General features: G+C 56.5%; 41 protein-coding genes (2 of these 41 running past the window's edge). 32 read left to right on the top strand and 9 right to left on the bottom strand.

All coding sequences use genetic code 11. From position 1 onward, the window contains the following. The 7 genes from B0G52_RS12005 to B0G52_RS11975 all read left to right on the top strand — a co-directional run. Positions 1 to 337, top strand: the 3' portion of a protein-coding gene (locus tag B0G52_RS12005) for an ABC transporter permease (protein ID WP_233162612.1). Its footprint begins 626 nt before the window's first position; the window shows 337 of its 963 coding nt (coding positions 627-963); its start codon lies off the left edge, out of view; its stop codon occupies positions 335 to 337. An 11-nt stretch (positions 338 to 348) separates the two neighbouring features. Continuing rightward, positions 349 to 1,239 carry a carbohydrate ABC transporter permease gene (locus tag B0G52_RS12000; RefSeq protein ID WP_094044471.1) on the top strand — a complete coding sequence of 297 codons (891 nt, stop codon included), beginning with the start codon at positions 349 to 351 and terminating at the stop codon, positions 1,237 to 1,239. A 213-nt stretch (positions 1,240 to 1,452) separates the two neighbouring features. Next, positions 1,453 to 2,427 (top strand): zinc-dependent alcohol dehydrogenase, encoded by a 975-nt coding sequence (locus B0G52_RS11995; RefSeq protein WP_094044469.1) that lies wholly within the window; start codon positions 1,453 to 1,455, stop codon positions 2,425 to 2,427. A 31-nt stretch (positions 2,428 to 2,458) separates the two neighbouring features. Beyond that, entirely contained in the window at positions 2,459 to 3,925 is a 1,467-nt protein-coding gene (locus tag B0G52_RS11990; protein WP_094044467.1) for an ABC transporter substrate-binding protein, read from the top strand. 246 nt (positions 3,926 to 4,171) lie between these two features. After that, positions 4,172 to 5,098, top strand: a complete 927-nt coding sequence (locus B0G52_RS11985) for an ABC transporter permease (protein WP_094044465.1) — start codon at positions 4,172 to 4,174, stop codon at positions 5,096 to 5,098. 12 nt (positions 5,099 to 5,110) lie between these two features. Beyond that, the gene (locus B0G52_RS11980) at positions 5,111 to 6,001 is read left to right on the top strand and encodes a carbohydrate ABC transporter permease (protein WP_094044463.1); all 891 of its coding nucleotides are present in this window, start codon (positions 5,111 to 5,113) and stop codon (positions 5,999 to 6,001) included. A gap of 71 nt (positions 6,002 to 6,072) precedes the next feature. Then, positions 6,073 to 7,617, top strand: a complete 1,545-nt coding sequence (locus B0G52_RS11975; protein ID WP_233162610.1) for an ABC transporter substrate-binding protein — start codon at positions 6,073 to 6,075, stop codon at positions 7,615 to 7,617. A gap of 48 nt (positions 7,618 to 7,665) precedes the next feature. Here the strand turns inward: B0G52_RS11975 and B0G52_RS11970 are convergent, their stop codons facing one another. After that, a complete protein-coding gene (locus B0G52_RS11970) occupies positions 7,666 to 8,922 on the bottom strand; it encodes a YbfB/YjiJ family MFS transporter (protein ID WP_094044459.1) in 1,257 nt (418 codons plus the stop codon). A gap of 105 nt (positions 8,923 to 9,027) precedes the next feature. Here B0G52_RS11970 and B0G52_RS11965 point away from each other — a divergent pair, with 105 nt between their 5' ends. Next, positions 9,028 to 9,936, top strand: coding sequence for a LysR family transcriptional regulator (locus tag B0G52_RS11965; RefSeq protein WP_369827047.1), 909 nt, complete (start codon positions 9,028 to 9,030; stop codon positions 9,934 to 9,936). On the opposite strand, the gene B0G52_RS11960 is transcribed toward B0G52_RS11965, so the two are convergent. Beyond that, the gene (locus B0G52_RS11960; protein ID WP_094044457.1) at positions 9,923 to 11,005 is read right to left on the bottom strand and encodes a polysaccharide deacetylase family protein; all 1,083 of its coding nucleotides are present in this window, start codon (positions 11,003 to 11,005) and stop codon (positions 9,923 to 9,925) included. The two genes, B0G52_RS11965 and B0G52_RS11960, sit on opposite strands and share 14 nt — an antisense overlap. Positions 11,006 to 11,324: 319 nt before the next feature. Here B0G52_RS11960 and B0G52_RS11955 point away from each other — a divergent pair, with 319 nt between their 5' ends. From B0G52_RS11955 to B0G52_RS11880, 16 genes are all read left to right on the top strand, one after another. After that, entirely contained in the window at positions 11,325 to 13,106 is a 1,782-nt protein-coding gene (locus B0G52_RS11955) for an ABC transporter ATP-binding protein (RefSeq protein ID WP_094044455.1), read from the top strand. A 248-nt stretch (positions 13,107 to 13,354) separates the two neighbouring features. After that, complete coding sequence (locus B0G52_RS11950; RefSeq protein ID WP_094044453.1) at positions 13,355 to 13,675, top strand: rhodanese-like domain-containing protein; 321 nt, start codon at positions 13,355 to 13,357, stop codon at positions 13,673 to 13,675. Positions 13,676 to 13,703: 28 nt separating this feature from the next. Beyond that, positions 13,704 to 15,362 (top strand): FAD-dependent oxidoreductase, encoded by a 1,659-nt coding sequence (locus tag B0G52_RS11945; protein ID WP_094044451.1) that lies wholly within the window; start codon positions 13,704 to 13,706, stop codon positions 15,360 to 15,362. A 219-nt stretch (positions 15,363 to 15,581) separates the two neighbouring features. Continuing rightward, a complete protein-coding gene (locus B0G52_RS36540) occupies positions 15,582 to 19,595 on the top strand; it encodes a LuxR C-terminal-related transcriptional regulator (RefSeq protein ID WP_158223676.1) in 4,014 nt (1,337 codons plus the stop codon). A 137-nt stretch (positions 19,596 to 19,732) separates the two neighbouring features. After that, positions 19,733 to 21,568, top strand: coding sequence for a DUF2207 domain-containing protein (locus tag B0G52_RS11935; RefSeq protein WP_094044448.1), 1,836 nt, complete (start codon positions 19,733 to 19,735; stop codon positions 21,566 to 21,568). Positions 21,569 to 21,607: 39 nt separating this feature from the next. Further along, positions 21,608 to 22,156 carry a LemA family protein gene (locus B0G52_RS11930; RefSeq protein ID WP_198960635.1) on the top strand — a complete coding sequence of 183 codons (549 nt, stop codon included), beginning with the start codon at positions 21,608 to 21,610 and terminating at the stop codon, positions 22,154 to 22,156. 208 nt (positions 22,157 to 22,364) lie between these two features. Further along, entirely contained in the window at positions 22,365 to 23,807 is a 1,443-nt protein-coding gene (locus B0G52_RS11925; protein ID WP_158223675.1) for a serine hydrolase domain-containing protein, read from the top strand. Between the two features lie 195 nt (positions 23,808 to 24,002). Further along, the gene (locus B0G52_RS11920; protein WP_094044446.1) at positions 24,003 to 25,118 is read left to right on the top strand and encodes a hypothetical protein; all 1,116 of its coding nucleotides are present in this window, start codon (positions 24,003 to 24,005) and stop codon (positions 25,116 to 25,118) included. 44 nt (positions 25,119 to 25,162) lie between these two features. Further along, the gene (locus B0G52_RS11915) at positions 25,163 to 26,992 is read left to right on the top strand and encodes a cache domain-containing sensor histidine kinase (RefSeq protein ID WP_094044444.1); all 1,830 of its coding nucleotides are present in this window, start codon (positions 25,163 to 25,165) and stop codon (positions 26,990 to 26,992) included. Next, positions 26,967 to 28,409: a response regulator gene (locus B0G52_RS11910; protein ID WP_094044442.1), complete on the top strand. Its 1,443-nt coding sequence runs from the start codon at positions 26,967 to 26,969 to the stop codon at positions 28,407 to 28,409. The genes B0G52_RS11915 and B0G52_RS11910 overlap by 26 nt, the downstream gene beginning before the upstream one ends. Positions 28,410 to 28,640: 231 nt before the next feature. After that, entirely contained in the window at positions 28,641 to 29,561 is a 921-nt protein-coding gene (locus B0G52_RS11905) for an ABC transporter permease (protein WP_094044440.1), read from the top strand. Further along, positions 29,561 to 30,436: a carbohydrate ABC transporter permease gene (locus B0G52_RS11900; protein WP_094044438.1), complete on the top strand. Its 876-nt coding sequence runs from the start codon at positions 29,561 to 29,563 to the stop codon at positions 30,434 to 30,436. The genes B0G52_RS11905 and B0G52_RS11900 overlap by 1 nt, the downstream gene beginning before the upstream one ends. 65 nt (positions 30,437 to 30,501) lie before the next feature. Then, positions 30,502 to 32,160: a type 2 periplasmic-binding domain-containing protein gene (locus B0G52_RS11895; protein ID WP_094044436.1), complete on the top strand. Its 1,659-nt coding sequence runs from the start codon at positions 30,502 to 30,504 to the stop codon at positions 32,158 to 32,160. Positions 32,161 to 32,162: 2 nt separating this feature from the next. Continuing rightward, on the top strand, positions 32,163 to 33,056 hold the full coding sequence (locus B0G52_RS11890; RefSeq protein WP_094044434.1) for a sugar phosphate isomerase/epimerase family protein: 894 nt from the start codon (positions 32,163 to 32,165) through the stop codon (positions 33,054 to 33,056). Then, a complete protein-coding gene (locus B0G52_RS11885) occupies positions 33,056 to 33,967 on the top strand; it encodes a DUF6528 family protein (protein ID WP_094044432.1) in 912 nt (303 codons plus the stop codon). Before B0G52_RS11890 ends, B0G52_RS11885 begins: the two co-directional genes overlap by 1 nt. Positions 33,968 to 34,209: 242 nt before the next feature. Continuing rightward, complete coding sequence (locus B0G52_RS11880; RefSeq protein ID WP_094044430.1) at positions 34,210 to 35,355, top strand: DUF2264 domain-containing protein; 1,146 nt, start codon at positions 34,210 to 34,212, stop codon at positions 35,353 to 35,355. Between the two features lie 158 nt (positions 35,356 to 35,513). On the opposite strand, the gene B0G52_RS11875 is transcribed toward B0G52_RS11880, so the two are convergent. From B0G52_RS11875 to B0G52_RS11860, 4 genes are all read right to left on the bottom strand, one after another. Further along, positions 35,514 to 37,868, bottom strand: a complete 2,355-nt coding sequence (locus B0G52_RS11875; RefSeq protein WP_094044428.1) for an MMPL family transporter — start codon at positions 37,866 to 37,868, stop codon at positions 35,514 to 35,516. Positions 37,869 to 37,893: 25 nt separating this feature from the next. Further along, a complete protein-coding gene (locus B0G52_RS11870) occupies positions 37,894 to 38,514 on the bottom strand; it encodes a TetR/AcrR family transcriptional regulator (RefSeq protein ID WP_094044426.1) in 621 nt (206 codons plus the stop codon). A gap of 200 nt (positions 38,515 to 38,714) precedes the next feature. Continuing rightward, positions 38,715 to 39,428, bottom strand: a complete 714-nt coding sequence (locus B0G52_RS11865; RefSeq protein WP_158223674.1) for an SGNH/GDSL hydrolase family protein — start codon at positions 39,426 to 39,428, stop codon at positions 38,715 to 38,717. Between the two features lie 75 nt (positions 39,429 to 39,503). After that, entirely contained in the window at positions 39,504 to 40,277 is a 774-nt protein-coding gene (locus B0G52_RS11860; protein ID WP_094044422.1) for a sulfite exporter TauE/SafE family protein, read from the bottom strand. Positions 40,278 to 40,467: 190 nt separating this feature from the next. On the opposite strand from B0G52_RS11860, the gene B0G52_RS11855 reads away from it, so the two are divergent. From B0G52_RS11855 to B0G52_RS11825, 7 genes are all read left to right on the top strand, one after another. Continuing rightward, entirely contained in the window at positions 40,468 to 41,364 is an 897-nt protein-coding gene (locus B0G52_RS11855; RefSeq protein ID WP_158223673.1) for a LysR substrate-binding domain-containing protein, read from the top strand. 317 nt (positions 41,365 to 41,681) lie between these two features. Then, entirely contained in the window at positions 41,682 to 44,489 is a 2,808-nt protein-coding gene (locus B0G52_RS11850) for a beta-galactosidase (protein WP_094044418.1), read from the top strand. 24 nt (positions 44,490 to 44,513) lie between these two features. Beyond that, positions 44,514 to 45,425 carry an ABC transporter permease gene (locus tag B0G52_RS11845; protein WP_094044416.1) on the top strand — a complete coding sequence of 304 codons (912 nt, stop codon included), beginning with the start codon at positions 44,514 to 44,516 and terminating at the stop codon, positions 45,423 to 45,425. A 13-nt stretch (positions 45,426 to 45,438) separates the two neighbouring features. After that, on the top strand, positions 45,439 to 46,344 hold the full coding sequence (locus B0G52_RS11840; RefSeq protein ID WP_094044414.1) for a carbohydrate ABC transporter permease: 906 nt from the start codon (positions 45,439 to 45,441) through the stop codon (positions 46,342 to 46,344). 137 nt (positions 46,345 to 46,481) lie between these two features. After that, entirely contained in the window at positions 46,482 to 48,083 is a 1,602-nt protein-coding gene (locus B0G52_RS11835) for an ABC transporter substrate-binding protein (protein ID WP_094044412.1), read from the top strand. A 96-nt stretch (positions 48,084 to 48,179) separates the two neighbouring features. Next, complete coding sequence (locus tag B0G52_RS11830) at positions 48,180 to 49,211, top strand: LacI family DNA-binding transcriptional regulator (protein WP_094044410.1); 1,032 nt, start codon at positions 48,180 to 48,182, stop codon at positions 49,209 to 49,211. 288 nt (positions 49,212 to 49,499) lie between these two features. Further along, positions 49,500 to 50,531: a hypothetical protein gene (locus B0G52_RS11825; protein ID WP_094044408.1), complete on the top strand. Its 1,032-nt coding sequence runs from the start codon at positions 49,500 to 49,502 to the stop codon at positions 50,529 to 50,531. Positions 50,532 to 50,620: 89 nt separating this feature from the next. Here the strand turns inward: B0G52_RS11825 and B0G52_RS11820 are convergent, their stop codons facing one another. Both B0G52_RS11820 and B0G52_RS11815 read right to left on the bottom strand, forming a co-directional pair. Continuing rightward, on the bottom strand, positions 50,621 to 52,579 hold the full coding sequence (locus tag B0G52_RS11820) for a PAS domain-containing hybrid sensor histidine kinase/response regulator (RefSeq protein WP_094044406.1): 1,959 nt from the start codon (positions 52,577 to 52,579) through the stop codon (positions 50,621 to 50,623). A 115-nt stretch (positions 52,580 to 52,694) separates the two neighbouring features. Next, positions 52,695 to 57,098, bottom strand: a complete 4,404-nt coding sequence (locus B0G52_RS11815; RefSeq protein WP_094044404.1) for a helix-turn-helix transcriptional regulator — start codon at positions 57,096 to 57,098, stop codon at positions 52,695 to 52,697. A 276-nt stretch (positions 57,099 to 57,374) separates the two neighbouring features. Here B0G52_RS11815 and B0G52_RS36140 point away from each other — a divergent pair, with 276 nt between their 5' ends. Further along, positions 57,375 to 57,554 (top strand): hypothetical protein, encoded by a 180-nt coding sequence (locus B0G52_RS36140; RefSeq protein ID WP_094044561.1) that lies wholly within the window; start codon positions 57,375 to 57,377, stop codon positions 57,552 to 57,554. Here the strand turns inward: B0G52_RS36140 and B0G52_RS35570 are convergent. Further along, positions 57,541 to 57,671: the 3' end of a hypothetical protein gene (locus tag B0G52_RS35570; RefSeq protein WP_158223672.1), read on the bottom strand. The gene runs 304 nt beyond the window's last position; only the last 131 of its 435 coding nucleotides appear in the window; the start codon falls outside the window, past its right edge; its stop codon occupies positions 57,541 to 57,543. The genes B0G52_RS36140 and B0G52_RS35570 overlap by 14 nt on opposite strands.

Here is a 57,671-nt window from a genome sequence, read left to right as displayed (position 1 = left end):
GGAAGCCGCGCGGATCGACGGAGCCTCAAGATGGCAGATGGCGAGCCGAATTACATTTCCGTTGCTTATGCCGCTTGCGGCGGTGCTGCTGATCATTGGCGTGGGCGGATTGTTTCGCGGCAATTTCGGTCTGCATTATTTTATTCCGAACGACTCTCCGTTCCTCTATTCGACGACGGACGTTATCGATACGTACGCTTATCATGCGCTGCGCAAGCTCGGGGAGATCGGCATGGCGACGGCGGTCGGATTGTATCAATCCGTAGGCGGACTGTTTTTCGTGTTGTTCGCCAATTATGCGGTTCGGAAATTCAGCGCCGATCATTCGCTTTGGTAGGAGCTTTGGCCATGCACAGGAAGCTGGATTACCCCAAGATGCTGATTCATCTGTTTTTCATTGCCGTTACGCTGGGCATGTTGATTCCATTCGTTCTCGTGATCATGATTTCGATGACCGACGAAGCCTCCATTGCCAAGTACGGCTACCGGCTGTGGCCGGACAGCTTCGATTTTACGGCGTATCGATATGTTGTCCAGTCCCCGGCGTTGCTGTTCAGAGCTTACGGGGTCACGATTCTCGTAACCGTAGTCGGCACGCTGCTGAGTTTGCTTACTACGGCCATGATTGCTTATGTCTTGTCGCGTCGGGATTACGCGTATAATCGGCAGACGACGTTTCTCATCTTCTTTACGTTGCTGTTCAGCGGCGGGCTTGTGCCTTATTATATGCTGATGGCGCAGACGCTTCATCTGAAAGACACGGTATGGGCGATGATTTTGCTCCCGACGTTGGTTCATCCGTTGCATGTCTTGATTCTCAGAACGTTTCTGCGGACACTGCCGATGGAGATCATCGAGTCGGCGAAGATGGACGGGGCGAGGGAATACCGCATCTTCTTCAACTTGATTGTCCCGTTGAGCGCCCCGGCGCTTGTGACGCTGACGCTGCTCGTTTCCATCGTTTATTGGAACGAATGGCTGAATGCCGTGCTGTTCATCGAGAACGATCGTCTTTTCCCTTTGCAGCTGCTGCTGGTCAGGATGATGGCCAACAGTCATTTTTTGCAGACTTCCACTGTTTTTATTTCTGGAATCTCGTTTGATAACGCAGCTTCGTTTCCCGTTTTATCGGCGAGAATGACGATAGCGCTGCTTGCAGGGGGTCCGATGATGGTTATCTTTCCTTTTTTCCAGAAGTATTTCGTCAAAGGGTTGACACTGGGTTCCATTAAAAGCTAGAGCTAGGGCGTGTATGCATACTCCGAAGATAGCAGATGTTGCCGAATTTTCGTTCCATGCAAGGAACTTTTGTGAAGGCGTACCGGGGGTACGTCAAGCAAAAGTGACGCAGCAGGGGGCGAAAAGGCGGTGATAGATGCCCCTGAGCGGGTTTGCATACACGCCCTAGAATACAGACGATATTCTACTTTGCAGAGGGGGGAAGATGACAGGATGAAGACGCGCAGAGCATTGCTCGTCGAGCCGAGGCGGTTCGAGCTTGTCGAAGCGGATTTGACACTGGGGGAAGGCCAGTTGCTGGTGCGGATCGCCGTGTGCGGTCTATGCAACTGGGAGCTGAACCATTGGAAGGGGCGTATCGGCGAGGGCCGCCCGCAGACGCTCGGTCACGAATGGGCGGGGACGGTCGCCGAGATTGGACGAGGCGTCACGGGCTTCGCCGCCGGAGACACCGTCACCGGCTTGCCGGCGAATCGGGCGACGGGACCGCAACTGGAAGGGTTCGCCGACTATATTGTCGCGGATGCAGCGTGCTGCGTGAAAGTCGGGGCGAGCGTCGATCCGATGCATGCGATCGGAGAACCGCTGAAATGTATTCTTACGGTATTGCGAGGAGCGGCGCCCGAGGCAGGCGACGTTGGCGTCGTGCTTGGCTGCGGGCCGATGGGTCTATGGTGCGTTCAAGCGCTGTCCGGCGGACTGTTGTCCGCGCTGATCGCGGTGGACGTGGATGACGCGAAGCTGGCGCTTGCCCGCAAGTACGGCGCGACGCATACGCTCAATCCACGGACATCGAACGTGGAGGAGGCGATTCGCGACATCGGGCGCGGTCGGCTGGCGGACTTCGTCATCGAAGGGACGGGCAACGCAGACTTGCTGAATACCGCAATCGGCTATTTGCGCGAGGGCCGGGGCAGGCTTGCGCTGATGAGCTCTTACGAGCGGACCAGCGCTTCGTTTGACGTCGGCGCGGTCGTCGGCAAGGCGGTCGAGATCCGCGGCCTGCATCCCGGCTATTCCCTCGACGGCATGGATGACCTGCGCCGGGCCGTTCGCCTGCTTGAGCGAGGCACATTCCGGATGGACGGATTATACAGCCACAGATTTAAGCTGGAGGACGTTCAAGCCGCGTTCGAGACGCTTGAGCGGAAGCCGCCGAACTATTTGAAAGGCGTTGTACTGCCGTAGGATATCATAACCATATAGCGGAGGGTGTCGGATGCGCAGAATGAATGTCGCGGCTATCTTCTTATGTGTTGTCTTGATGCTCGGAGCCTGTTCGCGCGGCGGGGCTTCGCAGCCGAACGGAAACGCGGCTGCGGACGAAGGAGTGGAGCTGACCTGGTATTTCCCGTCAGGTCAATGGCCCGACTTGCATTTGGTGGAGGCCGAGCTCAATCGAATCGTGGAGCCGCTCATCCACGCGAAGATCAGGTTGAAGGGAGTCGACTGGAACAGTTACGAGCAGAAGCTGAATACGATGATTGCGGCTTCGGACGAATTCGATATCGTCTGGACGTCCAACTGGATACTGAATTACCGAATCAACGCGGAGAAAGGCGCTTTTCTCGCTATCGACGACTTGCTTGAGACGGTCGCCCCTACGCTTAAAGCCTCCTTGCCGGACTTCGCGTGGAAAGACGTGAAAGTGAAAAACAAAATCTACACGGTGCCCAATTATCAAATTGCCGCCCATTACTACGGCTTCGCCGTGCAGAAGAAATATGCGGACAAATACGGTCTTGACCCTGCCGCGATCAAGACGATTGAGGATATCGAACCCTTCCTGAAGCTGATCAAACAGAACGAGCCGGACAAAATCCCGTTTGGCTCCACCCAGTTCTGGTGTCCGCCGTGCTACGGCATATCGGCCGCGCCGAGCTTTGCCGAGGAGAACGGCGTCGCCCACTACAAGGAGGATCCGAACCGCGTCATCATGCCGGTCGATACGCCGGAGTACCGTAACTACTTGCAGCTCGCGAGAAGCTGGTATTTGAAAGGTTACATTCAAAGAGACATTGCGGTGGTCAAGGATTTCTCGAGACTGCGCGGTCAGGGCAACATGGTTGTGCTGTTCGACGTCATGAAACCCGGCGGGGAAGCGGAAGAGTATTGGAAGAACGGCGGCAACGAGGTGATTTATATCCCGATGTACAAACCGAGGTTTGACGGCGTGACGCCGACGACGAACGCGATCAGCCGTACGTCGAGGCATCCCGAGAAGGCGATGGAATTGCTTGAGCTTGTCAACACCGACAGCCGGATCTTTAACTTGTTGAGCTTCGGAATCGAGGATAAGCACTACAAGAAGATCGGGGAGAACACGATCCGGGTTGACGGGCAGAGCGGTTACGCGCCGAATGCGAACTGGGTGTTCGGCAATGTGATGAACGGTTATTTGCAGGAAGGCCAGCCCGCGGACACGTGGGAACAGACTCAGGAATTGAACTTGAGCGCCGAGGTCGACTCGTTGTACGGGTTTCATCCGGACATCGAAGCCTATAAAACGGAAAGCGCCAATATCCACGCGTTGGAGAAGGAATACGCCATCGGCTTGAATTCCGGCACGCTCGATCCCGACCAGTATTACCCGCTATATTTGGATTTGCTCCGCAAAGCCGGCATCGATAAAGTTCGCGAAGAGCAGCAGCGGCAGCTGGATATTTGGCTCGAGGCGAAACCATAAAGGCTCTTACCCCCTTAAAGCAGTCTGCCCTGAACCGGGCAGGCTGTTTTTTGCGTACAAACCTGCTGAAGTCCACAAAAGTGCACATAATGCACGCCGTTTGGAGACGGAAGTACTCTTTTTGCAATAGCCGTCGGGATGTGCGGCCCCCCATTATGGAGACATAACCGACGCTGTCGTCCACAGCGATCCGTCGATGGCGGAATCTATTCCGCACAAATCAATCAAACGGAGGGGAGCCGCCTTATGGAGACGACTTACTGGCAGAGACTGACGAAGGATATCAACAAACACAAGGGGCTTATGGCCCTGGCGTTCCCGGGGCTCCTGTTCGTCCTCGTGTTCTATTACTTGCCGATTTTCGGACTTGTGCTCGCGTTCAAAAATTACAACTACTCGGACGGGATCTTGGGGAGCCCTTGGAGCGGATTCGATAATTTCAAGTTTTTTTTCACATCCGACGCGGCCTACCAGGTGACGCGGAACACGATTTTGCTCAACCTTTGCTTCATCGTCCTGTCGACGATTCTGTCGGTTGTATTCGCGATTCTGATGTTCGAGCTCGGACGCAAATCCGTTAAGGTGTACCAAACGGCGATGTTTTTCCCTTATTTTCTGTCCTGGGTCGTCGTCAGCTATGTTACTTACGCGTTGTTAAATCCCGAGATGGGTGTCATTAACATGCTGCTCGAGTCATTCGGAATGGACGAAATCAACTTCTATTTCGAACCGAAATACTGGCCGTTTATTCTGAGCTTCGCTTACTTGTGGAAGAGTATCGGATATGCGCTGCTCATCTACTATACGGGATTGATGGGCATCGATCGCACGTATTACGAGGCGGCGGCGATCGACGGGGCAACAAGGCTGCAGCAGGTTCGGAAGATTACGCTTCCTCTGCTGACTCCGCTTATTACACTGCTTACGCTGCTGGCTATCGGTAAAATTTTCTACTCGGACTTCGGGCTGTTCTACTTCATCCCCGCGAACTCCGGCGCCTTGTACGGGACGACGGAAGTGATCGACACCTATGTGTTCCGGGCTTTGCGGGTATCGGGCGATATCGGCATGGCCTCCGCGGTCGGCCTGTACCAGTCGCTCGTCGGCTTCGTCCTCGTCCTTACGGTTAATGCGATCGTACGCAGAATCAACAAAGACAACGCGATTTTTTAAGGAGTGAACCCGGTGCCAACCACATCCAGCAAGCTATCGGCCGGCAGGCTCGCCGCGCATCTTGTATTCATCCTGTTCTCGGCATTCTGCGTCTTGCCTTTCTTGTACGTCATCTCGATCTCGTTCTCGTCCGAAAGAGACGTGGCGCTCGAAGGCTTCAAGCTTATACCGAAGAATGTTACCTTGTTCGCTTACAAATATTTGTTCGCCAGCCCGACAAGCTTGCTTCAGGCATATGGAGTGACCATCCTGGTGACGGTTGCGGGAACGGCGCTCAGCCTCTTGTTGACCGCCAAGCTCGCTTACGCATTATCGCGCAAGGACTTCCGGTTCAAGAACCTGTTCTCGTTCCTCGTCTTCTTCACGCTGCTGTTCAACGGCGGACTCGTTCCTTGGTACATCATGATTACGAAGTATCTGCAATTGAACGATACATTGCTCGCCCTGATCTTGCCTTATGTGATACTGCCGTGGCATGTCCTCTTGATGAAGGGGTTTCTCGCGGATATTCCGCCTGAACTGATCGAGTCCGCCAAAATCGACGGCGCCGGCGAGTGGAGTGCGTTTTATACGATTATACTGCCGATCTCCAAGCCTGCCCTGGCCACTGTCGGTTTGTTCATCGCCTTTGTCTACTGGAACGACTGGTGGCTTGGGATGCTCTTCATCGACAAGGGCAGCTTGACTCCGTTGCAATATTTGCTGTACCGCATCATGAACAACATTACGTATCTGACGAGTGCGGTGAGAGCGGGCAATGTTTCCATCGATACGAGTCAATTCCCTAACGAATCCGCACGCATGGCAATGGCTATTCTGGCATGCGGTCCGATGCTGCTCGCCTTTCCGTTCTTCCAGAAGTATTTCATCAAAGGCTTGACTGTCGGCGCCGTCAAGGGCTGAGGAGCGACAAAGCGGTTGTACCGGATTGTATCCGTTACAATAGACAATCCATCCAAAGGGAGGCAATGCAATTGAACAGAAAAAGGTATAAAGGAATGGTTCCGTTCGTACTCGCAATCATGCTGACAGTCACAATGGTGCTGGCGGGATGCGCCGGCAAAGAGGCGAATCAACCGGCAAGCGGCACAAGCACGGCATCGTCATCGTCATCGGCTTCCGAGTCGCCATCGGAGGCGCCGAAGCTCGAACCCGCTGTGCTGACATGGTATTTCCCTGGCGGGGTGCAAGCCGGTCAAGCGGAAGTAGAGGCGGCGATGAACAAAATTTTGCAGGAAAAAATCAATGCAACGATCCAACTGAAACCTACCGACTGGGGCGAATATGACCAGAAGCTGCAACTGATGAACGCATCGGGCGAATCGTATGATCTGGCGTTTACAGCCAACTGGATGAACAACTATTACACGAACGTCAGCAAGGACGTATTCCTGCCGCTTGACGATCTGCTGGACCAATATGCGCCTACGATCATGAAGACGATTCCGCAGATGGGCTGGGACGCGCTGAAAGTAAACGGCAAGAAATACGCCATTCCCAACTATCAGATTTGGGCGAAAACAGATGCGGTTACGTTCCAGAAGGGGCTGCTTGAGAGCACGGGCTTCAACGCGGATACGGTCAAGACGTTCGCGGACATCGAGCCGTTCCTTGCAGCCGTGAAGGAGAGCCATCCGGACTTGTACCCTTTCCAGGTTACCAAAGGGAACTTCGGCGGCACGCTTAACGTCTCGTACGGTTATGACGAAGCGGCGGGCCGTAACATACCGGGCGTCGTCCGTCTGGACGATTCGTCGCTGCAGGTCGTCAATCAATTCGAGTCCGAAGCGTACAAAAATCATTTGACCCTGATGAGAAGCTGGTTTCAGAAGGGCTACATCCGCAAAGACGCGGCGACGCTTTCGGACGATTCGGCGGATTTCGCGGCCGGCAAATACGCAAGCTTCCTGTCCGGCAACTTGAAGCCGGGCGGCGAGTCCGAGACCGCTGCCAAGCTGGAAGGCAGAGAAGTGAAGGACGTGGCATTGTCCAAACCGTATCTGCTTACAAGCTCTATTATCGCGACGATGACGGCCGTCAGCAAATCGTCGAAAAATCCGGAAAGAGCGATTATGTTCCTGGATTTGCTGTACAGCGACAAGGAACTCTTCAATACGCTTGCGCACGGAATTGAAGGGAAGCATTACAACAAGCTGGACGACGTAACCGTCGAAGCTATCATAGACGGCGGCTACGCCCCGAACGCCGATTGGTTGTACGGAAACCAGTTCAGCGGTTATTATCGCAAAGGCCAGCAGCCCGGCATCTGGGAAGAGACGATTGCACTCAACAATTCGGCCGCGCCTTCGCCTCTCATCGGATTCAACTTCGATCCCGCGCCGGTGAAGTCGGAATTGGCTCAGACGGCGACCGTTACGGATCAATACATTCCGATGCTCGAGACCGGTTCGGTCGACCCGGAGAAGTACCTTCCGGAATTTATTGATAAGCTGAAGAAAGCCGGCAGCGACAAGATTGTGGCGGAAATCCAGAAACAAATCGACGCGTGGAAGAAATAAGGCTGAGTTTTTCAGCCGACATGAGGGGGGAGCCGGGAGGCTTCCCCTTCATTTATCTTGGAGAGGCAATGGAGATTCAGCCAAACCACCGGCCTCAAGCTTACGCTGCTGTTGGCCATACAAGCCAGCGAACACGGCGGCGATAGCCATAAAGATTGCGCTGGATGCGACGCCGAATTGCAAGTTGTACCGTTCGACCACCACGCCTCCAACGATGGGACCGATAATCTGGCCGGAGGCAAAAAAGGCCGTAGCTGCGCTAAGACATGCCGCATATGCATGGTGGGGGACATGGCGGCGAAGCAGCGCAGTCGTCATCAGCGGCGGGGTAATAAAGGAGACCAGCCCAATGAGGACGGCTCCGAGCACGGTCAATAACATAGTATTGGTTGTAGCCCCGATCACGCCGATCGTCCCCAAGGTTAATCCCGACGCAAGCGTATATCCGCTCGGCCATCGGTCGATGGCTTTGCCTCCGATCCATCCGTTAAACAATCCCGCAAATCCGATTCCGGACCATATCAATCCGGCATAGAGGGACGGAATGCCCTGGCTCACCAGAGAGGGAATCAAATACGTGAAGTAGATGATGTACCCTGAGCCGAAGAAAAAATAAGAAGCGATGAGGAACAGGAACTTCCTCGGGTCCAACAGGAGACGATACACATTTTCGTTTTCTTTGATACGCGACTTTGATTCCGTCTGCGAGGGGACGTTGTCGGCTCCCCTTTTTCTGGTGACGAACTCGAAACCGAACGCGGCAATAACCCCGACAACGCCCATGGCGACCCAAGCATACCGCCACCCCTGCAAGTGCGAAGGACCTATAGTTAATGGGGCGAATAACCCCGTCACCAGAATGCCCGCAGATCCGCCCAGCCATATCAGACCCGATGCCGCTCCGCGTTCCTCCGGTCGAACGGCATCCATGGCAATGGACAGGACCAGCACTGTAGCGACGGCCGATAACAACCCGATCGCGAACCGCCAAATTCCAAGCGGGATAAAATGGTCGCTGAAAGCCGAGCCGATCAACGTCAATCCGAGCAATAGGCACGTTATCCGATTAATGACGGGTTTGCTGTCCGGAAACCGCGAGAGCAGAGGGGAGAGGCACAAGGTTCCGACCAAATAACCGATAAAGTTGACCGTGCCGAGCATCCCCAACTGGCCGTAGCTGCCCCCGATCGCCCTCTGTATCCCAGGCAAGAACATGCCGTAGGAGAGCCGGGAAAAACCGAGGATGACGACAAACAGAAGCGATGCCCATAGAGTAATCCAATTAAACGCGGATTTTGTGCCCATATATCCGATCTTCTCCCGAAATCATAAGTTGATCCTATTGTAAAATCATAGTAATGTTTTATAAAATCGAACTATATCAATGAATAGTTTTGAAAATATAAACCAATGGTGATGACAATGGATATCCGAGCCTTAAAGACTTTCGAGGCATGCGTGCGTCTTGGACATTTTCTGAAAGCTGCCGAGGAGCTTCAATATGCGCCTTCTACGGTAACCCTTCAGATTCAGCGTCTCGAAGCGGATCTGGACGTTTCCTTATTCGTGCGCGACGGCAAACGCATGATCGCGACCGAAGCCGGCCGCTGGCTCTATCAGGAGGCTTCGGTTTTGCTGAAGTCGATCGGAGCGATGCGGCAGACCGTCTCGGATATTGCGGCGGGAGATAGCGGCTCGGTGCGGTTTGCCGCTGTCGAGCCCATCGCAAGCCAGCAACTGGCGACCCTTGTAGCCGACTTTTGCAGGGAGCGACCGAGAGTGGAGCTAACTATGGAAGTTAGCGGCAGCAGATCGATCGCGGAGAGGGTTCGGGCCGGCGAACTGGATTTCGGCGTTTGCTCGTCTCCGCCCTCGAAGCTCATGCTGGCGTTCGAGCCGCTGATTGAGGAGCGATTAGGAGTCATGTTAAACATGAATCACCCGTTAGCCGATCGAGACAGCATCTCCGCGAGCGATCTCGAAGGGCTAACTATTCTGGTCAAAGAGCCGACTTGTATTTATCGGGAGCTGTGGGAAACGACGATTCATCCGACTCGGCAAAACCAATTCTCTTATATGGAGGTTGGAAGCTTCTTTGTCATTCAACAAATGGTGAAGGCGGAGTTCGGCATCGGGATTGTTCCGATTTACAGCAGCCTCGAACAGGAAGGCTCCCTGGTCATAAGGCCGATAGCCGATCTCGAGCCTGTCGTCACTATAGGCATTGCTTATAGAGATAAAAACTTCCTGGGGAAAGCGGCATTGTTCTTAATGGAGGCAATCAGGAGCATCGGACGGCCATCCCTTAATCTTGCGTGACAATCTCCGCTTCGAGACCCAGTTGTTCGCACAGCTTGTGGATACGGCGCATGTCCTGTGAGGCGGTAACCCACTTGCAGCCGAAGGCTGATGCCTCGTGAGCCGCCCATTGCAGGATATACACCAAAGCATCTGCATGAGCTTCCTTCGCAGCGAAGTCCTCCAGCACCAGCGCGTCGCCGCGGACCGTAGCGCGCACGTATGCCCAGTGCTGACCGGCAAAGCTGCGGGCGACAAAACGCGTGTCGTCATCCCACTGGACAGGGGTGGAGAGGGCTTGCAGCCATTTGCTATAGGCGCCGGCCCCTGTCGGGGCTTTCGGATTTCCCCATTCCAGTGAATCGGCGGCCAGCTTTTGCAATTCATCGTCCCCGGCTACGGGCTTCCACTGCTCGCTAAGGAAAGAACCTTGGACAGCCGGTCGGAAGCGGACTTGCCAGCTGCGTTCTCCCGTTGGGATGCCATTCGCACGAAGCAGTTCGGATACGGAAACCGCGGCAAAACCTCTGTCGCGAGTATGGCGTACAAGCGATTTGACGGCTTGCGGCGTCTCTTTGGCGATTTCATTGGCATGGAACATAAAGATCGCCCCGTTAACCAGCTTAGGGATCACCCGCTCTACAAGCTGCGCGCTTGGCGGCCCCGACCAGTCGACCGTATCCTCCCCTTCGATGAGCAGATAGTTCCACTCCCGCAGCCACTCCATATTTTCATCCCGGTAAGAGGCGTAAGGAAAACGTATGAGGGCCGGAACCGGCCTTCCGGTTGCTTCTTGGTAAGCGAGCTCGGCCAGCCTCAGCTCTTCGAAGAAGACGGCTTTGGTCACATCCGCCATTCTGCGGTGATGGTAGGTATGCGTTGCCAGCTCATGGCCTCTGGCCAGCATCTCTCTTGCTTTCGCAGGGTGCCGATCGAACCACTCGCCTGTCAAAAAAAACGTCCCGCAAGCGCCTCCCTGCTCCAAGGCATCCAGCCATGGGTCAATCGAAATCCGCATCGGACCGTCATCGAATGTAAAGGCACAGTGAGCCGCCTCCGGATTGCCGCGAGTTATTCCCGAGATTGTCATTCCACATCCTCCTTCTGAGGTATCCTTCCGACAGGATCCTGTTGACTCTATTGTAGAATTATCAGAAATGTTTTGTAAAATTGAATAATGTGAATGAATGATTCGAATATATTAAATCAATGTGCTGTTCTGAAACGAGAGAGCGAGTTGGAACTACATTGATGTAAAAGCTTAAAGCAATGTGACGGAATATTCCTGGTCGAACAGCGACGTACAAGGACTGTACTCCGATAAACCTTGTGACTTGCATCAATGTTATAAAATGGATTATTGAGGAGGAATTGCTAAGCGAAAAAACTGGTTTTGGAGGGTGGAATAGATGGAAACGAATGAAAAGGACTCGGCCAAAGGGAAGATTCAAAGAACTACGGTGACCTACTTTGTCAGATTGCTTCGCGAAACGGGTTTTCCGAAGCTGGTGCTCGGCACGGCCGTTGTGTTAAGCATCGCATCGTCGCTTATCGGTCTTGTCGTGCCTTTGATTACGGGCGATCTGATCGACAATTTCTCGAAGGATACGCTGAACAGAAATTCGATTCTGCTGTTGGCGGTCATCTTTGTCGCGGAAGCGATCACGGGCGGCCTGTCGTATTACATGCTGGCGTTCGTCGGGAACCGCGTCGTCAATAAAATGTGCAAGAGGCTGTGGGACAAGGTGCTGTCGCTGCCGGTTCCGTTCTTCGACCGATATCGGTCGGCGGATACGATGAGCAGAGTGACCAACGATACGAACGAGATCAAGACGCTCATCACCGATCATTTGATTGCGTTCAGCTCGAACGTGCTGACGGTAGTCGGCGCCGTCGCGATCCTGTTCTATATCGACTGGCAGATGACTTTGATCATTTTGCTCGCGGTACCGCTCGGCTTCGGCATTCTGATGCCGATCGGCGGCAAGATGTACAAAATATCGATCAGCATGCACGAGCAGCTGGCGAAGCTGGCGTCGTTGCTGACGCAGGTCATCGGCGAGATCAGGCTGGTGAAGGCATCCAATGCCGAGACCAAGGAACAAAGCGGCGGATACGAGAAAATGGACAATCTGTTCCGCTTCGGAATGAAAGAGGCCAAAATCAATGCCGTGCTTATGCCCCTCATGTCCATGGTAATGGTCGCGCTGCTTGTCGTCATTATCGGCTACGGCGGCGTCAGAGTTTCTTCGGGAGCGCTCAGCGCGGGAGAGCTGGTATCGTTTATACTGCTGTTGTTCCAGATCATGTGGCCCTTCAGCCAATTCGCCACGTTCTATTCCCAATTGCAGAAGGTGATGGGCGTGACGGAACGTCTAAGGCTTATTCTCGAGTATGGCGCCGAACCGTCGCGCACCGGCGTTCCGGCTCCCAGGGAACAGCGCGATCTGAATTTCCGCGACGTAACGTTTGCTTATTCGGACAACGAGCCCGTTCTGCGCAATGTCTCCTTTACCGTGCCGGCCAATCAAATAACGGCGTTGGTCGGTCCCAGCGGAAGCGGGAAAACAACCGTCTTTTCTCTGCTTGAGCGATTTTACGAACCTGGCGGAGGTCTCATCGCGTACGGAGAAGAATCCATCAGGGCGTATGATCTGGATTCCTGGAGAGGCAAGATCGGCTATGTCTCGCAGGAGAGCACGCTGATGACCGGAACGATCCGCGAAAATATCATGTATGCTTGCGGAGCGGACGTGACGGAAGAAGAGATGATAGAAGCCGGCAAGCAGGCGTATGCGCACGAATTTATCAAGGCTTTGCCAAAAGGGTACGATACCGAGGTGGGGGAGAGAGGCATACAGTTGTCGGGAGGCCAGCGGCAGAGAGTGGCGATTGCGCGGGCGCTGCTGAGAAAACCGGATTTGCTTATTTTGGACGAGGCAACGGCCAGTCTGGACAGCGATTCCGAGCATGAAGTTCAGAAGGCGCTGAACCATCTGATGAACGACCGCACGACGATCGTCATCGCCCATCGCTTGTCCACGGTGGTGGAAGCGGATCGGATTATCGTGCTGGAGCATGGCAAGGTGACCGGGATCGGCAAGCACGAACAGCTGCTTCAGACGCATCCGTCCTATATCGAGTGGGCCAGGAAGCAGTTCCAGGCCGGCAGCTCGTCGGAGGAAGTATAAAGCCGAGCGAGAATCAGGGATTCACCTGATTCTCGCCCGGCTTTACTCTAATTATTGCCCGATAGGCGCTTGTTGCGCTCTCATGGTCGCCGGACGGCCGATCGCTTGACAATGCGTCCCAAGCTTTGTATGATTTTTATATACCCATAAGGGTATATATTTTCGACATCTAACATACCATATGGGGTATATAGGATTGTTCGAAATCCAATCCAATCTTTTATTTTAGCTTAGGGAGCGTGGGCAGCTTGGCGGGAAAATATTCGAAAGAAATACGGCCCGAAGAAGTAAAGGAACGTTTGGCAAAAGGCGAGAGGCTGTTAATTCTCGATGTACGGGAGCCGGAGGAATGGGCAATCGGCCATATCCCCGGAGCCAAACATCTGCCGCTCGTATCGATCATGAGCCGGCGCGGGGAGTTGGATCGTTCGGCGTCGTACATCGTCGTGTGCCGCAGCGGGAATCGCAGCGGACTGGCTTGCGAGCTTCTTGAGGAGTTGGGCTTCCACGCAATCAATATGTCCGGAGGCATGTCCGGCTGGACAGGAGAAATCGCATACGGAATTTAACACTTTAGAGCGGGCAGGTGAACTGATAATGGCAAAGAAGGTTCTCATCGTAGGCGGCGTTGCCGGCGGAGCGTCCGCTGCAGCCCGGCTTAGGAGACTGGACGAGGAAGCGGAGATCGTTCTGTTCGAGCGCGGCGCCCACATCTCGTTCGCGAACTGCGGACTTCCTTATTACATCGGAGAGAAGATTCAAGACCGCTCCAAGCTGCTGGTGCAAACGCCTGAGAGCATGAAGGCGCGATTCAACCTCGACGTTCGGACCCATAGCGAAGTGACGAAAGTCGACGTGAAGGAGAAGACGGTTACGGTAAACAGCAAAACCCGGGGAGTCTATCAAGAGAGTTACGATGATTTGATTTTGTCTCCCGGAGCCAAGCCGCTGAAGCCGCCGATTCCGGGAATGGAGAGCGAGCGAATCTTTACGCTGCGGAATATGGCGGATACGGATCGAATCAAATCTCAAGTCGACCGGGAAAATACCCGCAGCGCGATCGTCATCGGCGGAGGATATATCGGCGTAGAGATGGCGGAAAATCTCAGGCATCGGGGACTGGACGTTACTTTGGTCGAAGCGGCTCCCCATATTCTCGCGCCTTTTGACGCCGAGATGGCGGCGTTCGCGGAGAAGGAGCTTCAGGACAACGGGGTTCGGCTGCTGCTCGGAGACGGCGTTCAATCGTTCGCGGAGAAGAACGGAGGAATCGCGATCGTCTTGCAGAGCGGCAGGGAAATCGGCGCGGACATGGTCATTCTCGCCATTGGCGTAGCTCCGGATACCGGCTTCTTGCAGGATTCCGAAATCAAGCTGGGAGCCAGAGGCCATATTCTGGTGGACGAATCGATGCAGACCAGCTGCGAAGGCGTGTATGCGGTCGGAGATGCCGTCGAAGTCACGGATTACGTGTCCGGCGCGCCAACGGCGATTCCGCTGGCCGGGCCGGCGAACAAGCAGGGGCGTATCGCCGCCGATCGCATCTGCGGGCTGCCGTCCTCGTACAAAGGGACTCAAGGCACCGCCATTATCCAAATTTTCAGTCTGACTGGAGCAAGCACGGGAGCCAACGAACGGACGCTTGCGAGGCTGGCCGTTCCATACCGCTCGGTGTATGTTCATCCAAGCTCGCACGCCACGTATTATCCCGGTGCGAAGCCGATTGCCCTGAAACTGCTGTTTGACAACGAAGGGAAGATTCTTGGGGCGCAGGCGTTCGGAGCGGAAGGGGTCGACAAAAGAATCGACGTCATTGCGACCGTCCTCCGCCTGAAAGGCACCGTGCACGATCTTGCGGAGCTCGAGCTGACGTATGCGCCTCCGTTCTCGTCGGCTAAAGATCCGGTCAATATGGCGGGTTACCTGGCGCAAAACGTGTTAAGAGGTTTGACCGAGGCAGCGGCGCCGAAGGAGCTGGAATTGTACGATCCGGAGCGGCACATTCTCCTGGACGTAAGAACGGTTGCGGAGTACGACCAAGGGCATATAGAGGGAGCGCGGCATATTCCGGTCGACGACCTGCGAAGCAGAATCGGGGAACTGGACCCGGAGAAAGAAATTTGGGCGTACTGCGCCGTTGGCATGAGAGGGTACATTGCCTCTCGAATTCTGAAACAAAGAGGGTTTAGAGTAAAAAACGTAACGGGAGGCTATCGAAGCTACTCTATGTGGAAGTTCGTTCCCGGTGATCGGTAATCGCGTAATATCAGAGGCAGCCCTGCGGGGTTGCCTCATTTCTTTAGTATCTCTCGTAAATTCGTTTAAGCTATAATGATAGGGACTGTATGATCGCTTAAACGACTACACAACTAACGGGGATAATGTTTAATGTCCATAATCACCTCAAGATCGATATCAAGCTTGTTGCGGGACAGTGCACTTCCCATAGATTTGTTTCTGAAGCTGGGCATCCGGATGGCGGAGATTATTCACGATGCGCACGTTCGGAACGGGATGATCGCCGATTTGCAGCTGGCCGACTTCTCCGTACAGCCTGATTCCGTGGTGGAGTGGGCGCCTTCCGCTGCGGGGAATCCGGCCTACGGGGCTCCGGAGCAGCTTGGCCTGGGCCGACGACCGGACGAGCGCAGCGATCTGTACGCATTCGGAGCGATGCTGTACGAGATGCTGACCGGACGACTGCCGGTCGAGCCGGAGGAAGATCAGACCTGGGAGGAAGCGCATCTGATCCATCCGCCGCGCCCCTTCCCGCCGGCTCTCCTCGAAGCGGCGGGGCCGATCTGCCGGATTGTGGAGAGAGCGCTGGAGAAATCGCCTAAGGCCCGTTACCAGACGGCGTACGGCATGCTGATGGATCTCCGGCAGTGCCGGGAGAAGCCGGGGCTCTCCGAGGATGAGCTGTTTAAGTTTGACGGGCGGAGCCGGCTGGCCGGGCCGAAGCGCGTCCTGGGCAGACAAGAGGAGCTGGCTGAATTGAACCGGCTTTTCCTGGCGGCCCGTAAGGAGCCGCAAGTGGTCGCGGTAACGGGCGCTTGCGGGATAGGCAAAAGCCGATTGATGAGGGAATGGAAGCGGCAACTGCTGCGAGAAGGACATTTGGCCGCTCTGGTGTCCGCTCTGGATACGGGTGAACGGAGAGGATTGCTGGAGCAAGCAGAGGAGCAATGGCTGCGGCAGGGGCTGTGCCTGTGCCTTCAGGACGAACCGATCATGCGAACATCCGCTACGGAGGCTGAGTCGCAGCAGATACGCGTCTTGATCGTCGACGATGTGGAACAAGCGGCCCCGTCCGTCATCGGCGAGGCATACGGCTGGCTGGGACGAATGGAGAACGGAGGACTGCTGGCGCTTCTCCGCTCCGACGGCGAGGTCGGCGGCAATATCGGATACGAGGCTGCTGGCTCTGCGACAGTACCGGCAGCCGCTCTTCCCTTGAAGCCTCTCGATTATGAGCATGTGTTGGAGTGGCTGTCCGGCGCGCTTCACGAGCGATCGCCTCGCGTGCGGGTGCTGGCGGGAGCTTTGCAGCAGTGGAGCGGAGGCGTTCCGCGGGAAATAGAGACGCATCTGGAGAGATGGCATGCCGAAGGCAGCTTGTCCTATCATTTCGAACGCCATCGCTGGGAGTGGACGGAGGAACTGATCGCCGAAGCGCCAGTCTCCGAAGGGTATATGCAGTCGATGGACGATCTGCTCGAACGGCTGCCGGGCGAACGGGTCGAGATGCTGACTGCTGCGGCGTTGATCGGGCCTCGTTTTTCGAGGTGTGTGCTGAACGAACTGCTGGACCGCGATGAGGAAGAGCTGCGAACGTGGATGGATAAAGCCCAGGAATCGGGAATCGTCAGCTTGGAGGAGGGGAGCGGAGACGGGTATTTGTTCCTGTCCGCCTATGTTCAGTCCAAGCTGTATCAGAGGATTCCGGAGGAAGAGCGAAGCGTCCGGCACTGCCGGGTCGGGGATGCCTATGACCGGCTTGAGGGGGAAGAGGCTCGCGAAACGGCGCGACGGCATCTGAATCTGGGAGCGGATCGATTGTCGGCGGATCGTCGCCGGGCATTGGCGGAGCGCAATTACGCGGCCGGCATGCTGGCCATGGAGAAGGGAAACCTGACTCAGGCGACGGAAGATTTCGAGCAAGCGCTCGGGCTTGCTCGGCAGGAAGGGGAGGAGCCGGACGAACTCGCTTGCAGGATCGGGTACCGGCTCTACAACTTGCTGCACTACAGAGGGGCGACGGAGCGGGCGGCCGAAGGGTTCGTCTGGATTCGCAAGCATGCCGGCAAGCTGTCGATCGAAGATCGGCTGAACGCCTGCCTCTGTCAGCAGGATCTGTTTGCCGTGAACGAACCGGAGATCGCGCTTCGGCTCAGCCGTGAAACGATGGCGGCTTTCGGCTGGCTCCTTCCCGAGCGCGTGTCGCCGCTGAAAGCGTTGGCCGAAGCGGTGCGGGCGACGCTGGCGGCGCGCGGCATCGATTCGCGCGACGATCAGATCCCGGAAAATGAGAATTTCGAATATGTCGCGCAAGGCAAAATTCTGTTGGGCCTGATCTATCCGCTGAGCGTTGCCGATCCGGCGCTATTGCTCTATGTCTTCTCCCGCTTCGTCCGGCATGGGCTGACGAAAGGGCGCAACGATTATTTTCTGAACGTCCTGGATTGCTTCGAGTTTCTGCTGCAGCGCGGACTTCCCGGCATATACCGTCTCTGGCCCAAGCATCTGCGCACGGTGTGGAGCAGCGGTCTGCGGGTTCACCCAACCCAACAGCCCCGGCTGTTATTTATGAAGGGCATGATCGAGCAGCTCGAGCGCCCGGAGGAGACGGCTTCCATGATGGAGCGGGTGCTGCGCCAGACCAAGGAGCAGCATCAGGTGACCTTTTTTAATCTCACCGCAATTACGAGCTTGATCTCCGCTTGGGGAACGGCCAGGCAGTTGGAGGAGACGGTCGGGTATTTGGAACAGGAGGCGGGGCCTCTGCTGGATGCGACATCGATGCGCATGATTCGCCTCGTGAAGAGATATCTCCGTTCTTGCGAGGAGGACGGAGCTTGGGAGTTCTACACTCGCCCCGACAATCCGGAGGCGGAAGGGGAGCAGCCGGACAATTACGACTTCATCTTGCGCGCCGAACAAGCTTATTTGCACGGGCGCTACCCGGAGACGCTGCTCTTTGCCGAACAGGCGAAGAGCATGGAGCTGAAGATCGACTGGGTTCGCAATCGCAGGGTGCTTCTGTTCGAGACGCTGGCTCAAGCGGCCCTGTTCGCGGAAGGTACGGCGGCGCAGCGTCGGGCATGGGCCGGAGCGATCCGTCGGAGAATCAAGAAGATGGAAGCTTGGCAAGGCCCGTTCGGCCGGGACAGCTCCGCTTATTGGTTGATTCGGGCCGAATGGGCGAGAGTTAACCGGCACAACCGCGATGCCCTCCAGGCGTACGAACGGGCGGCAGCCTGCGCGAAGCACGAATTTCCAAGCGTTTTTCGACCGCTGTGTATGGAGAAGATGGCGCTGTATTATCGCGAGAAAGGCATGACGGCCGGCTCGTTAATCGCTTTGCTGGAAGCGATGTCCGCTTATTCCGCCTATGGCTATGCGGCCAAGCGGAATCGCCTGGAGCGGGAGCATCCCGACGTGGAGGCGTCGATTCGCTCGCTTCCCTCGCTCCGGGCAGGGAGCGCTGCGGAGGAGCCCCGGCATCCGAGGAGGAGACCGGACGGCCAAGCGGAATCTGGGCATCGCCCATTCGAGCCTCCCGCGGCGTTCAAGGTCATGCGACCCGAGGAGCTTCTCGCCGTTGCCTGTCGCAAAGCCGGCGCGGATCGCGGCATGATCGTAGCCGCTGCGGATGGAATGGAGCCTCGGCCTCTTGCCTATTACGGCGCCCGAGAACGGGAGGGAGCGGGGCTGGCTCAGGGAGTGCTGAGGGCGGCTGTCGGAAAGAAGCCCCCTGTAGTGCTGGAGGATGCGGAAGAGAGCGAATTCGCAGCGGACCCCCACATTGCGGCAGGCCGGGCAAAGTCGATTATTTGCTTGCCGATCGGCTTGCCGAGAATGCCTTCTCCCGCCGTCATGTACTTGGAGAACACGCGGATCGCCGAGGTCTTCACCGACAAAACCGCAGCTGACATCGAAGCGCTGGTCAAGAACTTCGCCTATCTGACCTTGTTCGAGGAGCCTTCGGAGGCGATCTGGGGAGTCTGGTCGGTCGAGAAGGACGCCGTGGCGCGTAACGCCGGGAACCCCGGAACGACCGGAGCACCGGAGCCGCCGCTGTCGGATCGGGAGACCGAAGTGCTGCGGGCGATCGCGGCCGGGTATTCGAACAAGGAGATCGCGGCTTTGCTGGCCATTACCGAGGCGACCGTCAAAACCCACACGCATCACTTGTACGGAAAGCTTGGCGTCAAGAGACGCGGCCAGGCGATCGCCAAAGCGCGGGACTTAAACCTCGCAGGTCCGTAATCCTCGGCGAATACGAGCGAAAGGCGGCCGCCGTCTCCTTTTTCATACATAATTCGACAAAATCAAACGAAAGTTTGATGACTTTGTCCTCCTTTTCTACTATGATAGCGACAGCGAAACGTTAGAGGAGGCAGGCAGTGGGAGCAGCAATCCGGGCTACGTTCAAAGCCGCCACAGGCGGCCAGAAGCGCATCATCGCAGTGGCCATAGTCGTCGCCGGCCTTTTCTATTCACTCCTCTTGCCCCTGCTTGCCCAACCGGCACGCGCAGAGGATCGTTCGTTCGAAATCAGCGAGGTCGAGATTCACGCCAGCATCGATCGCGACGGCAACATGCAGGTGACAGAACTGGATACCTACCATTTTAACGGTGCTTTTAACGGTGTTCTGGTGGATCTTAATTCTTCCGGTTCCGACGGGATTGAAGGTTTTCAGGCTTTCGAGGAGGCCGGGCAGCAGAGCATCCCGCTTGAATTCGAACAGACGGCCGATGGAGAAAAGCTCAATTATAAGGTTTACGCAAAATCCGAGAATGAAACGAAAGTGTTCCGCTATACCTATACCGTCAAGAACGTCGTGCAGGTCTATGCGGACACTTCCGAGCTCTACTGGAAGTTTTTCGACGAGACGAACCCCAGCGATCTGGGGAAGGTTCGCATCCGTGTCGAACTGCCGGAAGGCGCCGAGCGGGAGCGGGTTCAGGCGTTCGGTCACGGACCGGCAAGCGGAACCTTGGACATCGAAGACCGGGGCGTTGTCCGTTTTGAGATGAGCCCGCTGCCGTCCGGAGAGATGCTGGAAGTGAGGGTGCTGTTCCCGGTCTCCTACGTTCCCGGCAGCGCGAAGGTGAGTCCGGAAGCGATGCTGGAACGGATTCTGGAAGAGGAACGCAGATGGGCCGATCCCCACGCCGATCGGTACGAGGATGAGATCAATCCGTACAGCGATCCCAGTCTCTACGGCGCTCTTGTCCTGCTGATCGCGAATCTGGTCGGCGGTACTCTCGTATATCGCAAATACGCTGCAAAGTACAAGCCGGACTGGAAGGGCAAATACTATCGCGAGCTTCCCGGCGACGTAACGCCTGCCGTCGTGAGTTACTTGATGAACTACCGTGTGGCTTCCAGGGATCTCATCGCCACGTTGATGGATCTGGTCAGAAAGCGGTGTGTGTCCATGCAAGCCGTCGAGCCGGATGAGGGAAGTCGGAGTGTCTTCCGGTTTCGTCGGAAAAAGCCGGATTACCTGTTTCGCCTTGGCGTGTACGCGAGCAAACTGAGTCCTCACGAGAATCTGTTGATCAGATGGTTCTTTCGAAAAATTGGACGCAGCGGAAAAGTGTGGCTGTCAGATATTCGCGAACAAGCCGAGGAGAAGGAGGATGCCGCCGCCTTTGTCAAGCAATGGACCGAGTGGAAGGGAGCGGTGGCAAAAGCCGCAGATCCATATATCGAAACTCGCCGTCCGGGTGTGCGCAGATCTATACTTGGTGTCGCCTTGCTGCAATTTTTCGGATTTTTATTTCTGGCGCCCGAGGATTGGAAATGGTTGATGTTCTGCGCCATTCCGTTGTGCTTCTTCATGCCTCCGAAACGACGGCGTTCGCAAATGGGCCAGACCGAATTCGCGAAGTGGAAGGCGTTCAAGCGTTTCCTGCGCGACTACAGCCGGATTGCGTCACGGGAGCCGATGGCCGTTCACCTGTGGGAGCATTATTTCGTCTATGCGATCTCGCTCGGAGAAGCGAAAAGGATGATCGCGATCACCCGCGTGAACATTCCTGAAGAAGTGAGCGACCAAGGGATTATGGGGATCGGAACCGGCTACTATTATGCCGATTGGACCCATTCGTTCGATCAGGCGGTATCCGCTGCCGCGAAAACAGCGAACTCGTCGAGCGATTCCTCCGACGGCGGATTTTTCTCCGGAGGCGGTGGCGGCGGTGGCGGGGGAGGCGGCCGCGGAGCGTTCTGAGCTCGGATACTTTATACAAACTTATGAGGAGGAATACAGGTGGAACTTTACATTTGGCTTGCGGTCGGCGCAATCGTGCTTCTATGGATCGTCATTACGTATAACCGGTTTATCATACTCCGGAATCGGGTGCGGAACAATTGGTCGCAGGTGGACGTGGTGTTGAAAAATCGGTTCGATCTGATTCCCAATTTGGTCGAGACCGTATCGGGATATTCGGCGCACGAGAGAGAAACGCTCAGTCAAATGACCGAGTTGAGAACGAGGTACGCGTCGGCGGGTTCGGTGAACGAGAAAGCGGAAGCCAGCAGCGAGATGTCGTTGTTGCTCAGCAGGCTGATGGTCGTGGCGGAAAGCTATCCGGACTTGAAAGCGAGCGAGAATTTCCTCTACCTCAAGCAGCAGCTTGCCGAGATTGAGGATAAAATCCGCTATGCGAGACAGTTCTACAACGACACAGTGGAAGCTTTCAATACGGCGATCGCGGTGTTTCCGTCCAATCTCATCGCGAGTCTGTTCGGCTTCAGTGAGCAGCCCTTCTTCCAAATCGGCGAGGCGGAGAAAATCAATCCGCAGGTGAGGTTTTAAGCCGCAGCTTCATGACGGATTATCGTTATCACAAAGCTTGATCCTTCCTGTCGAAGCGTTAAGAGCCGAGAGAAGCTCCGGGTCAGTCCGGTTTCTTCTCGGCTTTTTTCTATACGAGCCTCCTGCCGGAATGATATAGTTTCAATAGACATCTACGATCGGCAGCAGCGGAATGGCAACCCTCATTCATGAACGGAGGAAACGGACAATGGAACAGGCGAAAATCAAGCTGCCGCGAAGCGCGGCGGAGTTGCAAGGCATACCGTTGGAAGCGATTACAGGATTTCTGGACAATCTCGCCGCTCAATCGATCGAAGCGCACAGCTTCATGATCGTGCGGAACGGACATGTCGTAGCCGAGGGGGCTTGGCAGCCTTATCGCATAGAGGATCGGCACATGCTGTTCTCCCTTAGCAAAAGCTTCACCTCGACGGCGATAGGCTTCGCGGCCTCGGAAGGGCTGCTGTCCCTTGACGATCGCGCGGTCCGCTATTTTCCCGAGGAACTTCCGGATGAGACGTCGCCGCTGCTGGAGGAGATGCGCATCCGCGATCTTCTGACGATGAGCACCGGACATGAGAAAGATACCGTGCCCCTCGGCAACGATCAGTACGGCGACAACTGGGCGAAGGAGATTTTGAGCCAGCCGGTCGTTCATCCGCCTGGTACCCATTTCGTCTACAACTCCGGGGCGACGTATCTTCTGGCCGTCATTTTGCATCGGGTAACCGGAGTTCCGCTATTGGAATATTTGGGGCCGCGCTTGTTCGAACCGCTGGGCATTTCGGACGCGACATGGGAGAAGTGTCCGCGAGGCTTTGCCGTCGGCGGCTGGGGATTGAGTATTGCCGTGGAGGATATCGCGAAGTTCGGCCTGCTTTATTTGCAGAACGGGATATGGGATGGAAAAAGGCTACTTCCGGAAGGCTGGGTGGAGGAAGCGACCTCCAAACACATCGACAACGGGAGCGACGCGGATAACGACTGGCATCAAGGATACGGGTATCAGTTCTGGCGATGCCGCCATGGCGCTTACCGCGGCGACGGCGCGTTCGGACAATTTTGCATCGTGCTGCCCGAACAGGCCGCGGTCATCGCGGTGACTTCGGGCACGGGCAACATGGGCGGCATCATGCAGGCAATTTGGGACAACCTGCTGCCGGCGATGGGGCCGGAGCCGGTCGTGGGGAATATGCGAGCGACGGAATCGCTGACGGAGCGGCTCAGGTCGCTGCGATATGATCCGCCGGCGGAGGAAGCAGCCAATCCGGCTGCCGAACAGCGAATGAACGGTGTGGTCTATCGGCTGGAAGCCAATTCGGCTCAGCTGGAATCGTTGGCTTTCTCATTCGGCGATGATCAGGTCCTCGTTACGATGGTTAATCCGAGGGGAGAGCAGCGCATTGCGGCGGGGCGAGGCGTCTGGCGGGAAAGCGTCTGTTCCTTGCTCGGCGACGCGGAGCTGAAGGTTGTCGCAAGCGTCGCATGGAGCGATCCGGAGACGATCAAGCTGACGCTGCGTTTCGTGGAGGCGCCGTTTACTTTCGACGTCGTCGTGCGTCCGAAGGAAGATGGAGCCATCGAGGTCGGGATGCATGAGCACGCCGGCAATAACGACTATCCGGCTATTTCGGGCAGTCCTCAGACATAAGAGAGCTGGGGGGTGTTTGAAACGAACGGATCGAAGAACGGGGTTCCTGTCAGGAACGGCCCGTTCTTCGATGTATTTTGCGGACCGCATCTCCAGCTGCAGGAATATCTCATAAGAGGTATAGAGATCCCGGTCGATTTGCTATAAGGTGATAGAAGCAAAGGAATAAAACGATATAGACGGCGAGGGAAAGACATGAAGGTATTTTTGCGCCGAATGGTCCTGCTGTTGGCCGTACTCGCTCTGGCGGGCGGCCTGTTCGGAGGAGCGTCGGGTCATGCCGTCGAGGCGGCTGCGAGCAGGCCGACGGCGACTTACATTTCTCCGGAGCGCATTCAATTCGTCAGCTACAGCAAACAGTGGAACCAGCAGAAGCTGAAGGCGCTGTACGCCGAGCTGATGAAGAACATGCACGGCGAGGAACTGGGTTACTTGGGCAAGGTCGTTCTGTCCAACGAGGACAACGAAGAGGAACTGGGCGTCGCGAACATGGGCTACTCGTGGACGGAGGACGACATGTCCGATATCGAGATGGACGAGCTTACGGAGATCGTTCTGTACGGCGCGGACGAGAATACGACCGTCGAGAGCATGGCGACGACGTTAAGCCATGAGTACGGCCATCATTTTACTTATTATTGGCTGATTCGCAAAGAGAGGAAGCTGCCGAGCGATCCGACGACGAAGTGGGCGTCCATTCGCGCAATCAAGGGCCAGCCGGTGTTGTTTACGGACGATCCCGACCATCCCGACTACACCCATTACTGGGACCCGGGCGAAATTATGGCCGACGACTATATGGCCTTATTCGGTTCTCCGACGGCGAAGCTTAGCATGGTTAACTCTCTCCGGACAGAGGATGGCATCGGCTTCTACGGAGAAATCGAGAACGAGCAGCTGCCCCCGGTCATGACGCTTGCGGCGGTTCGCAGCTACTGGTTGAAGCTTAGCGGCATTAAAGACCCGCAGCCTCTCGTGCTTAAGGAGCCTAAGCTGAAGAAGATCGAGGCCGTGAAAAACCGCGCCGGCGGCATCGACCATAAGCTGATTTACGATGCGGGGTCCGCGAATTCGAGCGTGGCCGCAAGGCTGCAATACATCGTGTATTGGGAGAACGAAGAGGAGGAGTTCTTCGACTTCACGGACTTGACGACGGGCAAGCTTTCCATTGTCGTGCCGGACGGACTTCCCGAGACGGAGCTGACGTTTAAGGTGTACGCTTACGATCCGAAGACCAAGCAATTCGTGTACGCCAGACCGGTCGTGTACGATTTGTCCAAGCCGAAGGCTCCTGTTCGGGCAGGGAAATGAGATCATTCCTTAAGCGCGCTTGCGCAGGGAGGTAGAAGCGGGATATGCTGGCTTTGCTGCGGAAGCACTCGATTCGTTGGCAATTGATCTTCACGGGACTCCTTATTTTGTCCATTCTTATCGTGGCGGTAGTGGGCAGCTACTATCGCATTCTCCATATGACTTACGAGCGGAACAGCGTCTACACCCAAGAGATGGTCGTCACGATCCGGAACAACATTGCGTCCAATGCGGATACGATTAATCGAATTATGCCGAACATAGCCTACAACGACGTTGTTCAGCAGTATTTGCGCAGCACGGTGCCGTTAACGCAGTACGAGCTGCACCTGAAGCTCGAAAAGCTGTTCGTTAACCTGAAATCAATGAAGCAGGGTATTCTGGAAATCGTCCTCATCGGGACGAACGGGACCGGATATAACTGTATGAATTGCAAGGAAGCCATTCCCTACGAGTCGATTCCGGAACGGACATCGGCATACTACCTGGGAATTCATCCGACCCCCGACGGAGTTTCGGCCAACCTCAACTCGACGTATTCCAAGCCTTATGTGTTCTATGTCGGCGTGCCGATCTATGACTTGGATGCGTCGGCCGGTTCGAAGCTTGGATACGCGATAATGGTGCTGGACGTTAACGCGATCGTGCCGCAATTCGAATATGTATCGCAGCGTATCGCAGGGAACTTCTATGTTGTCGACCGCAACGACCGCATCTACGCAAGCAACGGCGCGGAGAACATCGGCGACCGGGTATCCCGGGAAATCGGAAGGGAAACGGGAGACGGCTCTCCGTCGACGCTTAAGCTGAGCGGGGAGAAATATATCGTACAGACGACCGAAATTCCCGAAATCGAGAGCGCGATTATCAGCAGGTTCAACGTAAAGGATTTGTTTCGCGGGCAAGAAGACGTGCAGCTGTTAATCGTCGGAATATTCGTATTGCTTATTGCGGTGCTGTTCGTCAGCTATTTGATGATTAGTCGCAACATCCTTCTTCCGCTTCGCGCGTTTATGTCTTATATTCACGGCATTCGGGCGAAAGGTCTGGACACGATGCGCAAGCGCGTCGAAGTGGAAGGATATGCGGAAATCAGCGTCATGGCGAACCACTTCAACTCGCTGCTCGACGAGATCGATGATCTGGCAACGACAATCCTCGATTCCAAAACGCATATTTTCGAATTAAAGCTGTTGAAGCAGCAGGCTGAATTGCAATTTCTCAAGAGCCAGATCAATCCGCACTTCCTGTACAATACGCTGGAGACGATGAAAGGGATCGCGATGTCGCGAGGGGTCGAGGAAATTCGCGACATCTCCGATTCGCTCAGTTTGATTTTCCGTTACAGCATCAAAGGCGGGGAGCGGGTCGCGCTGCAGGAAGAGATCGAAATTATCGAAGCCTATCTCAACATTCAACAGATTCGCTTCGCCGGGAGGTTCCGCGTCATCTACGAATTCGACGACGCGAGCCGCCATTATCCAATCATCAAGATGATTCTGCAGCCGCTCGTGGAGAACGCGATTTTTCACGGGATCGAACCGAGCATGCATCAATGCCTTCTTGTCGTGGGCAGCCGGGTGGAAGCGAACGGCGATCTGCTGCTTCGGGTGGAGGACGACGGGGTCGGGATGGAGCCCGATATTCTCGCGGAAATCCGCCAAAGCCTGAAGCAAGGCGAAACGGACAAGAGTCTTGACGTCACGCTGCAAAGACATATCGGCATTATGAACGTGCACCATCGAATCCGTTACGCTTATGGCGGCCAATACGGAATAACGGATATCCACAGCACTCCGGAACAAGGGACTCGAGTATCCGTACTTATTCCGGCAAGGGGGGACAAGGATGTACACGGCAGTACTCGTCGATGACGAAGCGTGGATTTTGGAAAGTCTGAAGGGGACGGTCGATTGGAACGAACTCGGCTTCGAGATCGTCGCGACCGCGGCTAACGGCATTGAAGGCTTCGATTGTCTGGCGCGGCTTAAACCGGACATAGCGTTCGTCGACATCCGCATGCCGGGAATGAGCGGAATGGCCGTGACCGAGAAGCTGAGAGAGGCCGGCGTTCCCACCAAAATCGTCATTGCCAGCGGATACGCGGAATTCGAATACGCCAGACAAGCGATCAAGCTTGGCGCGGTCGGTTATTGCCTGAAGCCGTTCAGAAGGGAAGAGATCGCCGAACTGTTGATTTCCGTCAAGGAATCCTTGAACAGGGAGCGTCAAGCGCTGCTGGACGAACTGACGGTTATGCTGCGGGATGAGGAATCCATTCAGGCCGACCGGATAACGGCTCTGTTAAGTCGTTTGCGTCTCGAATTCGAGGAGCAGTCCGGTCTATTCGTCATTGTCGTTCAGGAGAGAGAACCGTGCGCTCTGTTTGACGCCCGGAAGGAGATCGCCGTGCAGATCGGAAGGGGAACGACCGCTTACCTGCTGCCCGGCGAGCGTCGGCAGGAGATTGCGGACCGCTTGAGGACATCGCTGCCCGATCCCGTCGCCGGAGTGGGCATTGGCGGGATTTTCAGCGATATGACGCAGATTTGCTCACAGATTGACGCGGCCCACCGGGCCTCGTATATCTATTACATTTCCGGCAGTCAGCGAGTGCGGGAGGTTACGGGGGACGGCGGCGGCATCCCTTTGGACAGCAGGGCACTGAAATCCATAACGGACGCCGTTCACGAAGGCAACACCGGTAAAGCAGAGCAAGGTCTGGATACGTTGCATTCCCAATTCCTTGCCGGACGCTACGAGATTCATCACGCCAGGCAGTTATACCAGGTCGTCATGACCTGTCTATACCAGGCGTCCGATTCGGCCGAAGTGCCCGAACTGATCGAGAATGCCGGATTGGCGGAGACGTACCGCGATGTATCGGATATGATCTCAAGCTTGCGGCAGCTTGTGGTCGAAGGCTTGAATTCGCCGCCGCTCGGGGAGGCCGAATGGGCGGGGACCGAAGGTCCGGATACGTATCGGCAGATTATGAAATACGTTCATGAGCATTTTCGCGAAGCGTTGTCCATTAAAGATATAGCTAAGCGGTTCTACATGCACCCCAATTATGTCAGCGCTTTGCTCAAGAAGGAACTTCAGATCAACTTCACGAAATATGTGACCGATTTGCGGATACAGCATGCTTGTGAACTGCTTAGAACGTCTTCGCTTGAAATCAGCGAAGTGGCCGAGCGGGCAGGGTATCAAGACTACTTCTATTTTGCCAAGCTGTTCAAGAAGGTCATGGGGCTGACCCCTTCGGATTACCGTGCAGGCCGACAGTAGCTGCGGCAATGCCCCGATTTTCTCCAAGTCTGTAGCCGAGGACTCGCTATGCGGGTTTCTTCGGCTTTTTTTGCATCTGGAGGACTTCAAGGGCGTTTTGCCCGGTTGCTTGGATATTTACATAACGATGCTGAGAACTGTCCATATGTGAGCGAGAACAATTGCCCTAAGATGAGATTAATAAAGCGATTACAAAGCTGAAAATACATCGAAGAGGAGGCATAAGAGTTGATGAAAAACCGCGGATTGCTGCGGCGGATGGTCGAATACAAATACTTCTATTTGCTCGTCGCCCCCATGCTTGTCTATTTCATCCTATTCGAATACGTTCCGCTCTACGGCTTGATGCTTGCCTTCAAGGAGTTCAACTTTGCCAAGGGAATCACGGGCAGCGAATGGATCGGCTTGGCCAACTTCGAGGAGATTTTTCGTCTGGACGACTTCTGGGTCGCATTCCGCAACACGATCATCATCGCGTTCGGCAGACTGATCTTCGAGTTTCCTGTACCGATTATCATTGCCATGCTGCTCAACGAAGTGCGCAAGGCCCGAATGAAGAAATTCTATCAGGTCGTCTATACGTTTCCGCACTTCCTGTCGTGGGTCATTATCGGTGGAATCCTGATCAACTTCCTCGGCACCTTCGGCGTATTGAACCAGCTTCTCGAGCTGCTCGGTTTCGAGAAGGTGAATCTGCTGGTCGATCCCGATTCGTTCCGCGCCCTTATATTCGGAAGCAGTCTGTGGAGAGACATGGGCTGGGGGACGATCATCTACCTCGCCGCGATCGCGGGCATTAATCCCGCCCTATACGAAGCCGCGAGCATCGACGGAGCGAACCGGTTGAAGCAGATCTTGCATATCACCTGGCCGGGTATCGCCGGCACGGTTGCCGTCCTGTTCATTCTTAACGTGGGGGCGATGATGAGCTCCGGCGGGGGCGGGTTCGACCAGATTTTCAACCTGTACAATCCCGCGGTGTACGAGAAGGCGGATATTCTGGATACTTACGTTTACCGGCGAACGTTTGCCGTCGGCGAGAGCTTCGGGACTTCGACCGCGGTCGGCCTGCTGAAATCCGTCATCAATTTCGCCTTGTTGTACACCGCGAACAGGGCGGCCAAACGACTGGGACAGGAAGGGATTTTCTGATGAAACAGAGAAGCACGGTTGCCGATTATTTCATTCATGCATTCCTGATGCTGCTGGCTGTGATCTCGATCTCGCCGTTCTATAACGTGATCATCACCTCCTTCGCGGACCCCGCGGCCGTGAACGAGCAGTCCTTCTATCTCATCCCGACAAGCTTCGACCTCAGCTCTTACGAGATGCTGCTGAAGGGGAGCTATATCGGCTACTCGGTGATGAATTCCCTGATCGTGACCCTCGCCGGCACGCTCGTCAACATGCTGGTCACGACTTGCGGCGCCTATGCGCTATCGAAGAAAGGCATGCCCGGAAGAGGAGTGATGATGTCCGGCATTATTTTCACGATGCTGTTCAGCGGAGGATTGATCCCGTTCTACTTAACGATTAAAAATTTGCACATGATCAATACGTACAGCGCGATGATTTTACCCGTGGCGGTCAGCACCTTCTTCCTCATCGTCATGATCAGTCAATTCCGCACGATCCCCAGGGATTTGGAGGAATCGGCGAAGATCGACGGAGCCAACGACATTTACATTTTGTTCCGCATCGTCATTCCGATCGTTAAGCCGACAATGGCCGCGATTACGCTGTTTTATGCCGTTGCCCGGTGGAATGAATGGTATTACGCCATGCTGTTCATGACCGAGACGAAAATGTATCCGATGCAGTTGTTCCTCAGGAACATGCTGCTGGACGTCACGAAGATGGCGCGGGACGACATGGGAGCCGCGATGGTCGCGCAACTAAGCCAGATTTATCCGGACGGCTTGAAGATGGCCAGCGTCGTGTTGACGATGACTCCGATCATGCTGGTGTATCCGTTCTTGCAGAAGCATTTTGCCGCAGGCGTTACTCTCGGGGCGGTGAAAGAATAGAGATGGTTTCGGGACCGATCGGTCTTGAGATAGAGGATTGATCCAACCAGGGGAGGGAATTACAGATGATTAACGGGAAAAAAGGTTTATTGTTCATGCTGTCGATCGCGCTGTTCGCATCTATACTGGCAGCATGCTCGGGCGGGGCGAATTCGCCGAATGAGAACGCGAGCCCCGCTGCGCCTTCAGGCGGCAGCGAAGCTTCCGGGAGTGCGAGCGAAGATCCGTTCGCCGAACACATGGACATCTCGATCTCGCACTACAACATCGGGCAAGCGTTCCCGGACCGAAAATCCGACGGCCTGCTGAAGATGATCGAAGACAAGTTCAACGTCACTTTTGTCGATCGGGTCGTGAGCTATTCGGACTATGTGGAGAAATACCGGATCTGGAGTACGTCCGGCGAACTGCCGGATGTCATCAGTCACGATATTATCAACAATTCGACCTACTATTCCTGGATCGAACAAGGCATCGTTCGCGCGCTGCCGTCCGATCTCGGCGCCTATCCGAATATTCGCAAGGTGATGGAGCTTGAGGACGTGAAAGGGTTCCAGGTTGACGGCAAGTATTACATGATTCCAAGACTGACGTACAACAGCAACGAGCAGAAGGCGTTGGAGCGGGCGTTGATCGTCAGGAAGGACTGGATGGAAGCGCTGAGTTTGCCGGAACCGGTCACTTACGAAGATTATGCGAATATGCTTGCGGCGTTCGCCAAGAAGGATCCGAACGGCAATCAGAAGGACGATACGATCGGGTTGACCGCGCGTACGAACAACATGCTCATGGCGGTAGGGTCCGGGTCTTTCCCGAATGTCGCCAACAGCTCGTGGGTGAAGGAGGACGGGCAATACATTCCGTTCTACGCATCCAAGCGGATGGACGAATACGTGACCCGCATGAGAGAACTGTACACGTCCGGAGCGATCGATCCCGACTTCGCGATCGTGCAGACGAACGAGGGGATCGAGAAGTTCGGACAGGGCAGGGCGGGCGCGATCGCGATGCAAGCGACTCCGAGCGGGCTGAAGCTGCTGGAGACGGCATGGAACAAGTACAACAAGAATGCGGCGTTCAAGGACAGCATCCGCATTTATCCGATATCTTGGGAGACCGACGACGGTTCGCGATACAGCTTCGAGATGCTGTCGTTCTGGTCGGAAACTTATTTCAGCGCAAATGTAAGCGACAAGAAGATGGAACGCATTATGCGAATCTACGACTACTTGCTGTCGGACGAGTATATGACGACCAACCTGTACGGGCTTGAGGGCAAGGATTACACGAAAGAAGGAGACAAGTATACGATTGCGCGCGAGAAGGGCGAGGACGGCAACTATAAGAAGCTGCCGGAACTGTATCCGTCCCTGAATCTGTTCGGCTCCCTGGCGGCATGGTATAAGTGGCAGGAGTACGAGCAGAGCGAGATCGCCAAAATCAACCTGGGCGAACCCGTGTATCATCTCGTGCAAGAGACGTTGGCGGAGTTCGTGAAGCTGGACGTCATCCCGACAAATCTGAACGTGGACTACCTGTATACGGAAGCGAAGACGAAACTGAGCGCGGTCAATCCGACGGAGGATTTGATCAAGGTCATTCTGGGTAAAGACGATCCGGTGGAGATGTGGCGGAATATCGTCAAAGGCTACGACAACAAGGGGCTGCAGCAGGCGATTAAAGAAGTGAACGAAGCCGTTCAAGCGCAAGGATTGGATCAATAGAGATGAATGCGAAGCGCTATACACGGAAAGCTGCGGATCGGACGGCGTCGGCGCCGTCCGATCCGCGGAGATGGCGGCCGGGCACCTCGCTGCAGATCGGACCCGGCGGTGCGACCAATATGAAGCTGGAGGAACTGCACGCGGCGGACATCCGTTGCATCGAATTGGCGTGGCGCAATGATGAGTTCGATATTTTCGATTCAGCCAACGAGCGGATGCTTGGACGATTAGCGGCAAGGGCAAGAGAGCTCGGCATAGAGATCTGGTCGTTGCATCTTCCCTACGGAGAAGCCTGGGATGTATCCGTAATCCATAGCGGAGACAGGGATGCCGCGATCTCGCGGCATCTTCGCCTGCTCGGGATGGCCGATCGTTGGAACATCCGGACGACGGTTCTGCATCCGAGCTGGGAGCCGATTCCGCAAGCCGAGCGGCAACAACGGCTGTCGGCCTGCCAACAATCGCTTGCCCTCTTGTCCGAATCAAGCAGTCGGCTTGGCGTGAGGATCGCGGTGGAGTGCTTGCCCCGTACTTGCCTTGGGCACACCAGCGAGGAGATGGCCGTATTGCTCGAAGCGGATGAACGACTGGGCGTATGCTGCGACGTGAACCATCTGACGCGGGAGACGCCAGCCCGATTTATTCAAGCGCTCGGTTCTCGGCTGTTCACGGTTCATATGTCCGATAATGACGGCATCGATGAAAGGCACTGGCTTCCGGGACAGGGGGTCATTCGTTGGAACGACGTCATCGGGGCGCTGGCGGATCGGGGGTATGACGGCCCGTTCATGTTCGAAGCGCGCCCTGTCCAGCCGTCCCGGTTGGCGGACTGCTGGCGCGAATTATTGACGGACTATGTGTGCGACCAGAGGGAGAGGAAGGAAGAGGGATCTTAATGCGCGTAATTACGGCGAATGGCATCGAAGTCGCAGTGATGGACCAGGCGTCCAAGAGAATTCGATTGTTCGGCTCACTCATGGGAGGCCGGGAAGTTCAAGCCGAGGAGATCTGGTCGTGGTCGCCCGAAGCCGCGAGCGGATTCGAGCGCTTGTCGACGGCGTGGGGGCTTCCTACGGACGCGAAAATCAGATACGGCCGGACGAACCGGCTGGAGATGGCGGTCACGGATTCGTTAGGATTGGCGGCGATCGTGCCTTACCCGGAAGGCGGCTCCCTTCGTTGGGGATTAAACGCGGGAGGCAATCCGCATTCGGCCGAGCTGCTGCCGGACGGCAACATCGCCGTTGCCGCCAGCACGGGCGGATGGGTGCGTCTGTACGCCTCGTCTCAAGGGCCGGATTGCTCCGACTATGCGGAGTATCGTCTGCCCGGGGCGCATGGCGTGCAGTGGGACCCGTTGCATCAGCTGTTGTGGGCGCTTGGCGACGACGAATTGATTGCGCTGAAAGTCGAAGGGACGGAGGCGTCGCCGCGATTGCGGGATACGCAGCGGATCGCGCTGCCTTCCGATGGCGGCCACGATCTGCAGCCGGTATACGGCGACAAGGATCGGCTATGGGTGAGTACGCGTACGAAGGTATATCAATTCGTCAAGTCGTCCCGTATTTTCGACGAGCATTATGCCTTCAACGAGCGGATCAGCCGCGCTCATGTCAAGAGTATCGGCAACGACTTGTCCGGACGGATCGTGTTTGCGGCTGCCGACGGCGTCCTGCGCCCGGAAACGGGGTATCTGAATAACGATTGGTGCACGGACCGGGTCGAGTGCGGGCATCGCAAAGACGCTCTGGTCATCCCCGAGTCGGCCTTGTATAAGGCAAGGGTCTGGAATCCGGATTACCAATGAGCGCTGGAGCCCCTAACGGCTCCATCCGGATAGTTGAGCAAGCCTGCGATCTGCCGAACGTCTATTTCTAATTGACCTAAAGATTTGCTTCCATTTTATGCTGTGCAACTGCGCGCGGTTTGCTAGAATGAATGTGCGGACATCGCTTGGCACAGAACATGAGCGATGTCGCGTATTGAGACGGCATACGAAGGGCCAAAGAGCAGCCGCCGCTTGTGAAGCGGACAATGGGGGAAGGTTATATGAATTCCGGACAACTGGATCGAGCTTACTGGATCGAGACGTTGAGACGCATCGCGGATCCCGTGCTGAATCACCTTGCAAGACGCGAGCTTAAGCTGAAAATGCCGGTTGAAACGAGCGGCGTGGAAAGAGAGAAGTTTACGCATTTGGAGGCGCTTGGAAGGTTGCTGTGCGGCTTGGCGCCCTGGCTGGAGTCGGGAAGCGACGAAGGGGAGGAAGGGCGGCAGCGCAGAGCTTACGCGGAGCTGGCGCGCGCGGCGATCGATGCCGGCACCGATCCGGATTCGCCGGATTATATGAATTTTACATATGGAGGCCAGCCGATCGTGGACACGGCCTTCCTCGCGCATGCGATTCTAAGGGCTCCGACGGAGCTGTGGGACAAGCTGGGCGATCAAGTCAAAGCGAACGTGATCGCCGCCTTGAAGGCGACGCGAACGCGCAAGCCGGTATACAGCAACTGGCTGCTGTTCTCGGCGCTGATCGAGACGGTTCTGTATCGTGCTGGCGAGGACTGGGACCCGATGCGCGTCGACTACGCGATCCGCGAGCACGAGAACTGGTACAAGGGCGACGGAATTTACGGAGACGGCCCCGATTATCATGCCGACTACTATAACAGCTTCGTCATTCAGCCGATGCTCGTCGATATTTTGGATGTCGTGCATTCTCTCGATTCGGAATGGAGCGAGATCCGGGAACGGGCGCTGTCGCGTGCTTCCCGTTACGCGACGCAGCTGGAGCGGTTCATCGCGCCGGACGGGACGTTCCCGCCGCTGGGCCGTTCGCTGGCGTATCGTTTCGGAGCGTTCCAGCACCTGTCGCAGATGGCGCTTCAGCACCGGCTGGAAGCGTCTGTCGAGCCTGCCCAGGTACGCAGCGCGCTGACGGCGGTCATTCGCCGCACGATCGAGGCGCCGAATACGTTTGACGCGGACGGCTGGCTGACGATCGGATTTTGCGGACATCAGCCGGGCGTGGGCGAGCCTTACATTTCTACCGGAAGCCTGTATTTGTGCGCGGCGGTGTTTCTTCCGCTCGGCCTCCCGGAGAACGATCCGTTCTGGCAAGGCGAAGCGGCTTGGACGCAAGCGAAGGCTTGGGGAGGGCTTTCCTTTCCGATCGATAAGGTGCTGAAGCTGTGAAAACGATTCAAATAAACGGAGCTGTCCCAGAGTCAGGCAACAAGTATTATCGAGACAGAATAGGGAGATACATACCCCGTTCTTATTTATCGATAATACCAATTGTTGCTCTGACTTCATTTGGGACAGCCCCGTTTTTTGTCATGCAGGGATGAGGTTTAGTGTGCCCGAGACGCGTTCGGTGCAGAGACGGCGCCATTCGCGTTTGCGGCATGGAGCTCGGCGATCAGCTTGTCTCCTTCGACGTCAAGGTTCGGCAGCAGACGGTCAAGCCATTTCGGCAGCCACCAGGCTTTGTCGCCGAACAGGGCCATGACGGCCGGGACGAGCATCATGCGGACGACGAACGCATCGATCAGAATGCCGATCGCCAGCGCGAAACCGATTTGCTTGATCATAATATCGTGCGTGAAAATAAATCCGGCGAATACGGAAACCATGATGACCGCTGCGGCTACAACGACGCGACTGGCCAGACCGTACCCGTGAACGACGCTCTGATTGCCCCGATCGCCGTGGACGTAAGATTCCCTCATGGAGGAAACGAGGAATACCTGATAGTCCATCGCGAGGCCGTACAGAATTCCCGTCGCGACGATCGGGATAAAGCTGAGCAGCGGTCCGCCGGTATCGAATCCGAACAGATCTTTTAACCATCCCCATTGGAAGACGGCCGTGGTCAGCCCGAACGTGGCAAGCACGCTGAGGAGGAAGCCTACGGTCGCTTTGATCGGAACGAGAATCGAACGGAACACCAGGAGCAGAATGATCAGCGAAAGAAGGACAATGATTCCGATATAAACCGGGAACACTTCGGCCAGCTTGGCGGACATGTCGATATTGACGGCGGTGAAGCCGGTAACTCCGACGGATACTTGATGCTTTTGCGCAATCGCGGAATCGGAGGACCTTAAATCTTCGACCAGCTTGCGCGTCGCTTCGTCCGTCGGCCCGGTCGTCGGAATGATGCTCAGGATGGCCATGTCCCCGGTTTCATTGATGCCCAGAGGATTGACGACGGAAACTCCCTCGACGGCTTGAAGATCCTGCAAGAGACCGTACATCGCTTGCTGTGTAATCGCTCCGGAGGGATCGCTTGGCTCGGCGACGATGAGCAGAGGACCGTTGAAGCCTTCTCCGAAAGCTTCCGACACCGCATCGTAGCTTTGCCGGATGGACGTGTCCAGATTCGCGGAGCCTCCGGAAGGAATGCCCAGCTCCATCTTGGCAGCCGGAAGCGCGGCCGCGCCCAGAATGACGATAATCCCCACGATAACGGGCCAGCGGAACTTGATGACTCCCCGTACCCATTTGTCGGCGAAGCCGTGCTGGCTGTCCGCGCCTTTGGACCGGCTCTTCTCGCGCGCCTTGGGAGAGCAGATGCGCTCGCCCAGCAGTCCGAGCATGGCCGGAAGCAGGGTAAGGGCGATCAGCACGTTAAGGAACACGGTAACCGAAGCGACGAGAGCCATCATGCTCAGGAAGGAAATGCCGATCACGAGAAGGCCGCACAGGGCGATGATGACGGTCAACCCGGCGAAGAACACCGCGCTTCCCGCTGTGCCTACGGCTCTGCTCGCGGCTTCGCGCGCGGTCAGTCCCTGATCGAGAATAAGCCGGCGCTGGCGATTGACGATGAAGAGCGCGTAATCGATGCCGACGGCCAGTCCGATCATCAGAGCCAGGACCGGGGTGACGGAGGTCATCGCGACGAACTTGGAGACGGCGAATGCGCCGCCGACGCCGATCCCGACGCCGAACAGGGCGATAACGAGCGGCAAACCGGCCGCAACGACGGAACCAAGGGTTACAACAAGCACGATCGCGGCGATGGCCAAGCCAACGACTTCCTGAGGTCCGACCGGAACTTCGAACGGCTCAAGTGTGTCGCTCGGCCAGGCTCGAATGCCGGTGCCGCTTTCCGCGTTCTTGACGGCCTCGATGATAGCGTCCTTTACTTCGTTCGGAAGCGAGGAGTGCTGCACGGTGAATTGAAACTGGAACAGGACGACGCTGCCGTCGGAAGAAATCAATATCCCGGGCATCGGCATTCCGTCCACGATAAGCGGACCGTAAGGCGGAAGCTCGGCAGGCGCGGCCTGACTCTCGCCGGACGTCTGCAGAGCGGCATCCGCCAGGGACGAATCCGCCGAGGAAGCTTCGCCGGCGGCTGCGGCTAACAGCTCGGCCGGGTTGATGACTTGGTCCAGGCCGTAGACCCGGTTCACCGCCTCGAGGATTGCGGCCAGATGATCCGGGGCGTCGAGCCGTTCGCCTTCGGGGGCTTTGAACACGACGCTCGCCTGCCCGCCGGAAGCTTGCGGCAATTCCTTTTCCAACTTATCGAGCAGCTTCTGCGACTCCGTGCCTTCCAGCTTCATCTCGGAGCTGACGTGAATTCCGTTGACTCCGAGCAGCGCGACAGCGACGCCGAGAATAAGAATCCAGCCGACGATGAAGCCCCACGGCTTGTCATACGCCGTTTTTCCGATTCTGTACAGTAACTTGGACATGCAGTTGATTCTCTCCTTTTATGGTCTAAATCTGAAATCCGTTGCGCAAATAGCCGAACGCCGTGTCGATGTACTCGTCGAAAGAGATCGCATCCGGCATCTCGTCTACGGGCTGACCCGGCAGCCGTACATGGGCGCTCCCGTCGAGCAGAGGGTGAATGGCCGCGTAAGCCGCTCCGACGAGGAAATGAATGAATCCTGTCGCGTATTGCTCGCGGAACAAATCGTCCAACAGGTTCTGGGCTTTCGTCTGCAGTCCGTAAATGACGCTTAGTGTATAGGGCTCGAGGGTGGGGTGCTTTTTGGACAGCTCCACCAGCCGGCGCATTTTATGAATGACGTCCCCGGCAAGCTGCATCTTGGTCAGATGGTGCACCAATTCAAGCGGCGAAGTGTTTTCGGGCAGCCGGTGGACCAGGTCGATAAATTCCTCGGTTCCGTGATAAGGCACGGCGGACATGGCAACCGCTTCTTCCTTGCAGGAGTAGTAGTTGGCGAACGTTCTCCGGGAATACCCGGCGGTCTGAACGACATCGTCGACGACGAAGCCGTCGATGCCTCGCTCCAGCGTAAGCTGGAACGCCGCCTCGGCCAACGCATGGGCGGTCGCTTCTTTTTTGAATTCGCGCAAGCCTTGTTTGTTCATGCTCTTGCTCCCCTCGTAAGTCAGGTCGAATTCTACATTAGCATAAACTTGCCCAAAGAGCAAAAATTCTCAAAGTGCAAGATTGCGCTTTGCGCATTGCGAATAAACGGCGCGAGAAGCTGGGACTTGATTAACTCCATTAAAAAAAACGGCGATGCCGGGAAGCGATCCCTGCACCGCCGTTGCTATTTTAATCTCGTCTATCCGTTCGAGAACGACCCGCTTTCCGGGGAGGTTTCCAATCGCCGGAGAAGGAGGCTTGCTTCCGGTTCCAGGCTCTGCGGCGCATTCGCGAGCGGCAGACCCAGGCGGCTCAGCAAGTATCGCGCCATGGCCAGATTGCCGCAGGCGTTCAGATGAAGCCAATCCCTCATCAGCTTGCGGTAATCGGACGGGTCGGCCCGATAGAACGGCTCGAAATGCGAGTATTGATCGACGAGAGCGGTTCCTAGCTCATCGGCCGTTTGCCGGACGGCATCCATGGCGGCTTCGAATCGCGGCCGGAAACCGGGGATGCCGCTGTCTTCGTATACCGGGCAGTAGTACGTCTGCAGGAGAGGTTCGGCGCCGAAGGAACGGACAAGCTCGCAAATTTGCCGCAGATTCGACTTGTACCGGGGAAGCGGCATCTCCGTAATCATATCGTTGCCGCCGATCGTCACGATGACCAGCGAAGGAGACAAAGGCTCGACGTCGCGTCCGATCCGGTCCAGCAAATGCTCGGTCGTCTCTCCTCCGACGCCTTGGTTGATGACGGAGACGTGGCTTCCGATATGTTCGCGCGCCTGAACGTGCAGCCATTCCGCCCAGCCGAGCCGTCCTTCGTTGTCCGCGGTCAGAGCTGTATTGCTTGAACCGAAAGCGACGATGCGCCGGGAGATTTCCGGGCGCTGCTTCCAATCCGTCAGGTTCATGTTCGACATCCTTTCTTCTCGGGGATAGGTCTCGCAGTTTCGCCCGGCTCTCGTCAAGCCAATCCGGACAGCCGATCAGCCGATCAGCAAAATCAAGCCGCCCGCTATCGGCACCGCGACGATCGCTCCTTGCAGGAAACGCACGGGAACCCGTCCCGTCAGTTTGGCGCCCAAATAGGAGCCGAGCATGATGCTCGGGGCGACCGCCGCCAGCAGCCCCAGATCCAGGTGGCCCGTCCGGTAATAGCCGAGCCCTCCGCCAAGCGCGATCGGGACGATAATTGCCATTGTCGTGCCTGCGGCCAGCCGCGCGGACAGACCGAGCACGGCGAGCAGGCCGAGCTGGATGAACGGGGTGGAGCCGATTCCGAACAACCCGGACATCGTGCCCGTGGCGAGTCCGATGCCGAGCGCGCCAAGCCGGCTCCGGAGCGTTCCGCGTTTCGCGTCGGCCGCCGGCTCCTCGGCTGCCTCCGCATCGCGACGAGCTCCGAAGCGCAGCCTGAGCCACAGGGCCGCTCCGGACAGAATCAGCATGCTCGCGGTCAGCATGCCGAGCGTCCGGCTGGGGATGTCTACCGCCAGTCCGGAGCTCCACCAGGCTCCCGCCGCGCCGCCCGCTCCGGCGACGACGCCGATGCCAAGCCGCATGTTGCCCTGCCTGTAATGGCTGACCGCGCCGGAGAGCGAAGACAGCAGCATGGCCAGCAAGGCGGTTCCCAGCACGGTGTGGATCGAGTAGCCGAATCCGACCGTAAGGATGGAGATGATGAAGCCCGATCCGCCCGCGCCTACGAAGCCGAGCAGCAATCCGATCGCGAACATGGACAGGGCGACTTGCGCAAGCATGAGAGCGAGTCACTTCCTTTCAACTCAAAACAACCTGTCTGAAGCCGGCAAAGCCATCCCTTTCGGAATGTAATGGGCTTCCCCTTCATTGGTTCGACTTATATAGTAAATCACAGCGAATCGGATAAGTGAAATGCATCATTTGCAGGATAATGATGTTATAATTGCATCGAAAAAGGAGGACGAACGGATGGAATGGCAGCAGCTTGAATATTTCCGCGCAGCGGCGCAGGAAGAGCATTTCACGAAAGCGGCGGAGAGGCTCTCCGTCTCTCAGCCCGCGCTCAGCCGATCCCTTGCCAAGCTGCAGCGGGAACTGGGAGTCGATCTGTTCGACAGGCAGGGGCGAACCGTCCGGTTAAATCGCTATGGCCGATCTTTCTATGCCAGAGCCGCGAGAATTCTGCAGGAGATGGAAGAGGCGAAGCTGGAGCTGCGTCAGCTGCAGCAAACGCAATTCGGCGAAGTATCGCTTGCCTTCTTGAAGTCGCTGGGGATATCCTTCGTTCCCCGGCTGCTCGGGAGCTTCCGGGAACGCTATCCGCACGTCTCGTTTAAGCTGCATCAGGATTCGTCGTCGGCCATGCTGGAGCAGCTTCGGCGGGGAGAGGCGGATTTCTGTTTGTCGGCGGTGACCGATACGACGCCGGAGATCGCATGGGGTAGTCTGTGGACGGAGGAATTGTTCGTGTTCGTGCATCGAGCCCATCCGTTCTCGGGCCGCAGGTCGGTCGAATTCGAGGAGATCGCCGACGAGAAGTTCATTGCCTTAAAGCCGGGCTTCAGCAGCAGGGCGCTGCTGGATCGGCTGTTCCTGGAGAACGGAAGGGAACCGCAGGTAGTCTTCGAAGGCGAGGAAACCATCGGCGTTCTCGGCTTTGTCGCCGCCAATCTGGGGATCGCTTTGCTGCCCCGGATCGACGGAGTGGCGATGAAGGACGTGGCCGCGCTGTCGCTGGCCGATCGTTCCCCGCATCGCACGATCGGACTCGCTTGGCGCAAGGATCGTACCTTGACGGCAGCGGCTGCGCTTTTTCGCGCGCACCTGGTCGCGTTCAGCCAAGGGACGCTTTCTCCGTCTGAGTGAGGAGACGGAGCTTTCCCGCGATAGGCGATTTCGTCGGCGGAGATCGTTGCTTCGCAGAGGCCGAAGAAAAAATGCCAAATGAATCCAAGGATACTCTTGACAAAAACGAGAGAGTCAGTTTATATTCTACATGAAAGCGCTTCATTTAAAATGTAACCCGTTACACTCGAAGGAGATTCAGGATGCTTCAACGGACAGCATCCTTGTTTTTTCGACAATATGTAACCGGATTCATGAAACGGGTTACACGATAGAAACGAAAGAGGTTGTACGATTCGCAAGGGTTCCCGGGTTTCGTGAAGAAGGAGGAGAAAAGAATGTTGCCAAGCATTGCTCCCATTCAATTGTCGCAAGAGGCTCTCCGGATTCGCGGACAGGCGCAAATCGTCCTATGCGCTTCCGCCTTTTATTTCCGAATTCCCCGAGAGCGTTGGGCGAAGCGGTTGGCTGCGCTCCGGGCGTACGGGTACGATTGCGTCGACGTTTATTTTCCCTGGAACTACCATGAAGAGTCGGAAGGGAAGTGGCGCTTCGACGGAGACCGGGATGCCGACGCTTTCCTGGAAGCGGTCCGGGAAGCCGGCTTGCTTGCCGTCGCCCGTCCGGGTCCGTACATCTGCTCGGAATGGGACGGAGGCGGACTTCCCGCCTACTTGCTGGCTGAGGACGGCATTCGCCTAAGGGATAATGATCCGGTCTACTTGCGGCACGTCTCAAGATGGTATGACCGCATCCTGCCGATTCTGCGTCGGCACCAGCTGTCCGAAGGCGGCCCGATCCTCTGCGTACAGCTCGAGAACGAGCTGGATTTCTATGGCTGCCAGGACCCTGCGGGCTACATCGCGGCGCTGAGAGATATGGCGTTACGCCACGGGATTGAGGTGCCGCTGATCGCCTGCGCCGGGCAAGGAGGATTGTCCGAGGCGACCGGAGACGCGGAGGGGGTCGTTCCGGCGTGCAACTTCTATCCGAACGATCGCGATCCCGAGTTCGAGGAGAAGGTGCTCCGCTACCGGGAGCGGCTGGCCGAACGGAACTATCCGCTGCTCGTGACCGAGACGAACCGTTCCCATTTCTTGCTGCGCAGGCTGCTGTCCTGCGGGACGAAGCTGCTCGGTCCGTACTTGCAGATGTCCGGAACGGACTTCGGCTTCTCGAACGCGACCAACAACTGGGGAGATCCGCTCGCCTTCCTGACGTCCGACTACGATTTCGGAGGGATGATCTCGCCCGAAGGACGCATTCGCCCGGAAGCGTACGAAGGCCGTCTTCTGAGGCGACTCATGGACGCTTACGGCGAATCGTTCGCCGAGGCGGTTCCGCTGACCGTCCCCCCGGCAATCGGCGTCGAAGAAGGTGCGCTCCAAGCCGTCCTCGGTCCCAGGGCGCTCGAACTAAGCCGCGGAGGACAGCTCGTATTCCTTCATCATGCGGGAGAGCGGACGCAAGAGGAGCCGCACAGGGCCGAGGACATTCCGCTCTCACTTCCGGACGGGCGAATCGTTCCTCTCCGACTGGCTGCCGGCGGCTCGATTGCGCTGCCGACGAACCTGCCGATTGCCGAATGGGGAACGCTGCTGCATTCGACCGCGGAGCTGTTCCTGCGCGAAGAGAACGAGAGCGGTCTGCTGATCGCGTTCCATGCGGAAGGAGCGGGGGAACTGGCGATCGGCGATTGCGCCGATGCGCTCGTCTGGGAGACGGAAGGAGCGGAGCCAGCCAACGACGGCAGCCGTATCCGCATCGCATTCGGAGAACAGCGGCCGGCATGGATTCGCGCAACCAAGCCGGACGGCTCACGCTTGACGCTGGCGGTCGTCGACAGGGAGACCGCCTTAACGGCAGAGCGGATCGGAGCGGACGGGGAGATCGAATCGAAGCCGCGCGAGCGGTATGACGACTCGCCCGTTCCGACGGCCATGCGGTGGACGACAGCTTCGGCCGATCCGACCGCGCCGCTGGGCGGAGCCGAGCTGCGCTCCGTTCCTCGGCTGGACTTCCTGGAGCAGCATGGCATCTATCGGGGCTACGCCTGGTATGAAGCCGAGCTCGGGGAAGCCGCCGCGGGCAAGCGGACGGGATGGCTGCTGCGCCGGGCGAGCGACGTCTTGTCGCTCTACGCCGACGGCGCTTACCGCGGCACCTACGTTCCGGGAGGGTCCGACCGCTACGTGGATTCCCCGGAAACGGCGATCCGCAAGCTGGCCGTCCGCGCGGAAATCTGGGGACATTCCAACTTCCACGATGCCCGTCTGCCCGGGCTCGATATTTGTTCGGCGAAGGGGCTGAAGGACGTCGTGTCCGTCTCCAAAGTACATCGGCTCGGAGGCAGCTGGCGAACGCGATACGTCAGAGAGGCGGAGCGGGAACGGCTCGCCGAATGGGCGAGCCCGGAGCTGGACGACCGCTCCTGGACGATCGCGGGCTTCGGCGGCTGGCTGTCCTCGGAGAGGCCGGCGCTCGAATGCTTCAGGCGCTCGTTCCCGGCTGCGGCGGATGCCGATTCGTGGACGGTTCATTTTGACGGATTGCAAGGAAGGGTTCGTCTTTACGTGAACGGAGTCGACGCGGGCCAAGTCAATCCGTACGATCCTTATCTGGACGTAACGCCGTACATCGTTCCGGGAGAGGCCGCGCTGCTGGCAGCGTTCCTGGAGCGGACAACGGAAGCCGGGGCGGGAGACGTGGTCGTCTACGAAGGGAATGCAGCTCGAAAGTGGCAGTTGGCCGGAGTGGGGGAACAGGAGCTTGCGGCTGAAGCGCGCGTCCGATCGGGCGAAGTATCGGAAGACGCCGCCGAATGGCCCTGCCGGCTGGAGCCGGGGGAGATGCGCTGGCTGTTCGCGCCGATCCCGGCCTCCCCGAGCGCCGAAGGCTGGCGCGTCCGCATCAGCGGCTCCGGGCTGAAGCTGAATGTGCTGGTCGGGGACCGTCTCGTCTCCCGCCTATGGCTCGATGGGGGAACGGAGCGTCCGAGCATGAGCGGGGGAGACGCGGGCTCGTTCTGGATTCCCGGGCCGTGGCTCGGAGACGGCGGCGCGGGAGAGCGGCTGTCGCTTCTGCTGGAAGCGGTAGACGCGAGCGCGGCCGGCGCGCTTGAACGGCTCGATTTTATACCGGCCTGACGATTCCGGAAGGAGGTGCCGCCGATGCGGCTGCAACGGCTTTGGACCAATCGCACGCTGCTGCTGATGTGTTTGCCCGCCATCGTTTTCTTCCTCATCTTCGCTTACTTGCCGATGCCGGGCTTATACCTTGCATTCATTAAGTACAACTACACCGACGGGATCTTCCGCAGTCCGTTCGTCGGATGGGAGAATTTCCGCTTCCTCGTCATTAACGGAGATTTGGCGCGCCTGACGATCAACACGATTTTATACAATCTGGCCTTTATCCTGATCGGCAACGCTCTGCAAGTGTTCGTGGCCGTGCTGCTCAACGAGCTGCGGAGAAAATGGTTCAAAAAGATCGCCCAAACGTTCCTCTTCCTGCCTTACTTCATCTCCGCCGTGCTCATTGGGCTGATCGCGTACAATTTTCTCAGTTACGACTACGGGGTACTGAACAGCTTCCTGGTGTCCGTCGGACTCGATCCGGTTAAAACCTACTCCAATCCGAACATCTGGCCTTTCATCATCGTCATCGTGTACCTGTGGCAGACGACGGGCTACGGCTCGATCATTTACTTCGCCGCGATCATGGGTCTCGACCACGAGATCGTCGAAGCCGCGGAGATCGACGGAGCGAACGCGCTGCAGCGCATCGTCTACATCGTCCTTCCCTGGCTCAAGCCGACGTTCATCATTCTCCTGCTGTTCTCTCTCGGCGGCGTCCTCAAGGGCAACTTCGGACTGTTCTACAATCTCGTCGGCGCCAACAACACGATGCTGTACCCGACCACCGACATTATCGAGACTTACGTTTTCCGCACGCTCATGAACAATTTCAACTTCTCGACGGGAAGCGCCGTCAGCCTGTACCAGTCCGTCTTCGGCTTCGTCATCGTCGTAACCTGCAACTGGGTCGTCCGCAAAACATCCCCGGACCATTCTTTGTTCTAGGAGGGCGAAAACAATGGAACAGATTTCCCGCAGCATTCGTTCGAGCGTCTCGGAGCGTCTCGTCCGTATCGTCGGCTACGGCTTTATCGGCGCGTTCGCCCTCGCGTGCGTGCTGCCCTTCGTGCTCGTCCTGGGCACGTCGCTCACTTCCGAGCGTTCGATCCAATCGAACGGCTTCAATTTCTGGCCGAAGGACTTCACCGTGTTCGCGTACCGGATCGTCTTCGAGAACCCGAACCTCGTGATCGGCGCGTACTTCGTAACGATTGCCCTCACCGTGCTCGGAACCGCGATCGGACTGTTTCTCGTCGCCATGACGGGATACGCGCTGCAGCGGCCGGATTTTCCTTATCGGAACCGGATTTCCTTCTATATCTATTTCACGACTTTGTTTTCCGGAGGACTCGTCCCGTTCTATCTGCTCATGACGCAGTATCTCAGCCTGAAAAATAATTATCTCTCGGTGCTGCTGCCGGGCCTGCTCACTCCTTTCCTCATCATCATGATGAAGGCTTTCGTTCAGTCCATTCCGCATGCGATTACCGAATCCGCGAAGATCGACGGGGCGGGGGACTTCATGATTTTCCGCAAGCTGATTCTGCCGATGACGACTCCGGCCCTGGCGACGATCGGGCTGTTCATCGCGCTCGGCTACTGGAACGAATGGTACAACGCGATGCTGTTCCTGACCTCCGACGTGGAGTACCGGCCGCTTCAGCTGTTTCTGTACAACGTGATCACGAGGGCGGATTTTATCCGCAACTCCTCGGCTGCCTCCAACGTTCCGCTGCGTGACATGCCGCTCGAATCGATGAAGATGGCTACGGCGATCGTGGCTACGGGTCCGGTTATTCTGTTTTATCCGTTCGTGCAAAGGTACTTCATCAAAGGCCTCACCGTCGGAGCGGTCAAAGGCTGAAGCCGGAGCCGCAGGCGGTCGAGCAATGCAGGAGCAAGATGTGCCGGAGACGCCGCAACAGGCAGCTCCTTCACATAGGAATGAAACCGGTTACAGATGTGGCGTGGAAAAATCGAAATCCCAGGGGAGGAAAAAGGATGTTCAGAGGGAAGAAAGTTCTGTTCATGGCGCTATCGCTCGTTCTGGTTGTCGCTCTGGCCGCGTGCAGCGGCAGCAAAGACGGCGGAAACAAGGGGAGCGCCGAATCGTCGGGCGGCCAGTCTCCGTCTGCCAGCGCCTCTAAAGGCGAAGGGGGCGTGGACACGTCCAAGTTCGTGAAGATCAGTTATCTGGTGCTCGGGGACAAACCGACCAACGGCCAATTCGAGAAGGTGTTCGAGAAGGTCAACCAGTTGATGAGGGAGAAAATCAACGCGGAGCTGGAGTGGAAATGGATCGAATGGGCGGACTGGCAGACGAAGTACAACTTGACGCTCGCTTCAGGAGAGGCGATTGATCTGATCACGATCGCGACCGACTGGCTCGATACGTGGAACAACGCTCAGCGCGGCGCGTTCATGAATATCGACGACCTGCTGCCGACGTATGCGCCCCGGACTTGGGAATCGATTCCTCCGGAGGACTGGGACGAGAGCAAGTTCAACGGCAAGATCGTGCTCATTCCCGAGAACGATTTTACCCAGTGGGTCAACCACGGCATCTATTATCGCGGCGATTGGGCGAAGGAGGCCGGCATCAACGAGCCGATCAAGGATTTCGAGACGCTCGGCAAGTACTTCCAGTACGTGAAGGACAACAAGCAAGGCGTCGTGCCTTGGGATACGCAATCGGGCGGCATCGGCCCTTATATCGGCTTCACCCAGTCGTATACGGATATGCTGGAGCTGCCGATCGGCACCGGGTACTTGCCGGTATTCCACGCCAAATCGTATGACGAGAAATATACGGCGGCCAGCCCGATCTTCGACGACGTGTTCCTGAAAATGGCGACGATGACGAAGGAGTGGGCCGACAAAGGCTATTGGCGCGAAGACGTTCTGAACTACAAAGGCGATACGCGGTCGCTGCTGAGAGCCGGACTGACCGCAGCGGACCAGCACCATACGCAGACCTACGCTTCGCTGCGGGTAAACATGGACAAAGACCAGCCTGGCTCCGAGCTGCTCATGTTCCCGTTCTCCCGCACGCGCGGCAATCTGCCCGAGCTGTCCATCACGCATGGAGGCACCTCCGTGGGCGCGCACAGCAAAAATCCGGAGAGAGCGCTTATGGCGTACGATCTGATCCGCAACGACAAGGAAATCTATCAGTTGATCAACTTCGGACTCGAAGGGGTTCAATACGAAATCAAGGACGGCAAGCGGGTTCTTCCCGACGGCTACGACGAAGCGCGGGATGCCTATTACTCCGATTTCTGGGGCGGACGCGTCGATCGGTTCGAAATTCCGTCGGACACGGTATGGGACGGCATCTCCACCCTTTACGAAGAGTACGACAGCTACAAGGAGCCTTATCCGTACGGCCGGTTCATCTTCGACAAGTCCAAGATCGACGCCGAGCTGACGGCCATCTCCCAGGTGACGGGAGAGCTGGGACCGGCGATTGTGTGGGGCAAAGCCGGCGATCCGGCCAAGGCGGTCGAAGAGTTCCGCGCCAAGCTGAAGGCGGCAGGGTACGACAAAGCGGTCGAGGAAATTCAACGGCAGCTGGACGAATTCAAGAAGATCATCGAAGGCTAAGCGGAACCGGCCGTCCCGTCTATGAATTTCTTTCCAATGTTAGGCGGGAAATGCTATGATGAACGAAAAAGCTGGCCGAGTTAAGGATGGATGGTTTTGAAGCAGGTAACGATCTACGATATCGCTCATGAAGCGAGAGTCTCGGTCGCGACGGTGTCGCGGGTGCTCAACAACACCGCGCCCGTCAAGGGCGCGACCCGGGACAAAATTATGGAGCTGATCCACAAATACCAGTACCAGCCGAACGCGCTTGCCAGAAGCCTGTCGAAGAAAGAGACGGGAACGATCGGGGTCATCGTGCCAGATATTACGAATCCGTTCTTTCCCGAAGTGTTCTCCGGAATCGAGAAGGAGGCGCGGGACAAAGGGTACACGTTCCTGCTGTGCGATACGATCGGCAGCTACGAGCGGGAGTCGCAGTATTTGAACATTTTGCGGGAGAAGCAGGTGGACGGCATCTTGTTCATGGGGGGGCGGATCAATCTGTCCCGCTGCAGCGCCGAGCTGGCTGATGAGGTCCAGGAGGCGGCGAGCCGCACTCCGCTCGTTCTCATCAACGGCAATTTGCCGGGCAACTCGCTGCATCGCGTCTACATCGACGAGACGATGGGCGCGGAGATGGCGACCCGTCATTTGATCGGGCTGGGGCATCGGGAGATCGCGTTTATCGGCGGGCACGACAACATGTCGACGACGGCGCAGAAGGTCCGGGCGTTCAAGAAGGTCATGCGGGAGCACGGGCTGGATACGCCCCGGGAGTGGGTGCTGAACGAGGACTTCTCGATCGAGTCCGGTCAGCGTCTCATGAAGCGTCTGCTGGAAGGGGCTCGCAAGCCTACCGCGGTGTTCTGCGTGAACGATTTTACGGCGGTCGGCGCGGTGAAGACGGCGACCAGAGCCGGGTATCGCGTTCCGGAGGATATCTCGATCATCGGCTTCGACGACATTCCGCTCGCGACCGCGATCAATCCGGAGCTGACGACGGTCTCCCAGAAGATGGAGACGCTCGGCCGCATATCGGTCCAGGTGCTCCACAAGCTGATCGGCAAGGAGAAAGTAAAGAAGCAGACGGTTATCGAACCGGAGCTGATTGTTCGGGAGAGTACGACGTTCCTTGAGCGTAAGTAATGGAATAGATCGATTGGGGTCGGTTCAAAGAGAGAGCGAGTCTTCCTTCCGGGATGACTCGCTCTTTTGGCGTGCTCGGACGGCTATGTCTATTAAAAAGAAGAGAAGGAGCCTATCAGAACTATGAAATAGGAATATCATCCTATATAATTGAGGAGGTGGGTATTATTCCCTCCTTGGGGTTGCACAAACTGATCGAAATGAAAGAACGGGAGGCGTCCTCTTGAATGAGGATCGATCAACCGCGGTAAACAACCAGAGTTTAAACACTAAGGAGCTCAGCTAATCATGAAGAAACTAATCGCGGGAATTGTGCTTGTTGCTTTTACATTTGTTACTCTGGCCATTGCGCCCGACTCAGTGGTAGCCGGCAAAGAAATTTGTCAGCCAGCTCTTTCCTTAAACTCGAATTTGACGAAGAAAGAGTTTCAGAAGCAAACGGAAAAGGACGCCCAGAAAAATGAAAATCTGGTTGCAAAGCATCTGGATGCGATCAGCAAGAAAGTATTTGTCAAGAACGTTACGACAGTGATCGAGGAAGAACGAAATTACAACAAAATGCTCAGCTTGTTCGACTTTGTCAATACGACGAACGATTCGATCAAGCAAGCGAACTCGGCGTATTGGGATACAAAAACGAAAAATTTTAACGCCAATAGAGACAACGCGGCCGTTAAAGGCTTCCTGGGCACAAAAGCGAACCTTAAAGAGTATGCGGGGCAGACGGTTCTTGCAGGGGTGTTCAAAGAGCACTTGTTCAAGCCGCTGTTTCAAGAGGATTGCGTCGCCGAGGAATTGGCTAATGAATTTTCGTATATCTTCACGTCTAATAAGGTGGGGTCCGTTCTGGCGCTGGGCAAATTTCAGGAGAAGCTCATTAACCGGACTTTCGATATGCTGAACGGAGTTTTGGAAGGCACGAAGGGGAATGACGATCGCACCTATTACGGATTCATGGCTTCGATGAGCAACATGGTGAGTCTTCACTATAGTGGTCTGAAAAGCAACACTTCGGAATCCATCCTGACGAACGACTTGGTCAACGGGTTGAAGGCAATAGAATCAAACTACAAGGATAAGCTGTTAAACCTGAATCTGAAATCGAAGAAAGCGAATTCTATCCATGCCAAGCATCGAGAAAAGCTTCATAAGCATCTCATGAAATATGATGCGGCTTATAAGAAAGAATACGAAGCGGCTAAAAAGAAGAAAAAAGAAGAGAAGAAGAAGGAAGACGCGGCAAAAGGCCAATCCGAATTCAATCTGTCAACGTTCTTTAATCAGTTGATAGAAGAGGCCTTCAACAAAGCGTGGAAATAGCTTCTTAAAGGCAAGCCTGGCTCACACTTCCGATAAGAGAAATGTGAGCCAGGCTTTAATTTTCCTTGTGAGCAGGTATGCGGACTTCCTTACTGCGGCTGCCTATCCGTGTTCGGTCGAATATACTTGCTGATCGTGTCAATCAGCTTGTCCCGTTCGGAAGGCTTGGTCAAATATTCGGAGACGCCGAGCGCGTAGCCCCGTTGTCGGTCGCTCAGCATCGTCCAGACGACGACCGGAATATCGGCGGTGTCCGGGTCGCTCTTCAGCGTCGCAAGCACGTCCCAGCCGTCGGTCTCGGGCATGAGAATATCGAGGCAGATGACGGACGGCCGCCGCTGCTTGGCCATGCGAATGCCTTGCGCCCCGGCGCCGGCGTAAGCCAGGCTCCAGCCGGTTTTGGAAATATACCGCCGCATCAGATCGTAGTTGGAAGCCTCGTCGTCGATCAGCAAAATATCGATTGTGCCGGACTCGTTCGGAGCGTTCGCTTCGTCCTCCGCCGCAGAAGACGGTACATCTCGGGACTCCTCCGCCATAACCGGCAGCCAACAGGTGAAGCTGGTGCCGACCCCTAACTCGCTGTCCACGCGGATGTCGCCGCCCATCATCTGGCTGAGACGCTGGCTGATCGCCAGTCCGAGGCCGGTGCCGCCGTATTTGCGCGTCGTCGAAGCGTCGGCCTGCGTGAACGGGTGGAACAGCTTCTCCATCTGCTCCGGCGTCATGCCGATTCCCGTATCCTGCACGTGAAAGCTGTAGCCGTCCGCGCCGCCCCGCGTCTCTTGGAAAATGCGCAGCGTGATGATGCCCGCATCGGTAAATTTATTCGCATTGCTCAGCAGATTGATCAGAATTTGCCGCACCTTGAGCACATCGGTCGTAATCTCGTCCTGTTCCACGCACTCGTAGCTCAGTTGATTTCCTTTCTCCTCTGCGAGAGGGCGGATCGTCGTGACCACGTCCTGAATCAGGCTGGGCAGGCTGCACGTTTCCAGATGCAAATCCATTTTGCCGGCCTCGATCTTGGAAATATCGAGTATATCGTTGATCAGAGCGAGCAGATGGTTGCCCGCCTTGCTGATTTTCCCCAAATCCTCGACGAACACCGTCTCGCCGAGTTCCTCTGCTTCTTCCCGCAGCATCTCGCTGTAGCCGATAATCGCATTAAGCGGCGTGCGCAGCTCATGGCTCATATTGGCGAGAAACTGGCTTTTGATCATGCTGGCCTTGATCGCTTCGTCCCGCGTTCTGGCCAATTGCTCGGTACGCTCGGCCAGCGCCTCTTCGGCCTTTACCCGGTCGGTAATGTCGCTGCGAATCGAGATGAACTGGCGCGGATTCCCGTCGTCGTCGAGGAAAGGAACGATCGTCGTATTCATCCAATACTCCGTGCCGTCCTTCGCGCGGTTTTTAACCTCTCCCCGCCACACTTCGCCGCGTTTGATCGTGCTCCACATCTTGTGGAAAAAATCTTTCGGATGATAGCCCGAATTGATGACGCGGTGCGTCTTGCCGAGCAATTCGTGCTTCTCGTATTTGGAAATCTCGCAAAATTTCTCGTTGACGTAGGTAATGACTCCGGCCCGGTCGGTAATGGCGACGATCGACGATTCGTCGAGAGCTTTCTCGATGTCGCGCAGATTTTCCATCGCCTGCACGAGCTGGAGCTTATTTTCCTTGCGATCCGAGATAACCGTGCCGATGGAGACCGACTGCTGCACGGCTCCCTGTTCGTTAACGAGCGGGATGACGCTCAGCGTGAGCCAAGCTTGGTCGCCGTCTTTGGAGACGATGCCTATTTCTCCCTTCCACGTCTTCCCCTGGTCGATCGTCTGCCGCATTTCCGCCAGAGGCTGCTCGGAATGCATGTCGCTGATCAGCGATTCGTACGTTCGGCCGATCAGTTCGTCGGGAGCATATTGCGAGATAGAGCAAAATTGCGGATTGACATACGTAAAAGCGCCGCTGCGATCCAAGATGGCTACGATGGAAGAGTCCTCCAGAGCGGATACCGGAAACATGACGTCCTTGATTTTCGATAGCATGGTTGTCCACTTCGCTTTCCTGCGTTATGCCAACGGTAGATTCCATAGTTTGGAATGGGTTTTAACGCTCTCATTGTAGCACACGACAATTTTCTACAAAAGCGTTTTGGCTCGTCTACCTGTCCAGCAGCCGAAGCTCCTTGGCTTGCTCGATCGCTTTAATGCGCCGGTTGACTTTAAGCTTGGCGAAGATGTTTTTGACGTGCACCTTGACCGTGCCGACGGCGATGATCAGATGATCGGCGATCTCCTTGTTGGACAGCCCCGCCGCCAGCAAGGCGAGCACCTCCAGCTCCCGTTCCGTGAGCGGTTCTTCCATTAGCTCGTGAGCGGACGGGAGATTTTCCTCCGTCTCCGATTCGACGTAAGCAGGATCGGAAGAGCTCAGAAGCGCGCACAGCATAATGCCCTGCGACGCCATGGCGAGAAGGACGGCCAGGCGGTCCGCTGCGAATACGCCTCCGGTCAGCCTGTTCTCCAGATAAAGCACGCCCAGCATGCTGCCGTGGACCGTAATGGGAACGCATAGCGCCGATTGAGGCCGGTGCTTCCCGATATAAGGGTTGTGAATCAGCCAGCTTTCCTCGTCACCGGAGTACCGAACGTTCTCCCGCGTCCGAAACACGTAGCGGACGAGACCTTCCGGCACAAGCGAGCTGTCCAGCAATTCCAGCGGAAGGGAAGGGGCTCCGGCGTCGGAATCCGCATAGGCCTGAATATACAGCGTCTCCTGGCTGCCCGTGATCAGGGCGCCTTTGCCGGCACCCGCATGCTTCAGAATCGTGCCCATGATTTCGGCCAGCACGGTGTCCATGTCCATGCGGTTCGCGATCGTCTGGGTCGTCGTCAGAATCGCGGTAAGATCGACGCCGTCGAGGGAGTAGGGCTCGCTTGGCAGGCTCGATGACGCCGCTATGTAATCGATAACGTCATGCTGGCCCGCCGGAGCCGCGTCGTCGTACTCCGTCGCGGAAGCGGCGCTCTCCCGACGCAGAAGGTCCTGCAGCCGTTCCTCCGTCTGACGGATCTTCAACGGAACCTCCCACTGCTTGTACCCTTCGACGGCCAATTGCAAATAATGGAGCGCCGTCGTCCGCTTGCCGCATCCGTCGTAGTAGTTGGCGGCGAGCTCTCCCGCAAGGCCGATGACGCGGAAGTCGCCTTGTTCTCTGGCCTCCCGGATCGCTTTGTCGTATCCTTCCTCGGCCGAATCGAGCTTCCAGGTCGCCCGCGCCAGCTCGGCTTCGAGCAGAAGCCGCCTGGACCGGAAGTTGTCCGTGCTCCACCGCGTCCATTTTCCGAAACGCCGAAGAGCGCGGGAGAGCCGTTTCTCCGTTAACGGGTTTTGCTGCGACCGGGCGTGGATTTGCGCTGCGGCGAGCGTCTCGTAGAACAAGCACTCCGGCAAGTGCGGCAGGTGAGTGGCGAAATCCTCATAAGCTTCCGCTTGGCGAGCCCAACGGGCGGCTTCTTCGAAGTCGCCCAGAAAATAGGAAAGCTGGGTTTTGTACGTGCTGTATTGGAACAGCGTGGTGGCCGACGTCTCCTCCTGGCGGATTCGCTCCAGAAACGCTTCTTCGTCGAAGTCGGAACCGTTGAACGAATCCGGCGCTTCCGTCTTTTCCTGAAGGGCGAGAATCACCTGCTGATACAAATAAAAGTTCTGCCTGACGAACTCGTCCTTCGTCGTATCCAGCACGGACATGTAGTCGGCGATCGTTCTCGCCAGTTCGCTTAGAGACGCTCGCGTATATAAGGAATTGACGTGCGCGCCCATGGCGTAGCTCGCGAACACGTAGTCGCCCGAATCCATCCCGCTGCGCAGAGCCTTTGCCAAGTAAGCGTCCCCTTCGCGGGCGCTTCCGGCGAACTGGCACAGCACCCCGCCGAATATCGTATAGGTTTTGCTCGTAATCGAGGCGACCTGGTAGCGTTCGGACAGCTCGACGCCGACTTTGCCGATGGCATACCCCCTGTCGAATTTTCCCCTGCCGATCGCCAGAAGCATGCCGTATGCGGAATAGACGGCAGCGGATACGGGCGTGTTGCCGTAACGAAGCGACAGCTGAATGGCGCGGCATACGAGCAGGAAGAAGATCTTCTTATTGGTGAAGAAGGTGGAAGGAATAATCGCGAAGATCAGATTCATCGCGGTCATCCGGCGCTTGTCCGACATTTCTTTCATATGCGGGAGCCTGTCGTAACGATTGCGCAGCAGCGTTTCGATTCGTATGCCTTCCATCAAGAGAGAGAACTTCCCCGGTTCGGGAGAAATGATAATATGAAGCTCGCTCAGACACTTCAGGCCGAGGGCGGTCCCTTCCGAATACTTTCCTTGATTGATCAGCTGCATGATCCGGATCGTCTGCACCCGGCTCCGTTCGACCGGATTGCGGGCGCGCTCCAGCGCGAATCCGATGTCCCGTTCGTACTGCTCGTGGTTGCCGCACAGAAATTCGCATTCCGCTTTCTGGGCATGCAATTCGAAGATAAGCTCGAAGTCTTCGTTCCAATCTTCTTCCGACAACAGTTCGACGCCCTTGCCGAAGTAGCCCAACGCGACATCATAAGCGGAAGTGGCTTTAGCCCGGTTGCCCGCATCCAGGTTTTTCGCCGCGAGCAGCCGCAGATCGCGCTTAGCTGTAATTCGCGCCGATCCTTTATTCAGATGGTTAACCCCGTCGAACGGGCTCTCGTCATTTCCTTCTTCCGCCGCTTCCAAACCTCGGCCGATTCGAAGATGAATGTCCTGCTTCGACTCTTCGTCGATCAGCTGGTAAATCAGCCTCTGAATGCTGTCGTGCGCGAAGCGGAGCTTCCCGTGATCGCCCGGTACGATTATCCCTTCGGCCTCCATCGCGGCCCATTGCGGAACGGCGTCTTCCCGCGCGCGGTTCGTAACGGAGGCGATCAAACGGGGATCGAAGGCGCTTCCCGCGCAAGCCGCCGCTTGGAGCAGCGCCTGAGCGTCGGGCGGCAGCCGCCGCAGCCTGTGCTCGATCAATTCGTGGATGGCATATCCGGGCAGCCGTTCGATAATTAACCCCAAGTTCCATTGCCACATTTGCTTCTCGCGGTTGTACAACAGGCTGCGATCGTCCTGCAAGCGAAGCAGGATCTGCTTGAAGTGAAACGGATTTCCGCCGGATTGCGGATACAGTAATTCCGTCAAAGACATCGTCACGTCGGCGGGGCTGTTCAACGTCTCCATCACGATGCGGTTCATCTGCTCCAGGCTGAGCGGAGACAGGGGAAGGTGGCGGATGGCCGCCTGCTCGGAGATGCTGCCGTCCGTCTCGTAGCCCGGGAGCCTGCCGCGGTCCGTCTCCGAAGGGCGGTAAGCGCAGACGAACATGAAGTACTGGCTTTCCGGATCGGAGAGCAGGGCTCGCATCAATTCAAGAGAGGAAGCGTCGGCCCACTGCAGGTCGTCGATGAAGAGGACGACGGGATGATCTTTGGACGCCAGCGCTTGCGCGAATTTGCGGAACGCGTAAATAAACCTCGTCTTCGATTCGTTGGACGGCAACTCCGTCTCCTCCGCGGAAGAAGGAGCGCCCAGAAGCAGCCCAGCCTCGGGAATCATCGCCGTAATAAGACCGGTGTTAGCGCCGAGAGCGGTTTGCAGCTTCTGTTTCAGGAGGTCGGACCGGTGTTTCCGTTCGCCGAGCAGATGGCGCATGAGGCCGCGAAAGGCTTGAATAATCGGAGGGTAAGGGCTCAACTGCGGGATTTGCTCGAACTTCCCGGTAATATAGTAGAAATCCCGATCATGCGGTTGTTTGCGGAACATTTCGTCCATTAGGCTTGTTTTCCCGAATCCCGCTTCTCCCGAGACGTAGATCACCTCGGTGGAGCCGAGACAAGCGGAATAGAAAGCCTCGGTCAGGATCGCCATTTCCTGCTCTCTGCCGTAAAAGCCCGGAGCGGCGAAGAAGGTGTCGTCGGACCGTCCGATCTTGTCCAGATTCGCGATCAGGAGTCCGGCATTCGGGTAGCGATGATCCGGATTTTTGTCCAACAGCTTCATGACGATCGCTTCCAGGCCGTCGGGAAGCCGCACATCCCCGCTTGTCATTGGAGGGGGGCTCTGCGCGAGATGCATATATATCCATTCAAGAGGATTGTCCGCGAGAAAAGGCAAACGCCCGGTCAGCATTTCGTAGAAAATAACGCCCAGGGAGTAGAGATCGCTGCGTTCGTCTATCGTTCTCTGCATTCTGCCGGTATTCTCCGGAGAGCAGTAGGGCAAGCCGGCATGGAAGCTGCCGTTCGAAGGCGGACGGGCGTAGCCTTCGGATGAGCATCGCACCTCGCGGCCCGAATCGATCAATTCCGCCTCGTTCCCGTCGGATCCGACCCTGATTCGTTCGGGGCGCAAGTCCAGATGAAGAATATGTTTCCGGTGAAGATGTTCGACGCCGCTTGCGATTCCTCTCGCGAGGAGGAGAAATTGTTCCGGCGTCATTGCGGTCTGCTCTTCCAACACAGCTCTCAGCGTCTTGTCCTCTTCCTGCATTCACGAACACCTCTAACTCGATTAATGCCACTAAACGTATTGTACTAGAAAGAGCGGCGCCAAATATAGCAAAATGCTGCTGTCAAGGCTACAGACTATCATAGGGCCGGGAGCGGGAGATCTCCATACCTCTTTGGAGGTAATCCTTCGGCTGAATTATCTTCCCAGCGCGGGAAAATACCTCTTACGAGGTATAGAGAAAAGCGAGGGATTGCTTTATGTTGTTAACAAAACGGTTAATCGAGTTCATCCATTCGGGAAGCGCAGGTGGGATACTTGTTTAATGCTTTTGTCGCTTTCAGCTCCGTCATGCTTTTGGGAGCGGTGATCTACGGTACGGCCTGGTGGCAGGGACCGGGGGTCACCTGGAAATTCACGAAGTGGTTTTTCGGAATCTTTTTCATAGCGGCGATTGTTACGGGAGTGCTTACTTTGGCCGGAGTTATCGAATTTTGAAGGCAGACGAAGGCTGCTCTGGACTTGGCGTACAGAGTGGTTTTTTATGGCGAGCGCTTGGGGGGAGAAAATGTTTAACGCTTTTATCGTATTCCTTAGCACCATGATTCTTGGAGT

Origin of the sequence: Cohnella sp. SGD-V74, from assembly GCF_003001675.1 — a bacterium.
GTDB lineage: Bacteria > Bacillota > Bacilli > Paenibacillales > Paenibacillaceae > Cohnella.
The sequence above is the reverse complement of the archived record's forward strand: the minus strand, read 5'-3'. Positions and strand labels throughout refer to the sequence as shown.

Coding starts and splice junctions, on each gene's coding strand:
- B0G52_RS11845 (WP_094044416.1), top strand. CDS start 44,514: ATGCGGCTGCAACGGCTTTGGACCAATCGCACGCTGCTGCTGATGTGT.
- B0G52_RS11970 (WP_094044459.1), bottom strand. CDS start 8,922: ATGGGCACAAAATCCGCGTTTAATTGGATTACTCTATGGGCATCGCTT.
- B0G52_RS11955 (WP_094044455.1), top strand. CDS start 11,325: ATGGAAACGAATGAAAAGGACTCGGCCAAAGGGAAGATTCAAAGAACT.
- B0G52_RS11865 (WP_158223674.1), bottom strand. CDS start 39,428: ATGAACCTGACGGATTGGAAGCAGCGCCCGGAAATCTCCCGGCGCATC.
- B0G52_RS11895 (WP_094044436.1), top strand. CDS start 30,502: ATGATTAACGGGAAAAAAGGTTTATTGTTCATGCTGTCGATCGCGCTG.
- B0G52_RS36540 (WP_158223676.1), top strand. CDS start 15,582: ATGGCGGAGATTATTCACGATGCGCACGTTCGGAACGGGATGATCGCC.
- B0G52_RS11855 (WP_158223673.1), top strand. CDS start 40,468: ATGGAATGGCAGCAGCTTGAATATTTCCGCGCAGCGGCGCAGGAAGAG.
- B0G52_RS11920 (WP_094044446.1), top strand. CDS start 24,003: ATGAAGGTATTTTTGCGCCGAATGGTCCTGCTGTTGGCCGTACTCGCT.
- B0G52_RS11945 (WP_094044451.1), top strand. CDS start 13,704: ATGGCAAAGAAGGTTCTCATCGTAGGCGGCGTTGCCGGCGGAGCGTCC.
- B0G52_RS11960 (WP_094044457.1), bottom strand. CDS start 11,005: ATGACAATCTCGGGAATAACTCGCGGCAATCCGGAGGCGGCTCACTGT.
- B0G52_RS11825 (WP_094044408.1), top strand. CDS start 49,500: ATGAAGAAACTAATCGCGGGAATTGTGCTTGTTGCTTTTACATTTGTT.
- B0G52_RS11910 (WP_094044442.1), top strand. CDS start 26,967: ATGTACACGGCAGTACTCGTCGATGACGAAGCGTGGATTTTGGAAAGT.
- B0G52_RS11860 (WP_094044422.1), bottom strand. CDS start 40,277: ATGCTTGCGCAAGTCGCCCTGTCCATGTTCGCGATCGGATTGCTGCTC.
- B0G52_RS11890 (WP_094044434.1), top strand. CDS start 32,163: ATGAATGCGAAGCGCTATACACGGAAAGCTGCGGATCGGACGGCGTCG.
- B0G52_RS11850 (WP_094044418.1), top strand. CDS start 41,682: ATGTTGCCAAGCATTGCTCCCATTCAATTGTCGCAAGAGGCTCTCCGG.
- B0G52_RS11840 (WP_094044414.1), top strand. CDS start 45,439: ATGGAACAGATTTCCCGCAGCATTCGTTCGAGCGTCTCGGAGCGTCTC.
- B0G52_RS11990 (WP_094044467.1), top strand. CDS start 2,459: ATGCGCAGAATGAATGTCGCGGCTATCTTCTTATGTGTTGTCTTGATG.
- B0G52_RS11880 (WP_094044430.1), top strand. CDS start 34,210: ATGAATTCCGGACAACTGGATCGAGCTTACTGGATCGAGACGTTGAGA.
- B0G52_RS11870 (WP_094044426.1), bottom strand. CDS start 38,514: ATGAACAAACAAGGCTTGCGCGAATTCAAAAAAGAAGCGACCGCCCAT.
- B0G52_RS11875 (WP_094044428.1), bottom strand. CDS start 37,868: ATGTCCAAGTTACTGTACAGAATCGGAAAAACGGCGTATGACAAGCCG.
- B0G52_RS11915 (WP_094044444.1), top strand. CDS start 25,163: ATGCTGGCTTTGCTGCGGAAGCACTCGATTCGTTGGCAATTGATCTTC.
- B0G52_RS11835 (WP_094044412.1), top strand. CDS start 46,482: ATGTTCAGAGGGAAGAAAGTTCTGTTCATGGCGCTATCGCTCGTTCTG.
- B0G52_RS11985 (WP_094044465.1), top strand. CDS start 4,172: ATGGAGACGACTTACTGGCAGAGACTGACGAAGGATATCAACAAACAC.
- B0G52_RS11885 (WP_094044432.1), top strand. CDS start 33,056: ATGCGCGTAATTACGGCGAATGGCATCGAAGTCGCAGTGATGGACCAG.
- B0G52_RS11900 (WP_094044438.1), top strand. CDS start 29,561: ATGAAACAGAGAAGCACGGTTGCCGATTATTTCATTCATGCATTCCTG.
- B0G52_RS11965 (WP_369827047.1), top strand. CDS start 9,028: ATGGTGATGACAATGGATATCCGAGCCTTAAAGACTTTCGAGGCATGC.
- B0G52_RS11820 (WP_094044406.1), bottom strand. CDS start 52,579: ATGCTATCGAAAATCAAGGACGTCATGTTTCCGGTATCCGCTCTGGAG.
- B0G52_RS11925 (WP_158223675.1), top strand. CDS start 22,365: ATGGAACAGGCGAAAATCAAGCTGCCGCGAAGCGCGGCGGAGTTGCAA.
- B0G52_RS11905 (WP_094044440.1), top strand. CDS start 28,641: ATGAAAAACCGCGGATTGCTGCGGCGGATGGTCGAATACAAATACTTC.
- B0G52_RS11815 (WP_094044404.1), bottom strand. CDS start 57,098: ATGCAGGAAGAGGACAAGACGCTGAGAGCTGTGTTGGAAGAGCAGACC.
- B0G52_RS11995 (WP_094044469.1), top strand. CDS start 1,453: ATGAAGACGCGCAGAGCATTGCTCGTCGAGCCGAGGCGGTTCGAGCTT.
- B0G52_RS12000 (WP_094044471.1), top strand. CDS start 349: ATGCACAGGAAGCTGGATTACCCCAAGATGCTGATTCATCTGTTTTTC.